This is a genomic window from Amycolatopsis bartoniae (assembly GCF_014191255.1).
Taxonomy (GTDB): domain Bacteria; phylum Actinomycetota; class Actinomycetes; order Mycobacteriales; family Pseudonocardiaceae; genus Amycolatopsis_E; species Amycolatopsis_E bartoniae.
Map to the genome: position 1 here is coordinate 2,217,168 of NZ_JACHWH010000001.1, position 54,995 is coordinate 2,272,162.

The 54,995-nt window shown below is 69.6% G+C and carries 59 protein-coding genes and 1 tRNA gene (2 of these 60 cut by a window edge); 36 read left to right on the plus strand and 24 right to left on the minus strand.

Features of this window, described 5'->3' with window-relative positions; genetic code table 11:
- The 4 genes in view from FHX82_RS10410 to FHX82_RS10425 are tightly spaced (at most 19 nt apart) and all read right to left on the minus strand, a layout consistent with a single transcriptional unit that may run on beyond the window.
- A protein-coding gene (locus FHX82_RS10410; protein ID WP_229881242.1) for a TlpA family protein disulfide reductase crosses the window boundary here: on the minus strand, window positions 1-521 show its 5' portion. The gene continues 43 nt to the left of window position 1, outside the view; 521 of the gene's 564 nt are visible here — the first part of the coding sequence; its start codon is at window positions 519-521; its stop codon lies beyond the left edge, outside the window.
- A complete protein-coding gene (locus tag FHX82_RS10415; RefSeq protein ID WP_229881244.1) occupies window positions 518-1,417 on the minus strand; it encodes a CPBP family intramembrane glutamic endopeptidase in 900 nt (299 codons plus the stop codon). Before FHX82_RS10415 ends, FHX82_RS10410 begins: the two co-directional genes overlap by 4 nt.
- 19 nt (window positions 1,418-1,436) lie before the next feature.
- Window positions 1,437-3,854, minus strand: a complete 2,418-nt coding sequence (locus FHX82_RS10420; RefSeq protein WP_145937540.1) for an FtsX-like permease family protein — start codon at window positions 3,852-3,854, stop codon at window positions 1,437-1,439.
- 3 nt (window positions 3,855-3,857) lie between these two features.
- Entirely contained in the window at window positions 3,858-4,607 is a 750-nt protein-coding gene (locus tag FHX82_RS10425) for an ABC transporter ATP-binding protein (RefSeq protein ID WP_145937541.1), read from the minus strand.
- 159 nt (window positions 4,608-4,766) lie between these two features.
- Here FHX82_RS10425 and FHX82_RS10430 point away from each other — a divergent pair, with 159 nt between their 5' ends.
- From FHX82_RS10430 to FHX82_RS10440, 3 genes are all read left to right on the plus strand, one after another.
- Entirely contained in the window at window positions 4,767-5,936 is a 1,170-nt protein-coding gene (locus FHX82_RS10430) for a sensor histidine kinase (RefSeq protein ID WP_145937542.1), read from the plus strand.
- Window positions 5,927-6,562: a response regulator transcription factor gene (locus FHX82_RS10435; protein WP_183176543.1), complete on the plus strand. Its 636-nt coding sequence runs from the start codon at window positions 5,927-5,929 to the stop codon at window positions 6,560-6,562. The genes FHX82_RS10430 and FHX82_RS10435 overlap by 10 nt, the downstream gene beginning before the upstream one ends.
- Window positions 6,563-6,910: 348 nt before the next feature.
- Entirely contained in the window at window positions 6,911-8,344 is a 1,434-nt protein-coding gene (locus FHX82_RS10440) for a pentapeptide repeat-containing protein (protein ID WP_183176544.1), read from the plus strand.
- 374 nt (window positions 8,345-8,718) lie between these two features.
- Here the strand turns inward: FHX82_RS10440 and FHX82_RS10445 are convergent, their stop codons facing one another.
- Window positions 8,719-8,940, minus strand: coding sequence for a DUF2188 domain-containing protein (locus tag FHX82_RS10445; protein ID WP_145937544.1), 222 nt, complete (start codon window positions 8,938-8,940; stop codon window positions 8,719-8,721).
- A gap of 3 nt (window positions 8,941-8,943) precedes the next feature.
- Window positions 8,944-9,108, minus strand: a complete 165-nt coding sequence (locus FHX82_RS10450; RefSeq protein ID WP_183176545.1) for a hypothetical protein — start codon at window positions 9,106-9,108, stop codon at window positions 8,944-8,946.
- Window positions 9,109-9,302: 194 nt separating this feature from the next.
- Between FHX82_RS10450 and FHX82_RS10455 the strand changes: the two genes are divergently transcribed.
- Both FHX82_RS10455 and FHX82_RS10460 read left to right on the plus strand, forming a co-directional pair.
- Window positions 9,303-9,659: a helix-turn-helix domain-containing protein gene (locus tag FHX82_RS10455; RefSeq protein ID WP_145937545.1), complete on the plus strand. Its 357-nt coding sequence runs from the start codon at window positions 9,303-9,305 to the stop codon at window positions 9,657-9,659.
- A complete protein-coding gene (locus tag FHX82_RS10460; protein WP_145937546.1) occupies window positions 9,656-10,183 on the plus strand; it encodes an ImmA/IrrE family metallo-endopeptidase in 528 nt (175 codons plus the stop codon). Before FHX82_RS10455 ends, FHX82_RS10460 begins: the two co-directional genes overlap by 4 nt.
- A 138-nt stretch (window positions 10,184-10,321) precedes the next feature.
- Here FHX82_RS10460 and FHX82_RS10465 read toward each other — a convergent pair whose 3' ends face one another.
- Window positions 10,322-10,591: a helix-turn-helix domain-containing protein gene (locus FHX82_RS10465; protein WP_145937547.1), complete on the minus strand. Its 270-nt coding sequence runs from the start codon at window positions 10,589-10,591 to the stop codon at window positions 10,322-10,324.
- A gap of 146 nt (window positions 10,592-10,737) precedes the next feature.
- Here FHX82_RS10465 and FHX82_RS10470 point away from each other — a divergent pair, with 146 nt between their 5' ends.
- From FHX82_RS10470 to FHX82_RS10480, 3 genes are all read left to right on the plus strand, one after another.
- A complete protein-coding gene (locus tag FHX82_RS10470) occupies window positions 10,738-11,115 on the plus strand; it encodes a winged helix-turn-helix domain-containing protein (RefSeq protein WP_260171891.1) in 378 nt (125 codons plus the stop codon).
- A gap of 93 nt (window positions 11,116-11,208) precedes the next feature.
- A complete protein-coding gene (locus tag FHX82_RS10475; protein WP_145937548.1) occupies window positions 11,209-11,763 on the plus strand; it encodes a hypothetical protein in 555 nt (184 codons plus the stop codon).
- A gap of 94 nt (window positions 11,764-11,857) precedes the next feature.
- Window positions 11,858-12,736 (plus strand): aminoglycoside phosphotransferase family protein, encoded by an 879-nt coding sequence (locus FHX82_RS10480; RefSeq protein ID WP_229881246.1) that lies wholly within the window; start codon window positions 11,858-11,860, stop codon window positions 12,734-12,736.
- On the opposite strand, the gene FHX82_RS10485 is transcribed toward FHX82_RS10480, so the two are convergent.
- Together FHX82_RS10485 and FHX82_RS10490 are read right to left on the minus strand one after the other, a co-directional pair.
- Window positions 12,696-14,111: an NsdA family TPR-like regulatory protein gene (locus FHX82_RS10485; protein ID WP_145937550.1), complete on the minus strand. Its 1,416-nt coding sequence runs from the start codon at window positions 14,109-14,111 to the stop codon at window positions 12,696-12,698. The genes FHX82_RS10480 and FHX82_RS10485 overlap by 41 nt on opposite strands.
- Before the next feature lie 121 nt (window positions 14,112-14,232).
- Entirely contained in the window at window positions 14,233-14,583 is a 351-nt protein-coding gene (locus FHX82_RS10490; RefSeq protein ID WP_145937551.1) for a GntR family transcriptional regulator, read from the minus strand.
- A 137-nt stretch (window positions 14,584-14,720) separates the two neighbouring features.
- On the opposite strand from FHX82_RS10490, the gene FHX82_RS10495 reads away from it, so the two are divergent.
- The 5 genes from FHX82_RS10495 to FHX82_RS10515 all read left to right on the plus strand — a co-directional run bounded on the left by FHX82_RS10495 (window position 14,721) and on the right by FHX82_RS10515 (window position 18,975).
- A complete protein-coding gene (locus FHX82_RS10495) occupies window positions 14,721-15,023 on the plus strand; it encodes a hypothetical protein (protein WP_145937552.1) in 303 nt (100 codons plus the stop codon).
- Window positions 15,024-15,177: 154 nt separating this feature from the next.
- Window positions 15,178-15,603 carry an SsgA family sporulation/cell division regulator gene (locus tag FHX82_RS10500; protein ID WP_145937553.1) on the plus strand — a complete coding sequence of 142 codons (426 nt, stop codon included), beginning with the start codon at window positions 15,178-15,180 and terminating at the stop codon, window positions 15,601-15,603.
- Window positions 15,600-15,914 carry a hypothetical protein gene (locus tag FHX82_RS10505; RefSeq protein ID WP_145937554.1) on the plus strand — a complete coding sequence of 105 codons (315 nt, stop codon included), beginning with the start codon at window positions 15,600-15,602 and terminating at the stop codon, window positions 15,912-15,914. The genes FHX82_RS10500 and FHX82_RS10505 overlap by 4 nt, the downstream gene beginning before the upstream one ends.
- Complete coding sequence (locus FHX82_RS10510) at window positions 15,911-16,729, plus strand: hypothetical protein (RefSeq protein ID WP_145937555.1); 819 nt, start codon at window positions 15,911-15,913, stop codon at window positions 16,727-16,729. The genes FHX82_RS10505 and FHX82_RS10510 overlap by 4 nt, the downstream gene beginning before the upstream one ends.
- The gene (locus FHX82_RS10515; protein ID WP_229881248.1) at window positions 16,729-18,975 is read left to right on the plus strand and encodes an FtsK/SpoIIIE domain-containing protein; all 2,247 of its coding nucleotides are present in this window, start codon (window positions 16,729-16,731) and stop codon (window positions 18,973-18,975) included. The genes FHX82_RS10510 and FHX82_RS10515 overlap by 1 nt, the downstream gene beginning before the upstream one ends.
- Window positions 18,976-19,435: 460 nt before the next feature.
- Here the strand turns inward: FHX82_RS10515 and FHX82_RS10520 are convergent, their stop codons facing one another.
- Entirely contained in the window at window positions 19,436-19,654 is a 219-nt protein-coding gene (locus tag FHX82_RS10520) for a hypothetical protein (RefSeq protein WP_145937556.1), read from the minus strand.
- A 337-nt stretch (window positions 19,655-19,991) separates the two neighbouring features.
- Between FHX82_RS10520 and FHX82_RS10525 the strand changes: the two genes are divergently transcribed.
- From FHX82_RS10525 to FHX82_RS10540, 4 genes are all read left to right on the plus strand, one after another.
- Window positions 19,992-20,516, plus strand: a complete 525-nt coding sequence (locus FHX82_RS10525; RefSeq protein WP_145937557.1) for a hypothetical protein — start codon at window positions 19,992-19,994, stop codon at window positions 20,514-20,516.
- A 76-nt stretch (window positions 20,517-20,592) separates the two neighbouring features.
- A complete protein-coding gene (locus FHX82_RS10530) occupies window positions 20,593-21,972 on the plus strand; it encodes a DUF3631 domain-containing protein (protein ID WP_145937558.1) in 1,380 nt (459 codons plus the stop codon).
- Window positions 21,973-22,168: 196 nt separating this feature from the next.
- Window positions 22,169-22,468, plus strand: a complete 300-nt coding sequence (locus FHX82_RS10535) for a helix-turn-helix domain-containing protein (RefSeq protein WP_145937559.1) — start codon at window positions 22,169-22,171, stop codon at window positions 22,466-22,468.
- 13 nt (window positions 22,469-22,481) lie between these two features.
- Window positions 22,482-23,828, plus strand: coding sequence for a tyrosine-type recombinase/integrase (locus FHX82_RS10540; protein ID WP_145937560.1), 1,347 nt, complete (start codon window positions 22,482-22,484; stop codon window positions 23,826-23,828).
- 78 nt (window positions 23,829-23,906) lie between these two features.
- On the opposite strand, the gene FHX82_RS10545 is transcribed toward FHX82_RS10540, so the two are convergent.
- Window positions 23,907-23,979: transfer RNA gene (locus FHX82_RS10545), tRNA-Thr, on the minus strand.
- 113 nt (window positions 23,980-24,092) lie between these two features.
- On the minus strand, window positions 24,093-24,413 hold the full coding sequence (locus FHX82_RS10550) for a GlsB/YeaQ/YmgE family stress response membrane protein (RefSeq protein WP_145937561.1): 321 nt from the start codon (window positions 24,411-24,413) through the stop codon (window positions 24,093-24,095).
- 220 nt (window positions 24,414-24,633) lie between these two features.
- Between FHX82_RS10550 and FHX82_RS10555 the strand changes: the two genes are divergently transcribed.
- The 5 genes from FHX82_RS10555 (at window position 24,634) to FHX82_RS10575 (ending at window position 31,616) form a co-directional block, all read left to right on the plus strand.
- Complete coding sequence (locus FHX82_RS10555) at window positions 24,634-26,151, plus strand: threonine/serine exporter family protein (protein ID WP_145937562.1); 1,518 nt, start codon at window positions 24,634-24,636, stop codon at window positions 26,149-26,151.
- A gap of 92 nt (window positions 26,152-26,243) precedes the next feature.
- Window positions 26,244-27,686 (plus strand): alpha,alpha-trehalose-phosphate synthase (UDP-forming), encoded by a 1,443-nt coding sequence (locus tag FHX82_RS10560; RefSeq protein WP_145937563.1) that lies wholly within the window; start codon window positions 26,244-26,246, stop codon window positions 27,684-27,686.
- 50 nt (window positions 27,687-27,736) lie between these two features.
- The gene (gene otsB, locus FHX82_RS10565; protein WP_145937564.1) at window positions 27,737-30,289 is read left to right on the plus strand and encodes a trehalose-phosphatase; all 2,553 of its coding nucleotides are present in this window, start codon (window positions 27,737-27,739) and stop codon (window positions 30,287-30,289) included.
- A 61-nt stretch (window positions 30,290-30,350) separates the two neighbouring features.
- On the plus strand, window positions 30,351-30,914 hold the full coding sequence (locus tag FHX82_RS10570) for a Uma2 family endonuclease (RefSeq protein ID WP_183176546.1): 564 nt from the start codon (window positions 30,351-30,353) through the stop codon (window positions 30,912-30,914).
- A gap of 105 nt (window positions 30,915-31,019) precedes the next feature.
- Window positions 31,020-31,616, plus strand: coding sequence for a Uma2 family endonuclease (locus tag FHX82_RS10575; protein ID WP_145937566.1), 597 nt, complete (start codon window positions 31,020-31,022; stop codon window positions 31,614-31,616).
- Here the strand turns inward: FHX82_RS10575 and radA are convergent.
- Together radA and FHX82_RS10585 are read right to left on the minus strand one after the other, a co-directional pair.
- Window positions 31,613-32,971, minus strand: a complete 1,359-nt coding sequence (radA, locus tag FHX82_RS10580) for a DNA repair protein RadA (protein ID WP_183176547.1) — start codon at window positions 32,969-32,971, stop codon at window positions 31,613-31,615. The genes FHX82_RS10575 and radA overlap by 4 nt on opposite strands.
- 33 nt (window positions 32,972-33,004) lie before the next feature.
- The gene (locus FHX82_RS10585; RefSeq protein ID WP_145935745.1) at window positions 33,005-33,700 is read right to left on the minus strand and encodes a hypothetical protein; all 696 of its coding nucleotides are present in this window, start codon (window positions 33,698-33,700) and stop codon (window positions 33,005-33,007) included.
- Window positions 33,701-33,977: 277 nt separating this feature from the next.
- On the opposite strand from FHX82_RS10585, the gene FHX82_RS10590 reads away from it, so the two are divergent.
- The 7 genes from FHX82_RS10590 (at window position 33,978) to FHX82_RS10620 (ending at window position 40,375) form a co-directional block, all read left to right on the plus strand.
- A complete protein-coding gene (locus tag FHX82_RS10590) occupies window positions 33,978-34,469 on the plus strand; it encodes a CarD family transcriptional regulator (RefSeq protein WP_144586914.1) in 492 nt (163 codons plus the stop codon).
- A 38-nt stretch (window positions 34,470-34,507) separates the two neighbouring features.
- Complete coding sequence (locus FHX82_RS10595) at window positions 34,508-35,149, plus strand: IspD/TarI family cytidylyltransferase (protein WP_145935746.1); 642 nt, start codon at window positions 34,508-34,510, stop codon at window positions 35,147-35,149.
- Window positions 35,146-35,613, plus strand: coding sequence for a 2-C-methyl-D-erythritol 2,4-cyclodiphosphate synthase (gene ispF / locus FHX82_RS10600; protein ID WP_145935747.1), 468 nt, complete (start codon window positions 35,146-35,148; stop codon window positions 35,611-35,613). Before FHX82_RS10595 ends, ispF begins: the two co-directional genes overlap by 4 nt.
- A gap of 46 nt (window positions 35,614-35,659) precedes the next feature.
- On the plus strand, window positions 35,660-36,346 hold the full coding sequence (locus tag FHX82_RS10605; RefSeq protein WP_145935748.1) for an HAD family hydrolase: 687 nt from the start codon (window positions 35,660-35,662) through the stop codon (window positions 36,344-36,346).
- A 34-nt stretch (window positions 36,347-36,380) separates the two neighbouring features.
- Window positions 36,381-37,772 (plus strand): cysteine--tRNA ligase, encoded by a 1,392-nt coding sequence (gene cysS, locus FHX82_RS10610; protein ID WP_145935749.1) that lies wholly within the window; start codon window positions 36,381-36,383, stop codon window positions 37,770-37,772.
- 6 nt (window positions 37,773-37,778) lie between these two features.
- The gene (gene rlmB / locus FHX82_RS10615) at window positions 37,779-38,735 is read left to right on the plus strand and encodes a 23S rRNA (guanosine(2251)-2'-O)-methyltransferase RlmB (protein WP_145935750.1); all 957 of its coding nucleotides are present in this window, start codon (window positions 37,779-37,781) and stop codon (window positions 38,733-38,735) included.
- A 206-nt stretch (window positions 38,736-38,941) separates the two neighbouring features.
- Window positions 38,942-40,375: an MBOAT family O-acyltransferase gene (locus tag FHX82_RS10620; protein WP_145935751.1), complete on the plus strand. Its 1,434-nt coding sequence runs from the start codon at window positions 38,942-38,944 to the stop codon at window positions 40,373-40,375.
- Between the two features lie 148 nt (window positions 40,376-40,523).
- On the opposite strand, the gene FHX82_RS10625 is transcribed toward FHX82_RS10620, so the two are convergent.
- The 4 genes from FHX82_RS10625 to FHX82_RS10640 all read right to left on the minus strand — a co-directional run bounded on the left by FHX82_RS10625 (window position 40,524) and on the right by FHX82_RS10640 (window position 44,304).
- Complete coding sequence (locus FHX82_RS10625) at window positions 40,524-40,805, minus strand: hypothetical protein (RefSeq protein ID WP_145935752.1); 282 nt, start codon at window positions 40,803-40,805, stop codon at window positions 40,524-40,526.
- A 189-nt stretch (window positions 40,806-40,994) separates the two neighbouring features.
- Complete coding sequence (locus FHX82_RS10630; RefSeq protein ID WP_145935753.1) at window positions 40,995-41,378, minus strand: VOC family protein; 384 nt, start codon at window positions 41,376-41,378, stop codon at window positions 40,995-40,997.
- Window positions 41,379-41,412: 34 nt separating this feature from the next.
- Entirely contained in the window at window positions 41,413-43,065 is a 1,653-nt protein-coding gene (locus FHX82_RS10635; protein WP_145935754.1) for an APC family permease, read from the minus strand.
- A gap of 231 nt (window positions 43,066-43,296) precedes the next feature.
- Window positions 43,297-44,304: a coiled-coil domain-containing protein gene (locus tag FHX82_RS10640; protein ID WP_229881250.1), complete on the minus strand. Its 1,008-nt coding sequence runs from the start codon at window positions 44,302-44,304 to the stop codon at window positions 43,297-43,299.
- 213 nt (window positions 44,305-44,517) lie between these two features.
- On the opposite strand from FHX82_RS10640, the gene FHX82_RS10645 reads away from it, so the two are divergent.
- Window positions 44,518-45,693, plus strand: a complete 1,176-nt coding sequence (locus tag FHX82_RS10645; RefSeq protein ID WP_183176596.1) for a DUF445 domain-containing protein — start codon at window positions 44,518-44,520, stop codon at window positions 45,691-45,693.
- Window positions 45,694-45,723: 30 nt separating this feature from the next.
- Complete coding sequence (locus FHX82_RS10650) at window positions 45,724-46,929, plus strand: DUF445 domain-containing protein (RefSeq protein ID WP_145935756.1); 1,206 nt, start codon at window positions 45,724-45,726, stop codon at window positions 46,927-46,929.
- Here the strand turns inward: FHX82_RS10650 and FHX82_RS10655 are convergent.
- From FHX82_RS10655 to FHX82_RS10665, 3 genes are read right to left on the minus strand one after another with little or no spacing between them, the layout of a single operon-like run.
- Window positions 46,923-47,807 carry a metal ABC transporter permease gene (locus FHX82_RS10655; RefSeq protein WP_145935757.1) on the minus strand — a complete coding sequence of 295 codons (885 nt, stop codon included), beginning with the start codon at window positions 47,805-47,807 and terminating at the stop codon, window positions 46,923-46,925. The two genes, FHX82_RS10650 and FHX82_RS10655, sit on opposite strands and share 7 nt — an antisense overlap.
- On the minus strand, window positions 47,808-48,608 hold the full coding sequence (locus FHX82_RS10660; protein ID WP_145935758.1) for a metal ABC transporter ATP-binding protein: 801 nt from the start codon (window positions 48,606-48,608) through the stop codon (window positions 47,808-47,810). It abuts the gene before it with no gap.
- A complete protein-coding gene (locus FHX82_RS10665; RefSeq protein WP_145935759.1) occupies window positions 48,605-49,507 on the minus strand; it encodes a metal ABC transporter solute-binding protein, Zn/Mn family in 903 nt (300 codons plus the stop codon). The genes FHX82_RS10660 and FHX82_RS10665 overlap by 4 nt, the downstream gene beginning before the upstream one ends.
- 198 nt (window positions 49,508-49,705) lie before the next feature.
- Between FHX82_RS10665 and FHX82_RS10670 the strand changes: the two genes are divergently transcribed.
- The 3 genes from FHX82_RS10670 to FHX82_RS10680 all read left to right on the plus strand — a co-directional run bounded on the left by FHX82_RS10670 (window position 49,706) and on the right by FHX82_RS10680 (window position 52,268).
- Window positions 49,706-50,806: a LacI family DNA-binding transcriptional regulator gene (locus tag FHX82_RS10670; protein WP_145935760.1), complete on the plus strand. Its 1,101-nt coding sequence runs from the start codon at window positions 49,706-49,708 to the stop codon at window positions 50,804-50,806.
- Window positions 50,807-50,885: 79 nt separating this feature from the next.
- Window positions 50,886-51,371, plus strand: coding sequence for a beta-class carbonic anhydrase (locus FHX82_RS10675; RefSeq protein ID WP_145935761.1), 486 nt, complete (start codon window positions 50,886-50,888; stop codon window positions 51,369-51,371).
- A gap of 9 nt (window positions 51,372-51,380) precedes the next feature.
- On the plus strand, window positions 51,381-52,268 hold the full coding sequence (locus FHX82_RS10680) for an iron-sulfur binding domain-containing protein (protein ID WP_145935762.1): 888 nt from the start codon (window positions 51,381-51,383) through the stop codon (window positions 52,266-52,268).
- On the opposite strand, the gene FHX82_RS10685 is transcribed toward FHX82_RS10680, so the two are convergent.
- Window positions 52,265-52,894: an SDR family NAD(P)-dependent oxidoreductase gene (locus FHX82_RS10685; RefSeq protein WP_145935763.1), complete on the minus strand. Its 630-nt coding sequence runs from the start codon at window positions 52,892-52,894 to the stop codon at window positions 52,265-52,267. The genes FHX82_RS10680 and FHX82_RS10685 overlap by 4 nt on opposite strands.
- Before the next feature lie 120 nt (window positions 52,895-53,014).
- On the opposite strand from FHX82_RS10685, the gene FHX82_RS10690 reads away from it, so the two are divergent.
- Together FHX82_RS10690 and FHX82_RS10695 are read left to right on the plus strand one after the other, a co-directional pair.
- A complete protein-coding gene (locus FHX82_RS10690; protein WP_183176548.1) occupies window positions 53,015-53,146 on the plus strand; it encodes a helix-turn-helix domain-containing protein in 132 nt (43 codons plus the stop codon).
- The gene (locus FHX82_RS10695) at window positions 53,118-53,765 is read left to right on the plus strand and encodes a substrate-binding domain-containing protein (RefSeq protein ID WP_183176549.1); all 648 of its coding nucleotides are present in this window, start codon (window positions 53,118-53,120) and stop codon (window positions 53,763-53,765) included. The genes FHX82_RS10690 and FHX82_RS10695 overlap by 29 nt, the downstream gene beginning before the upstream one ends.
- Here the strand turns inward: FHX82_RS10695 and FHX82_RS10700 are convergent.
- The gene (locus tag FHX82_RS10700; protein ID WP_145935764.1) at window positions 53,762-54,511 is read right to left on the minus strand and encodes an alpha/beta fold hydrolase; all 750 of its coding nucleotides are present in this window, start codon (window positions 54,509-54,511) and stop codon (window positions 53,762-53,764) included. The genes FHX82_RS10695 and FHX82_RS10700 overlap by 4 nt on opposite strands.
- Window positions 54,508-54,995, minus strand: the 3' portion of a protein-coding gene (locus FHX82_RS10705) for an AAA family ATPase (protein ID WP_145935765.1). Its footprint extends 907 nt past the window's final position; only the last 488 of its 1,395 coding nucleotides appear in the window; its start codon lies beyond the right edge, outside the window — the gene reads right to left on this strand; it ends in the stop codon at window positions 54,508-54,510. The genes FHX82_RS10700 and FHX82_RS10705 overlap by 4 nt, the downstream gene beginning before the upstream one ends.

Below are 54,995 nucleotides of genomic sequence, written 5' to 3' on the forward strand. Positions count from 1 at the left end.
GACGCGAGCACCTGCCCGATGTACACGGCGGCGACCCGCTGCTGCCTGTCGACGACGACGGTGATCGGTATCGCGGCGAGCGGAATCCCCCGCAGCGCCAGGCCGACCCGCTGACCGGGGTCGGCGATCGAGGGGTAGCCGATCTGGAAGTTCCGCACGAAGTCGGCGGCGCTGTCACGCCCGTCGCGCACGTCGATGCCGAGCAGCCGCACCGGCAGGCCGGCCGTGCTGTCCGCGAGCTTCCGCAGCTCGTAGGTCTCCACCCGGCAGGGCGGGCACCAGGACGCCCAGATGTTCAGCACCACGACGTTCCCGGCGTAGTCGGCGAGGTCGAGCCGCTTCCCCGGCTCGGCGACGCTCTCCCCGGCGACCTCCCCGATGCGGTGCCGCTCGGCCGGCTCGTAGGTCAGCCGCGTCTTGCCATCCGGCGAGACGAACTGGTAGGCACCGGGATCGGCTCCCGCCGAGCAGGCGGCCAGCAACAGCGCCGCAGCCAGCAGGGAGCCGAGTCTCGGGATCACTTCGCGATGCTATCCACCTTGCGCAACCCGTCGGCCGTGCTGGTGACGATCGCCTCCTGGCGGTAACCGAGCCGTCCGCGGGTCAGCGCGATGATCACCACGGCGACGACCGCCGACGCGACCAGCAGCACCCGGGACGTGTCCTGCGGTCCGAGCCCCGGGAACATGTCCGACCACATCACCGAGAAGTAGTTGTTCACGCTGGTGTGCAGCACCATCGCGACCGGCAGGCTCTCGCCCGACCGGTTGAACACCCACGTCATCACGAAGCTGAACGCCGTGGCGGCCGCGATGAACTCCAGCGGCGTCTCCCACTGCACGTGCGGCCAGCCGCCCCATTCGGTCAGGAACAGCGGCAGGTGCCAGGCGCCCCACAGCGGCCCGAGGACGAGCGTGCCGCGCAGCGCGCCGAACCGCGGCTGCAGGTGGGGCAGCGCGAAGTCCCGCCAGCCGGGCTCCTCCGCGAGCCCCGTGGTGAGCAGCTGCAGCACCAGCGCGGGCAGGTACGCGGCCAGCGCGGTCGCCGACGGCGCGGCAATCGCGCCGGTGAACGGAATGGTCGTCACCGCGAGCACCACCGGAACGCCGAGCAGCACCGCCACGTACCAGCGCCAGCCGACGCGCCACCGCAGCAGCCGTCCGGTCCACCGCCGCAGCCCGGGCCTGCCTTCGGCGACCGCGGTGACGATGAACGCCGACAGGATCGGGCCGAGGTAGGCACCCGGCAGGACGCCGAGCAGCTGCGTGGTGCCCAGCAGCTCGGGGAAGTCCAGCGGCACGACCCCGAGTCCCTGCTTCGAGAGCACGTAAGGGATCCAGGCCAGCCAGCTGAGCGCGAAGGCCAGTACGAAGAACGTGATGAGCTTGTGGCGGCGGATGAAGATGTGCAGTTTCACGATTGTCTCCTGTGGACGGTCATTCGCCGACGCGCATGGCGGCCACGGGGGCCGGGCGCAGGGCGAAACGGGCGGGCAGTGCGATGGAGCCCCAGCCGAGCGCGACCGCGACGGCCACGATGGCGAGGTAGAGCAGCGGAGGTACTGTCGGCAAGGCGAACCCCGTGACGCTGAGGCTGATGCCGACGAGCGGCGGCACCGCGACGAGCGAACCGAGCACCACCGACGCCACCACCACGACGGCCGCTTCGCCGCGCATCATCGAGCGCACCTGCCGCGGTTTCGCCCCCACCAGCCGCAGCAGGGCGAACTCGCGCACTCGCGCGGCCGTGGCGAGCACCAGGATGTTCACCACCGCGATCGCGATGAACGCCAGCAGCACCAGGTTGAGCAGCAGGGTGACCGACGACTGCCCGTCATCCCGCTGGGCGGCCTGGAGCGCGTCGGTGGCCTGGATCTCCGGGTAGTTCGCGAGCATCCCGTTCAGCGCGCTGAAGTCGGTGCCCGCCAAGAGGATCTCGTCGTCGAGTCGGCTGGTGGTATGCGCGACGACGACGTCGTGCGGCAGCGTCAGGTCCCCGAAACCGAGACCGTTGCCGTAAATCCCGACAACCCTTGCCTGGTAAGGAGTTCCGTCACCGAGTTGCAGTGACAACGTCGAGCCCACGTCCACGCCGAACGTCCCGGCGGCGAACTGGCTCACCGCCACCGTGCCGTCCGTGAGCGCGTCGAGGCTGCCGCGCCGCAGGTCGAGGTTCAGCACCGAGCCGAGCCCGTCCGGCGTGACGCCCTGCGCGGCGTACGACTCCGTCGCCGGGTCGCCCATCTCCTGGTAGTTCACCAGCACCTGCGTGTGCGCCACGGGCACCGCGGCCGTCACGCCCGGCGTCCGCCGCACGGCGTCGGCCACCGCGGGCGCGATCCCGCCCTGCGCGACGAGGACGCGGTCGGCGAGCAGACCGTCTTCGGCCTGGCGCTGCGCGGCGCCGTCGGTGGTGGTGAGCGTGAAGATCTGCACCGCGGCCAGCGCGACGCCCATGATCAGCGGGGTGGTGGCGGAACCGACGCGCCGCGAGCGGGCCCGCGTGTTCGCCTCGGCGAGGAAACCCAGCCCCAGCCGGCCGAGCACCCCGGCCGTCGCGGTGAGCAACCGCGGCCCGAGCAACGCCACCGCGATCACCAGCACCAGCACCGAACCGGCCGCGCCGCCGGTGGCCGCGTCACCGCCGACCGTCATCGGCAGCCCCACGCTCAGCGCGACGCCGAGCGGGATGAGCGACCAGCCGAGGACCAGCCGGGCCCTGCCGAGCGTCGGCGGTTCCACCTTCGCCTCGCCGAGCGCCGCGACCGGGCTGACCCGCGCCGCCCGCCGCGCCGCGATCAGCCCCGCTCCCAGTGCGGCAACCACGGAGGTCACCACCGCCGCGACGACGGGCAGCGGGCCGAGGACGAACTGGAAGTTCTCCGGCACGGCACCGTATCCGGCGAGTGCGTGCCGCAGCAGGAAAGTCAGCCCGACACCCGGCAGCGCGCCGAGGACAGCGGCCACTGTGGACAGTAGGAGCGTCTCCGTCGCGACCAGCCGGGAAACCTGCTTCGGCGTCGCCGCGATCGCCCGTAGCAGCGCGAACTCCTGGCGCCGCTGCTGGATCGTGAGGCCGAGCGTGCTGGCGACCACGAGCAGCACGATGATCAGCATGGTGCCGCCGAACGAACCGGCGATCAGGACGAGGAACGAGCGCGCCGCGCCGACGTCGAGGAACTCCGCGTCCGCGCGGTCGTTGCCGGTGAGGACGTCCGCGCCGGGAACCGCCTGCCGGATCCGGGCCGCGAGCCCGTCGGCGTCGGTTCCGGGGTCGGCGAGCACGGCGACGGCGTCCACCCGATCCGGTCGGCCGGAGAGCGTGCGGGCCTGCTCGTCGGTGACGAAAGCACCGGATCCGGTGGTACCGACCACCCGGTAAGGGGACGCGATCGCACCGACCGCGAGTGAGACAGTGTCACCGACGTGAGCTCCCGCGAGCGCGACCTCGTCGGCGGCGGCAGGCATCCGGCCGTCGACGAGTCCCGTTTCGAGCTGCGCCGAGGACGCGCCGTGCACGACCACCGGAACGCTCCCGTCCGGCCCGCGCAACCCCGCCTGCACACTCACGTCACCCACAGCCGCCCGTACCCCGGGCACGCGGGCGACGTCGGCGACGCGCTCGACGGACAGCGGAACCCGTTCCGCGAAACGCTGTCCGAACGAGACGTCCTGCCCCGCCGCCACCACGACCGGCGCGGCCGCGTAGCGCTCGGGCGCGATCCCGGACCGCAACCCGGAGTCGAGGAGCACCCCACTCGCCGTGATCAACGCGGAACCGCAGAACACCGCGACGAAGGCGGCGGCGAACGAGCCCCGCCGGGCGCGGATCGTCTTCCAGGCCAAGGAGAACACGGCTCACCACTCCCCGAGGCGGGTCATGTGCTCGGCGATGGCCTCCGGCGACGACGGGCCGACCTCGCCCGCGATCCGGCCGTCCGCCAGGAACACCACCGAGTCCGCGTAGGACGCCGCGACCGGGTCGTGGGTGACCATCAACGCGGTCTGCCCCCAGCGGTTCACCGTCTGCCGCAACGTGCTCAGCACCTGCCGCGCGGTACGGGTGTCCAGCGCGCCGGTGGGCTCGTCCAGGAACATCACGTCCGGCCGGGTGACCAGCGCCCGCGCGATCGCCACGCGTTGCTGCTGGCCGCCGGAGAGCTTGCCGGGCCTGCGGTCCAGCGGCACGTTCACCTCGACCGACCGCACCACCTCGGCCAGGAACTCCGGGTCGAACGGCCGGTTCGCGAGCCGCAGCGGCAGCACGATGTTCTGCTCGACGGTCAGCGCGTCGAGCAGGTTGTACGCCTGGAACACGAACCCGATGCGGTTGCGGCGCAGCTCGGTCAGCGCGGCCTCCCGCTGCCCCGTCAGCTCCGTGTCGCCCAGCAGCACCCGGCCCGACGTCGGCCGGTCCAGACCGGCGGCGCAGTGCAGGAACGTGCTCTTGCCGGAGCCCGACGGACCCATCAGCGCCGTGAAACTGCCTCGCCGCAGGCCGATCGACACGCGGTCCAGCGCCCGCACCGCCGTCTCACCGCTGCCGTAGACCTTGCTCACGGACTCCATCCGCACCGCGCAGACGAGGCCGTCTTCGACCGTGGTCATCGTCGTCTCTTTTCCCTGTCGTGGAAGTACTTCCGACGCTAGGGAGGAGCCGGGCACGGCACACTGGCGCTGAGTCCCGAACCGGGGGTGTAGCCAGGTACACCACGGCGGGGGCGCCCAGTAGAGTTCAGCGGCATCGTCCCAGGCCAGGGGAGCCGGATGAAGAAAGCGATCAGACGCAGTGCCGACGCCACCGGGGCGCTGGTCGGCGGCCTCCTGACCGCCGTGCCGGCGTTGCTCGGGCTGTTCGCGGTGCCGCTGCTGGTGCTCGCCCTGCCACTGGTGCCCGCCGCCGCCGGGCCGCTGCGGTTCGTGGCGGACCTCGAACGCGAGCGCGTCAAGCTGCCGTCGCCCTACCGCCGCGTCGCGCCCGTGCGGGACTCCGCGACGTGGCGCGACGTGGCGTGGATCGTGGTGCACGGGGTGTTCGGCACGTTCCTCGGCGTGACGGCGGTGGCGTTGTGGCCGGCGATCGTGCAGAACGTGACGCTGCCGCTGTGGTGGTGGCTCCTGCCGCCGGGCTCGGTCTCGGCGTTCGTGTGGGACGTCCGGACCTGGCCGCAGGCGCTCACGCTGCCGCTCGTGATGGCCGCGTTGTACGGCGCGATGCTGTGGTGGTTGATACCGCTCGCCGCGCGGGCGCAGGCGTGGCTGGCCCGGGCGCTGCTCGGACCGTCCGATCGGGACCTGCTGGCGCAGGAGGTCGAACGGCTCACCGAGACGCGGACCGAGGCGCTGGAGTCGCACGGCGCGGAGCTGCGCCGCATCGAGCGTGACCTGCACGACGGGATCCAGGCGCAGCTGGTGGCGGTCGCGGTGCGGCTCGGGCTGGCGGAGCGGGCGTTGCGGGCGGACCCCGAGATGGTGCGGACGTTGCTGCGGGACGCGCGGACCGGGATCGAGGACTCGCTGGGCAACCTGCGGGGCGTGATCCGCGGCATCTACCCGCCGATCCTCGCCGACCGCGGGCTCGGCGGGGCGGTGCACGCGCTCGCGAGCGGGCAGCGCGTGCCGGTTTCCGTGCACATCCAGGAGGACCTGCCGCGCCCGCCCGCGCCGATCGAGGCGGCGGCGTACTTCGTCGTGGCCGAGGGGCTGACGAACGTGACCAAGCACAGCGCCGCGCGGCACGCCGAGGTGGCGGTTTCGCGGCAGGGACAGCACCTGCGGGTGCTGGTGCGCGACGACGGGCAGGGCGGCGCGGACGCCGCCGGCGGAACGGGACTGGCCGGCATCCGCCGGCGGGTGGCCGCGCTGGACGGCACCGCCAGGATCGAAAGTCCCGCCGACGGAGGAACGACGATCGAGGTGCTGCTGCCGTGCGGATAGTGATCGCCGAGGACAACGCGTTGCTGCGGGAGGGCATCGCCCTGCTGACGCGCACGGCCGGGCACGAGATCGTGGGGATAGTCGCGAGCGGCCCGGAGATCGTGCCCGCGTTGCTGGAGCACCGGCCGGACATCGCCGTGCTCGACGTCCGGATGCCCCCGACGTTCCGCGACGAGGGCCTGCGGGCGGCGATCGAGGCGCGGGAAAAGCTGCCCGGGTTGCCGATCCTGGTGCTGTCGCAGTACGTCGAGCACACGTACGCGACGGAGCTGCTGGCCAGCGGCGCGAGCGGGATCGGTTACCTGTTGAAGGACCGCGTCGGCCGGGTGGAGGAGTTCCTGGACGCGCTGAACCGGGTGGCCGGCGGGGGTACCGCGCTGGACCCGGAGGTGGTGTCGCAGCTGATGAACCGGCGCGACCCGCTGGACGCCCTGACGGCGCGGGAGCGGGAAGTGCTGCACCTGATGGCGCAGGGCCACGACAACGCCGCGATCGCCCGCCAGCTGGTGGTGACCGAACGAGCGGTGACGAAGCACATCGGCAACATCTTCCGGAAGCTGGACCTACCCCCGTCGGACAGCGGACATCGAAGGGTGCTGGCGGTACTGGCGTACGTGAACGCCTGAGGTGCGAAGAGCCGACTAGGGGACTCGAACCCCTGACCTGCTGTTTACAAGCTGTTGGGTGCAGGGTGCGCGACGGTCCTCTTGACAGGAATGTGCAGGTCACAGGGGACGCGCGTCCCGTTGTATCCCTCGAAGGTCTAAGAGGAATGAGACGGCAACTGAGACGAACCGACAGTCTGGGGAGCGGTCACAGAGATCCTGATCAGCACTCGGCTTGATCAGTACCCACCTGGAGGCGCGCGGGACCGGATCACACACCCTGTGACGCGACGAGGGCTGACAGCGATGTACCCGGGCATGAGATTCGGACTACCGCGATGGCGCCGCTCTCGGAATCAGCCCAGGGAGTTGAGACCGATCTCGGGTTGGCTGCTGTTGCCGGCCTTGGTGCTGGTGGTGGTCGTGACGTGGCTGGTGTACGTCGTGGCCACCCATCTCGCCGGGCCTGGAGTAGGTCCGAGCGACCGGATCGACATCGTCAAGATCACGTTGTCGACTGCGGCGGGCACCGGCGGTGCGGTGGCGCTGCTGCTGACCTTCCGCCGCCAGCGCACCAGCGAGATCACCGGCGCGCACACCATTCAGGACGCGACCTCCCGGCGGATCACCGAGCTCTACACCAAGGCGGTTGAGCAACTCGGCTCGGACAAAGGCGCGGTCCGGCTCGGCGGGCTCTACGCCCTCGAGCGCCTGGCCCAGGACAACCCCGACCAGCGGCAGACCATCGTTAACGTGCTGTGCGCCTACCTGCGCATGCCCCACACCCCGCCGCCCGCGCCACCACAGAACGTCAGCCCTCGACCAGGGACCTCCCGACAGACGCGCCGCCCAGTCCGGCTGGCCGGAACCACGGCCGCCGCGCAGCGGGCCAGTGACCAGCTGCGCCGCCAGGAACACGAGGTCCGCCTCACCGCGCAGAGAATCCTCGAACGCCACCTCCAGGTCGGCGACAACCCCCGGCGGCCACTCCAGACCTTCTGGGCCGATCTGGATCTCGACCTCACCGGCGCCGTCCTCACTGGGATTAACCTGTCACACTGCCGAGTGCGAACTGGCCGGTTCACCGGCGTGACCTTCACCGGGGACGCCTCGTTCACCGACGCGACCTTCACCGAGGACGCCTCGTTCGACGACGCGACCTTCACCGGGGAGGCCTCGTTCACCCACGCGACCTTCACCGGGGACGCCTCGTTCACCGGCGTGACCTTCACCAGGGGCGCCTGGTTCGACGGCGTGACCTTCACCGGGCACGCCTCGTTCGAGGACGTGACCTTCACCGGGGACGCCTCGTTCACCGGCGTGACCTTCACCGGGGGCGCCTGGTTCGGCGGCGTGACCTTCACCGGGCACGCCTCGTTCGAGGACGTGACCTTCACCGGGGGCGCCTCGTTCACCGGCGTGACCTTCACCAGGGGCGCCTCGTTCGACGAGGCGGCCTTCACCGGGGGCGCCTCGTTCACCGGCGTGACCTTCACCGGGGACGCCTGGTTCGACGGCGTGACCTTCACCGGGTACGCCTCGTTCACCCGCGCGACCTTCACCAGGGACGCCTCGTTCGACGACGCGACCTTCACCGGGCACGCCTCGTTCGACGGCGTGACCTTCACCGGGGGCGCCGGGTTCGGCGGCACGCTCAGCAAGGCAGCCGCATGGGACTTCACCGGCGCCAGGGTGACCCAGGACGCGGTGCACGACTCCACGTGGCCGGCGGGATGGGGCGCCCCTGTGCTGGGCGAGGCGCGCGGAACCAAGTGGGTGCTCATTGAGCGTGTGGCTCCGTAGGGAGCGGTGTGCGGTCGTGGATATCGCAGGGAGCGTCCCATTAGCTGCGATCGTCACTTTTCCGAGTCGTGGATGAGCTGCGTCACCCGATCCAGGCTCCCGGGAGCTCAGTCCTGTGATGTCGCCCAGCTCCTCCAGCGTGAGTCCAGCTCCTCGCGGCGTACAGAGTGGCCAGCGAAACCGCTCTGAGCAGCACGTTCGACGCGGTGAACCGACCCGTTGCCATGTCTTTGCCATCGGAGACCGACTGTGAGGCACAGGATGGCAAAGTGCGGCATGTGCCCCTAGCTGGTGTTGCTTACATGCGTTACGGTGCGACATAACAGAGGACCACGCCGTCGTGACCGGCGTGGTCCTCTGTCTCATTGGCAGCGTCAGCCGCGCGGGGGGAACGGGTCGCCCCCGTAGGTGCGCTCATCCTCGATCGTGCCGTCTTGCCGCATGATCTTGAGCTGGCTCGGGGCATTAGCCTTCGCGACCTTCACGCCAGCGTCCACGGCCGTCGACTTGATCGCGTGCTGTGACAGCACCCGCGAGTCATGCTTCACTTGCCAGTTCGTGCCATTGGGCACCACGAAGTACTGCTTCCGCGCCATGACTTACTTCTCCTTCCGTACACCCTTAAAGGGCTGCCCGTCCTTCTTGCCGTCCAGGAACCGGCCGCCCTCTCCCCGCTTGGTCCATTCCCCTGTCTTCGGGTTCATGACCTGGCTGCGCCCGCGGACCGCGCCGACACGCGATCCGTTCCCCGTGTTCTTTGCCATGCTGCTCCTTATGTTTGTCTCACTGACGGACCGTCGATCGATCCGTTGGCACGAGACCCTAGCTGACGGAGTCCGGATGGTCAACCACGCATGTGACGCGTCTGACCAGCGGAGATGGTTGTCCGTTTGCCAGCCAAACCCTTTGGGCGTTACGGTACGTCCGTACGGGTTGCAAGTTCGGGCGTGGAGATGGCATGACCTGGTCTAGGGACGCGATCAAACGACTGTATGTAGAGGTCGGCATCCGGGTCAGGAATGCGAGAAAACAGGCTGAGTGGAGTCAAACCGGTCTGGGTGACGCCATCGGGCTCACGCGCTCTTCGGTGGCAAATATAGAAGCTGGTCGACAGCATGCGCCTGCTCATGTAATCGTATTAATTGCGCAAACGCTCAAATTGCCATACGACGAGCTGCTGCCCAGCGGTGAAGAGTTGAATGAAATCGCACGAGCTTCTGCGCCAGATTTCGACCTAAGTGAACTTTCGGAAACCTCCCAAGAATTTGTCACTGCGACGATTCGCCGAGCCATGGGAGAGGTAGGCGGAGAATGATGCGACGTGATGCGGTTCAGCAAGCTGAACGACTTCTATCGCAATGGGGAATCGTCGCTCCTCCTGTGCCGGTCGAGAAGATGGCAGTGAATCAGGGTATTGCAGTCGTGCGACGAGCTGCCGACTGGAGCGAGTCCGGCTTCCTCTTGAGGCAAAGAGGAAGTGTCATGATCGGAATTAACAGCAGACATTCCCCTAAGCGGCAACGATTCACGATCGCGCACGAACTCGGACATTGGCTACTTCATGATGGAAAGCCGCTTATTGTGGATCAGTCTGTAATGATGATCAACAAGCGCGACGATCTATCCAGCCAAGCTACTAATCTTGAAGAGATCGAGGCAAACGGCTTCGCTGCTGAACTGCTGATGCCGCGGACTCTCATGATGGAAGCGATTAGAAGACAGCTAAGCTTTGGGCATTCTTCGCGAGAAGAGTTTGTGACGGCAATAGCAAAAGAGTTCGACGTCAGTGTCGACGCGATGGGGTTTAGATTGATGAACCTCGGAGTGTTCAGTAATTAGCGATCGTGGGAGCTTGTCTAGGCTTTCATCGCGAAAGCTGAACAGAACGTCATCGTTTCAATCTGACTAGCTGAAAGTGTCCACTGCGACTGGGGTCTCTAGTGATTGGCGGCTCTAGTTACACCGGTACGACGCAGTTCAGCCCCGCCCGCGTTTCCGCAGGCCGGAGGGCTTTAACCCGCGCATCAGCTCCCCGGGGTCGACGCCCAGCTGATCGGCGATCGTCACGATGACGTCGAACGTCGGGTTCGCGAGGCCGCGCTCAAGGTTCGAGTAGTAGCTCGCCGTGAGGCCGCTTGCGTGCGCCATCCGCTCCTGAGTCAGGCCCTCGATCCGCTCGCGCGCAGCGCGCACGCGGGCGCCGAACTCCTCGGACTCTGGGGTCTTGACCGTCACGTCGGCAACCATGGCCAGTCCTGGCACTAAAGACCATAGTTATGAGTACTTGCTGTATATAGCAAGTGCTATGTAGCATCCTTCCTTGTAGTTCCTCGCCGAACGCGCAGGTCAGAACGCTATAGACCGCGGCAGGCCGGACGACTCACGGAAGGTACATGAGCCAGATGAGCGACGACGCAACGGACGACCAGCTTCCCGCGTTCGACCCGGATAGTGGAGCCCCGGCCTACCTCTATGACAGGCTCGCCGACCATCTCGCCGGGCTGATCACCCAAGGGCACTTCCGTCTGTACGAGCAGTTCCCGGGCGAGGTCAAGCTCTCCCAGGTGTTCGGCGTCGCCCTGGGCACCGCTCGGCACGCCATTGAGCGTCTGCGAGAGCGGGGTTTGGTCGCGACAGTGAGGTCCAAGGGCACCTACGTCACGTACGACGCAGAGGCCACCTGCGGCGAACAGGCAGACCACCACGGCGACCGCGGGCCGCACGACGAGGCGCAGCCAGGAACGCCGGACGTCGCAGACGATCGCTCCTAGGCGTGGTAGGTCGCGGTGAGGCGGAATCGCCGACCAACTCTCTCCAGGACCTGCGGTTCAATCCGCCGAGCACGCCCAACGGAAGGATTTGTGGTGAACGTCGTGACACAACCGCCTGCCTGGCGGGAGTTCCCGAGCGGGCTGGTTCCGGCCGCCGACGGGCCGATTCAGTGCGTGAGGTGTGAGCGGCCAGCTCAGCTCTACGTCCTCGACCTGCGCGAGGACATGTGGTTCAGCTGCCTGGATCACCATGCGGCGCTGGTGCTGGACCTCCTCAGCGGCAACCTCGACGACGAGCAGCCGCCCGAGGTCAGCCAGTCGGAGCAGCCCGGCACGGACCGGCCGGACCAGGCCGCCGAGGAGCGGCTACAGGCTTGGCGTGAGGTCCTGGCATTCCGTGCGCAAGCTGCTCGGCTGCGCGCCCTGACCGAACAACTTCGATCCGCGATCTACGCCTTGGACGAGACCTCGGAGCCCCTGCGGGCAGTGCTCGGCGCCAACCCCGAGCTTGCCGCACTGGGCGACCGAGAGGTGCGAGAACTACCGAAGAGCTTCGAGTCGGCCACTCGCACGGCTCGTGCAGTGGAACGTCTCATCCTGGATTTCGTCCATGCCCTCTCTCTGGAACGGTCCCGGAAGACGCGCTGACGACCCGGCCGGGGGTTCGCCGTGCGTGGAACACTGGGCACGCGGGATGAGACCTCCGGAGTGAAGGGGCAGCGGGTTGACGAAGGCACGAGCCTTGACCGAGGAGACAGCGCATCGAACGCTGGTCGCCGTCTGCGAGCGGGTCGGCCTCGATCCGGCCGGCGCCGAACTCATCCGCATCGGCTCGAACGCCGTGTACCGCCTGGCCAAGCCAGTCATCGTCCGTATCGGCCGTGACGGCGAGACCGTCGAGAACGCGCGCAGGCAGGTCGCCGTGGCGCGCTGGCTCGCGAGCGAGAACTACCCGGCGACGAGGGCCCTCGACGTCGACCAGCCGGTCGAGCTGGACGGGCACGTATCGACGTTGTGGGAGTCGGCTTCCGAGCGGGAGGAGTACGCGCCACTCGCGCAGGTGGCGGAGCTGATCCGCCGTCTTCACGAGCTGGAGGCGCCCGCATCGCTGGCGCTGCCTCGGATCCAGCCGTTCGCCAAGCTGGACGAGTACCTGCCCGACCTTGAGCGCGTCGACGGCGCCGATGCCGCGTTCATGCGCGAGCGAATCGAGCAGTTGCGGAGCAGGTACGAAGCGTTGGACTTCGCGCTGAAGCCGGGCGTCATCCACGGCGACGCGAACGTGGGCAACGTGATCCTCGACCGCGAGGGCCACCCGCTCCTGATCGACCTCGACAGCTTCTGTACCGGTCCGCGGGAGTGGGACCTGGTGCAGACCGCGCTGTTCTTCGAGCGCTTCGCCTGGCACACCGAGGAGGAGTACCGCCAGTTCGTCGAGGTCTACGGGTTCGACGTGATGACGTGGCCCGGATACCCGGTGCTCGCCGAGTACCGAGAGATCTCGATGACCCTGTGGTTGTGCGGAAAGGCCGTGGCCGACGAGGGCGCGGCCGCCGAGGTGCGCAAGCGCATCGAGGCCATCAGGACAGGGGGAAGCCGCCGCGACTGGGCGCCCTTCTAGCGTCGTCCGGGGTCCAGAGCCGCGTTTCCGATGCCTGCTCGATGAAGTCCGCGACCGCGGCCGTCTTGCCCACGCGGGACAGGCGCGCGCGGAACTCATCCACGTAGGAGCCGCACCGCGCCGACTTCAGCCGTTCGGCAATTTGCAGCGCTTCCAACGCGACTTCGCAAGCCTGTTCCGCCTCGCCCTGGTCCATGTAGGCGTCCGCGAGAACCATCGTGGCGAAGAAGTCGCTTCGCACGTAACCGCTGGCCGTGGGTCCGAGCGACTGCGAGGCGTAGGTGGACGCGTCGACTGCCCGGCCGAGATCGCGGTTGCAGTGCCCCAGTTCGGCGGCAAGCTCCGAGTCGTTGAAGTAGCCGAACCAGTCCGCCGGGTCGTTGTCCGGGTTCCGGCGCTCGAACTCGCGTACCGCGCCCGCCATCGCCTGATCGCAACCCGCGACGTCGCCGAGTCGCGCGAGTGCGCGTGCTTCCATCGCGTAGAAGTGCGCGAGCGCGCTAGCCGATCCGGCCGTCTCCGTGCCCATCCGCGCCGCGCGGGCGAGGTTCGCGGCTTCCCGATACCTGCCGAGGAAGGTTGCCTGGTGGCTCATCGCGTCCAAAATGGACGCACCAAGCAGGCGGTCTCCCGTCGACTCCGCGAGCCGTAGTGCCTGGATGAAGTACCGCTGAGCGAGTCCGTGCAGGCCGGAGTCGTAGGACATCCACGCCGCGAGCAGCGTCGCTTGCGCGGCCTCCGCATACAGCTGTCGCCCGGTCTCCTCGGAGTACGTGCCGTCCAGCAGCGCGGCGACATCCGTCCGCAGGAACTCGACGAGCGCCCGGCGTGCGTGGCCGCCGCCGTGCTGGCCGTCGAGGCGGTCGAACATCATCGTCGTGTCGCGAAGGCCCGCGATGTCCGCAGGCCCGACGCGCCGCTTCCCGGTGCCATTGATCATGTCCTGTCGCGTGGTGACCAACCATGACAGGGACGTCTCGCTCCAGGCCGCGATGTTGGCGGGCGCCGTCAGCAGCGCCGAGACGTTGTCCAGGTCAGCCTGCCAAAGCCCGGTCAGCGCGGCGATCCCGTCCGAGACGTCGTCCGGATAGGTCAACCCGAGATCCGCCGAGATCTTCCGCGGACCGCCGAAGCCCACCTCATGCTGTGCGACCGGCCTGCCTAGCCGCTCAGCGAGCGCGGTCGTGATCGCCCGGCGCGTCTGCTCGTCGCGGGGCACCATGCCGCCGAGCCACCGCCGGACGTAGGTGTGCGTGAAGGTGCGGCCCGCCTGGCGGCCGACTGCTCGTGCGAACACCTTCAGGCCGACCGAACCGTCGTCCTTCAGGAATCCCGCCTCGCGCATCAGGGCAGCGAGCTGTTCGTTGCCCTCCATCGCTACCTCCGACTGTGCCCCGACTGTTCGAGTGTGCCCCCGAGTGTGCCCTGTTTGCGCTGGTCAGGGGACGCTTTCATAGAGGCATGACACAGAACAGCGCACTCCCGAACCACTCGGGTCACCCGTTCGACTCCCCCTCCAGCCGGTCCAAACGCTCTTCGATCGCGGAGACCGCCGCCCGTAACTCGATCACCGCGCGCCGCAGGTCGCTCACGGTCACGGCCGGGCGTTCCTTCGGCGGATCGTCCGAGACGTACACGCCGACCGAGGGCCGCGGCACGAGCCAGCCTTCTTCCTGGAGCAGGGCCACCGCCTTCTGCAAGGTCGGCAGGGACACCCCGTGCTGCTGCGCCAAGTCCCGGTTTCCGGGCAAGCGGGCGCCTGGCGCGAGCTCGCCGGTCGCGACGGCTTCTCGAATGGAGGCGGCGACCCGTTCGTATGCCGCCAGGCCCGCGGCTTCGCTTCCCACGGGTCCGAGCATAGCCAGCTGACCAACCCTGACCAATCTTCACGCGGATGGCCTAACGACGAACTGACCAATGCTGACTAATGTCAGCATTGGTCAACAAGGCCACGACGAGAGGAATCCTGATGAGGTCCGCACACATGAGCCGCCGACAGGCCGAAGCGCATTTCGACGGCTTGGACACCGACTACGACGAGGTTTTCGCTGTTCAGGCGCACGCGACACAGCGTGCCGATGCTGAGGAGCTGGCCGCCGCGCACACGTTGCTCGACGAGCTGGACGCAGAGCTTGAGGCGGCAGGACTCGCCGCGCTGGTCCGGGTTCCGCGGTTCCTCGACTCGCGTCGAGCGGGTCGCTCGCGCCGCCGGGTCGACCGGACGGCGTTGCGGTCGCTGCCGACGCGCCTGGACGCCACCGACCTGATGGAGGGAGACGCCGCCTGATGGTCCGACTCCTGATCACTGACCCCGGCGCGGCGCATCCCGCCAAGAACGCCGCCGCGCCGGGACTCCCCAAGCAGCCAACAAACCGTTCGGAGAGGGGTCTCATGGTAGGCACTTCTGCTTCCCGCGTGCACCACGTCGGGGGTGGCCACTGATGTCACTCCACAGCCTGACCCTTCCGCTGTGGGCGGAGTGGGAGGACGCATCCAGCGAGGTGCTTGAGCTGCGCCCGATCCGGGTGAAGTTCCGGTACCGCTCTGATGACCCCTTCGCGATCCTGCTCGACTTCGCTGTCGGCTCCGAGTTGTGGGTTCGCTGGACGATCGCCCGTGAGCTACTGGCTGATGGCCTGGTGCAGGACTCGGGGGAGGGGGATGTGCACATCGCGCCGGACTCGGACCTGTCGTCGCGCGTCTGGCTGGCCTTCTCGACGCCAACCGGCGTCGCGGTGTTCGCCTTCCAGCGCTCGGACCTGGAAACGGCGCTTGCCGAGACCGAAGTGCTCGTACCGATCGGAAGCGAGTCAGCACTCATCGACTGGGACCGCGAGCTGAAGCACCTTCGAGGTGATGCCGCATGACTTCCCACTCGGTTCTGTACATCCTCGCCGGACTCGCCGCTGTTGGTCTCTTCTCGACGTGGCGTTCTGGCCGGAAGTCCGCCCTCAAGGCGCGCAACGGGGTCCGCGAAGTCACCCGCATGACCGGCAACGCCGTTCGGACCTTGCTCACGGCCGCGCTGATCGTCGGCGTGCAATGGCTGGTCATTCGCTTCTGGCACAACACAACCGCGCTGCTCATCGTGCTCATCGTTCCGGCGCTGTTCGCCGGCGCCGCGGTCGCGCGTCTGCTCGCGGTGACCGAGATCGTCACGACCAGGGGGCACTCATGACAGAGACTCGGGAAGACGTGCCGTCGACGGCGGACAAGCTGAGGCAGGAGGCCGCTACCGCGGCTCAGGTGCGGGCGCTGTCGAACAACCCGGACGTGGTCGCGCTACGGGTGGAGAAAGTCCGGTCCTTCGTGGACTCACTGGTGTGGGTTGGGATCTTCCTCGGACTTGCCTTCACGATGGTCAACGTCCAGACCTTCGCGGCCTCCGGTGCCGTCACCGGGTCGTTGCCGTGGCTCGCGGCCTGGTTGCTGGACCCGATGGTGTCGCTCGTGCTCGTCGCTGTGCTGCGGGCGGAGCAGATCACCGCTCGATACCAAGTCCACGTAGGAACGTGGGCGCACCGGACGAAGTGGTTCGCGTTCCTCGCCACGTACGCGATGAACACGTGGCGCTCGTGGACGCGGGTGGACGTGGCCGGAGTGGTGCTGCACTCGGTTCCGCCGGTGCTGGTCTTCCTGGCAGCCGAGACCGCGCCGGTGCTCCGGGATCGACTCACCGAGGCCGTTGCTCGCGCCGCTGCTCCGGCGTTCACGGGCGCTCCTGCGGAGACCGTTCACGAGACACGCGAGGAGGCCCCGTCGCGACCGGTCGTTCAGCGGCGCAAGCCGAAGGCGAAGCCCGGGCGGAAGTTGCGCGCGGACTACCTGGCGGAAGCGCGAGCGGCGTGGACCCCGGGGATCGAGGTCACTCCCGCGTGGGTGCGGTCGGTCTGCCCGGAGATTTCGCGGGGGACCAGCAAGAACGTCGCGGACGAGTTGCGCGCTGAGGTTGTCAGCGCTCCGACCGACGAGCCACGTGAGGAGGCCGCCTGATGCCCGCTTCCGACGACCAAGGCCGTGATGACGACTTCCACCGTGAGGAGCCCATGAACACCTCCGATCAGGAGCCCGTGAACACCGGCGACAGCGAGGCCACCAACGGCAAGGTGCTGCCGTTCACACTGCGTCCGGACAGCGCCTCGACACCGGAAGAGATCCCCGTTCAGGAACGGCGGGATGTCCTCGACGCCGAGGAGGTCCGGCACCCGGTGTTGGTGGATCTCCCGGTGGCGCGCAAGCCGTCGTGGTGGGAGAGCACGCGGGAGGCGAAGATCCGGCCGTTGCTGCCGGAGTGGGCGCGCTCGCGCCGGGAGCTGACCGACCGCGTGCGGTGGCTGGCGCTCTACGCCGGACACACGACGGCGTATCACGCGCTGCGGGCTCCGCAGTACGCCGGAATCCTGCTCGTGCGCTCCCCGCGTGGCCTGTGGCGGGTGCTGGTCGCGACGCACCGGTGGATCTACGACGCGGAGGGCAAGCCGCTGCGGGCGGCCGCAGTGACCGCGTCGGAGTACGACAAGTACGTCAAGCTCGCCGAGGTCCGCGCCGAGCGCATCCGCAAGCGCGGCCTGGTGGCGTTCCTGACCCTGCTCGTCGCAGCCGCCGGGGTCTACCTGCTGGTGTCCTACAGCGACGCGCTGGCCTGGCTGGTCGCGGCCGTCGCGGTCGGGCTGCTGGGCAAGGTCGGCACCCCCGCCGACAAGCCCGTGCTAGGCCGGGCCGTGGTGACGTCGAAGGCCCCGAAGCTGACCAGTGAGGTGGTGGTGCGCGCCCTGGCAGCGCTCGGGATCTCCGGCATCAACCAGGCCGTGGCGAAGGGACCGGGGATCACGTTCCCGGCACCGATCACCCGCGATGGGCCGGGCTGGCGGGCGGAGGTGGACCTGCCGCACGGCGTGACGGTCACCGATGTGATGGAGCGTCGGGACAAGCTCGCCTCCGGCCTGCGTCGTCCGCTCGGGTGCGTGTGGCCGGAGCCGGTCAGCGAGGAGCACGCGGGCCGGTTGGTGATCTGGGTGGGGGATCAGGACATGGCCAGGGCCAAGCCCGCCACCTGGCCGCTGGCGAAGTCGGGGGAGGCCGACCTGTTCCAGTCCGTCCCATTCGGCACGGACCAGCGCGGCCGTCCGGTGGGCGTGGACCTGATGTTCGCGAACATGGTCATCGGCGCCATGCCCCGCATGGGCAAGACGTTCTCTCTCCGAGTGCTCGTGCTCGCCGCTGCGCTGGATCCGTGGGTGGAGCTGGTGTTGTGGGAGCTGAAGGGCACCGGCGATCTCGGGATGTTCGAGCGGGTCGCGCACGAGTACGGCTCCGGCGCCGATGACGACACCCTCGAAGGCGCGATGAACTCGCTGCGGCGCCTGTACAAGGAGCTGGAGCGCCGCTCGAAGACCATCACCCGCATTGCCAAAGAGAACCGGGCGCTCTGCCCCGAGAACAAGGTCACGCCACAACTCTCGCGGAACCGCAAGCTCGGGTTGCACCCGATCTTCGCCGCGATCGACGAGTGCCAGGAGCTGTTTTCCCACGAGGACTACAAGGACGAGGCGAAGAAGCTCGCCGAAGGCATCATCAAGCGTGGCCCGGCGATGGGGATCATCCTCGTGTTGGCCACGCAGCGGCCGGATGCCCAGTCCTTGCCGCCGGGTGTGAGCGCGAATGCCGGTCTGCGGTTCTGCCTGCGGGTGATGGGGCAGGTGGAGAACGACATGGTGCTGGGCACGTCAAGCTACAAGAACGGCATCCGGGCCACGACGTTCGGGGCGAAGGACAAGGGGATTGGCTACCTTGTCGGCGCCACCGACGACCCGCAAATCGTGCGCTCCTACTACATCGACGGCCCCGCTGCGGAAAAGATCGTGGAACGGGCGTGCGCCCTGCGAGGAAGGCACGGCACCATCACCGGCCACGCGGCGGGAGAGTCCCTTGTGGACGAGTCAGCGCGGCCGTCGTACTCCCTCATCGCTGACGTGGCCTCAGTAATCCGCGCGGACGAGGCGAAGATCTGGTCCGAAACGGTGGTGGACCGGCTGGCCGAACTCCGCCCGGAGGTCTACGGCTCGTGGACCGAGCTGGACGGCCGGGCGAAGGCCAACCAGCTCGCCGCCGGGCTCAAGCCGTTCGGGATCGAGACCGTGCAGGTCTACGGGCGCACCGAGGACGGCAAGGCCGCCAACCGGCGCGGTGTCGAGCGCGCCGAGATCTTGTCCGCCGCCCGTTCCCTCAATCGCGACTGATCGACGGAGAGTGACTGGTGTGGGGTGCTAGCGATTCCGGTCCGGCTAGCGTCACCCGATGCTAGATCTAGCATCCCCGCTAGCGCCCCACACCGTCGCTGAGCTGCGATCTAGCTCCTAGCGTCCACCAGCACAAACACCCCCGAAACCCGCGAAAACCCGCCTCGGTGACACCCGCGCTCGGGTTTCGCTGAGGGCTCGGGTGTCCAAAACCAGACACGAAGAGTGATCACATGTGTGGATCAAGAATCGTCCCGATCGTGCCGACGCTGGCGCAGGAACTTCCCGACCGGTGCGCCCAGGCCCGGCAGAACACCGAGGAACCCCCACAGCCACGGCTCACTTGCTCCCGTCACGGAGAAAATCACAACCGCAACCCCGTAAGGCAGGGCCATGCCCAGAGCCCACGGCAATGCATCCGCCACGACTCGGCGCGGGGACCGGCGCTCCGCCACGCCTCTCAGTCCCTCTTCCGCGAGGTCTGTCGACGACCGCGGATGAACAGGGTCCACTGCGCCGCAGCCGTGAGCGCCGATCCGGTCGCCGTCAGGATGGGTATCCACGGGTGGGTCATCAGGAACGCGAGCACTGCCGCGCTTACCGCGACAGCCGTTGAGGCAAGCGCCAAGAAGAGCGCGTACCGCACCTGTTCGGCACTCGACCGCTCACGCTCGCCCATCCCGCTCCCATCTGCCCGTCGGGTTCGGCATCCGCTTCCCGCCTGCTCAGTCGCGGTCGCCGTACCGGTTTACCAAGGCCGCCAAGCCGAAGAGCACCACGCATGCGATCAGTGCCCCCGCCCCGCTGGACAGCGCATCAATCCAGCGAGTGGGCGAGTGCCGAGACGGACCCAACAGCGCCGCTCCCAGGTACACCGCGACCGGATACGCCACGAGCTGAGCCACCGCCATGCGCCACCACCGCCGCCGACGCGCAGGCGGAGCGGGGTCCTGGTCATTCACCCCGCCCAGGCTGCCACCCCCACCCTTCACCAGCTAGCCGCCGAAAGGATCAGCATGTCCGCCGCGACCGACGCCCTGACCGACCCTGAACGCGGTTTCCTCGGCTGCCTCATGCAGCTCCCGGCCGCCGCAGCCCGCCGCCTGCTGGCCGGGATGCGTGCCGACGACATGGCCGGAGCCGTGACCGCCCCCGTGCTGCGGCTGGCGATCGAACTCGCCGCCGCGGACACGGCCCCCGCGCCGGTCGCGCTCTACGCCCACGCCATCACCACCGGCCGCGCGCCGGGCCGCCAGCGGCGGGAGTGGCTGTCCGGCTGGCTCATCGACACCTACCGCGACGCACCACCGCCCGCTCTGGCCGACCACCTCAAGACGGCAGTACTGGAGGCGGCGTGGCGACGCGCCCTCCTCGCGCACACCCAACGGGTCCAGGACGCGGCGGAGACCGCCGACGTGGACAGGCTGCACGAGTTGGCTGACGACACCGACGTGGTCGACGAGCTGTGGCAGCGCTACCACGCCGCCCGCGCCGGACAAGTCGGAACCAGTCTCACCGCCCGTCTTGGAGTGGCCGCGTGAGGAAGCGGATCACTGGCCGAGGTACGGCCGTCGCCACCGTGACTTGTGCACTCAATCGCCCGGAGGAGGCCGCCTGATGCCTGTACCCGCCGACACCACTACGAACACGCTCGCCGCGATCGACGACGCAATCGGCGCGGGCGTGGCTGGCGGTCCCGCGACCTGCTGTCAGTGTGGCCGCCCGCTGGGGGAGTCGCCCTCGGACGACTTCTGCTCGGAGAACTGTCAGCAGGTGTGGCGCTCGGCGAACCGCGTTGTCATGGCCGGGCATGAGGTGCTGGACCGGGTGCGGGATTTTGTGGCGCGGTTCAACGTGTTCCCGTCCGAGCACTGCGCACCCATGCTCGCGCTCTGGTACGCCCACACCCACGCCGCTGACCACTTCTATGTCACGCCGCGGCTGATCCTGTCCTCTGTGGAACCCGGGTCCGGCAAGACGCGGGTGCTGGAGGTGGCGCAGTTCCTCGTGCGGGCACCGGAGATGACGTTCTCCGCTACCACGGCCGCGCTGTTCCGCATGGTGTCCGAAGGGCCGATCACGATCCTGTTCGATGAGGTGGACACGATCTTCACCGCCAAGGGTGGCAACAACGAAGATCTCCGTGGCCTGCTCAACGCCGGGTACAAGCGCGGCGCGACCGTCGCCCGTTGTGTCGGTGACGCCAAGGCCATGAAGGTTCAGCGCTTCCCCGTCTTCGCTCCCGCCGCGCTTGCCGGGATCGCAGGCAACATGCCCGACACCGTGACCACCCGCGCCATCACCGTGCACATGAAACGCCGCCGCCAGGACGAAGAGGTCGAAGAGTTTTGGGAAGAGGAGGTCGAGGCGGAAGCCGCACCGCTGCGGGACGCGCTCGCGGCTTGGGTGGAATCCGTGATGGACAAGATCAGCAGGGGACGGCCCGCCATGCCGCCCGGTGTGCGGGACCGCTCCGCCGAGATCTGGCGCCCCCTCATCGCCATCGCCGACGCGGCCGGAGGCCACTGGCCCGACACCGCCCGCGCCGCGTGCGCGCACTTCGTCGAAGTCAGCAACGCCGACCGCAACGGCGGCGGGCAGCGCCTCCAGCTCTTGGCCGACCTTCGCGACCTCTACACCGCCCGAGACACCGACAAGCTCACCACCGACGAGATCCTCGGCGCCTTGCATCAGCTGGACGAATCCCCGTGGGGTGACCTCGACGGCAAACCGCTCGACCCCCGGCGGCTGGCCGGGTTCCTCAAGCCCTATGGCGTCCGTGCCAGGGACATCAAGCTGCCGGGCGGTGGGGTTCGCAAGGGCTACCGCACCACCGGACCGGACGGCCTCGCCGACGCCTGGCAGCGCTACCTGCCTCCTGCCGCTACCTCCGCGCGGAGCGCTACCCCGCAGGTCAGAGCGGTAGCGGAAGCCGGGGAGGTAGCGGACACAAGCGCTACCTCTGGCGCGTCGCCGCCCCTGACCGACCGCAGGTAGCGGACCTAAGCGCTACCCGCGACCCATCCGCTACCCCTCTGAGCAGGCAAGTAGCGAAGGTCGCGCAGGTAGCGGAAGAAACCAGCCACCAGCAAGCGCGACCAGGAGGACGCCGTGACCCGAGATACAGCACGCACCGAGTCAATGCACGAGTGCGCCTGACCGCACCGGCCTCGCGCTGAAAGGTTCCACCAGCATGGCTACCGCCAACGAAATCAGCGAACTCGCCGCCACCCTGGCACAGCTCGCCCGCACCATCGCGGAACGTGAAACCGAACCGGCAGCACCGCCCGCACGCGTTCTTCCTGAACGCGTGATGCTCACCGCCGAAGAGGCCGCCGAACAGCTCGGCATCGGCCGGACGCTGATGTTCAAGCTGCTTCGCACCGGCCAGATCGAATCCGTCCGCATCGGGCGACTCCGTCGCGTTCCTGTCTCCGCCATCCGGGCGTACGCCGCCCGACTCGTCGACGCCACCACCGCGAACGCCGCCTGAAAGAGGAAGCTCCTTGGCTCGCAAGCGCACTGAAGGAACTCGCGCGCCGAATGGCGCCAGCAGCATCTACGTTGGAAAAGACGGTTACTGGCACGGTCGCGTCACGGTCGGAGTGAAGGACAACGGGAAGCCCGACCGACGACATGTCCAGGCCAAGACCGAAGCGGAGGTCATCAAGAAGGTACGGCAGCTCGAACGGGAACGTGACTCGGGCACCGTTCGGAAGACCGGCCAGGAATGGACGGTCGAGAAGTGGCTGATGCATTGGTACGAAACCATCGCCGTGCCAAACGTCCGCTACAAGACGCGCAACTACTACTGGACTGCGGTTAACAAGTACATTGTTCCGGGAATCGGCGCCCACAAGCTGTCGCGGCTCGAACCAGAGCACATCGAACGCTTCTACGCGCGCCTGCGGAAGGAAGGCGCGAAGTCTGCCACTTTGCAGCAGGTTCACATCGCGCTTCGCGCGTCGCTCAACGAGGCTGAGCGACGGAACCGGATCACCCGCAACCCCATCCGGGCCGTACGGGCGCCGAAGATCGAAGAAATCGAGATCGAGCCGTTGACTGTGGACGACGCACGGGCGATCCTCGCCATCGCGCACGGACGCAGGAACGGCGTGCGGTGGGCCATCGCGCTTGCACTCGGTCTGCGGCAGGGTGAAGCGATCGGCCTCAAGTGGTCCGATCTCAAAGTCGAGTGGCACCACGGATGCTCGGTTGCTCAGCCATGCGGAAAACGTCGCGCGGACGACTGCCCCTCCCGCCAGGTGACCGCGATGCTGACGGTCCGGCGGGCATTGCAGCGCCAGACCTGGCAGCACGGTTGCGACGGCGGCAAGTGCGGCGGCAAGCGCGGCGCCGACTGCCCGAAGCGCCACAGCGGTGGTCTCGTGGTGGTCGAACCGAAGTCCCGTGCCGGGCGCCGAGTGCTCAGCGTGCCACCACCGCTCGTGCTCGCTCTGCTGGAACACCGCGAGGCCCAAGACGTCGAGCGGCAGCAAGCGGCCGACGTGTGGCAGGACGAAGGGTGGATGTTCGCTCAGCCCACCGGCAGGCCAACTGATCCGCGGGCGGACTACGGCGAGTGGAAGGACGTCCTCAAGGCCGCCGGTGTCCGCGAGGCACGGCTGCACGACGCGCGGCACACGGCCGCGACGTTCCTGCTCGTTCTGGGCGTCGCCCAGCGCGCGGTCATGGACGTCATGGGCTGGTCGAAAATCGACATGGCTCAGCGGTACCAACACGTCCCGGACGAGCTACGGCAGAACATCGCATCACAGCTCGGCGGGTTGCTCTGGAAGGGACCGGACGAGGAAGACGACGACGGCCCGACAGCCGCTCCCGTACCCGCCTGACCGGTCAACTGAGACTGAAACTGAGACGAGACAGGACCAGGGTGTTCCTCGCTGTCGGGAACACCCTGGTCAGAGGTGAGCCGACTAGGGGACTCGAACCCCTGACCTGCTGTTTACAAGACAGCTGCTCTACCAGCTGAGCTAAGTCGGCCTGTTTCGGTGGCCATCATAGCCAGCGGGTGGAGCCTCGCGGGGGCACCGGGCGGAGCCGGCGGGCACAGCCGGGTGGGGCCACCGAGCCGGTGACCCCACCCGGCGCCACACCTAGTGACCCATCGCGGCGCCGCGGCGGCCGGCGCCGTTGTGGGAGCGCTTCGGGTACAGCGCCGAGGCGATGGCCACCACGACGATGGAGCCCACGATGTCCAGCACCCAGCGGAACCACGGCAGCCCGCCGTTCGCGTTGGTGTAGCCGACCCACCCGGCCACGAGGTTGCCGATGAACGCGCCCACGATCCCGGCGAGGATCGTCAGCCACAGCGGGATGCCCTGCTTACCCGGCAGGATCGCCTTCGCGATCAGGCCGAACACCAGGCCTGAAACGATCAGCACGATCAGTCCCCACACACCACCGAAGAAACCCATGTCGACCCTCCTTGGTCTCGGGCTGTTTCCCTGACCACCTGGGCATACCCGGTCCGGAGGAGCCGAGCAGGTATCGATGGAGTGACGCAGCAGCCTGTCGGGCACTCCTTGCTGGTGGATCATCGACGGGGTGGCGGACGCCACTGTTTCTTTCTTGCAACGGCAGGCCATGCCACGGCGATGGTCCCCGGGGATACCCCCTGCGAGGAGGTGAAGGGCCATGAAGAGCAACCAGCGCGCCCGGGCCACGGTGACCCGGCGGCGTGGCTGGCACATCCTGGAAGCGCCCCGGGATCCGTACGTCGAAAGTGAGCACAGGCGCACCCGCACCACCGGGCCCCGGCGACGGGCCTGGCACATCCTGGAAGCACCCACCGGCCAGTTCCCGGCGCCCGACGCGGGCGCCCAGCACGGCCCGGCGCTGCCCGACGACACCACCGTCAACTTCGTCCTCGACCTCGTCCTGCGCATCGGCGAGGTGCAGATGGCCAGCGGCGCGGGCGCGTCCGACGTCACCGCGACGATCCTCGCGCTGACCTCGGCGCTCGGCCTGCCGCACTGCGAGGTGGACGTCATCTTCACGTCCATCACCGTCACCTGCCACCGCGGCACGGACATGGCGCCGGTGAGCGCGCTGCGCGTCGTGCGCTCCCGCAGCCTCGACTACACGCGGCTGTCGCAGACCGAGATGCTCGTCCAGCAGATCACCCGCGGCAACATGGGCGCCGAGGAGGCGTACGCGGAGCTGCACCGCATCACCACGGCCCCGCACCCGTACCCGCGCTGGGTCGCGACGCTGGCCTGGGGCGGCATGGCCTTCTTCGTCACGCTGCTCATCGGCGGCGGCTTCGACATCGCGGCCGGTGCGCTCGTCATCTCAGCGCTCGTCGACCGGCTCGGCCGACAGCTGAACAAGTACGCCCTCCCCTTCTTCTTCCAGCAGGTCGCCGGCGGTCTGGTGGCCACGATCCTCGCCACGGTGGCCGTCGAAACCGGCCTGGTGCCCAGCAGGTTCTCGACGCTGGTGGCGGCCGCGGCGATCACCGTGCTGCTGTCCGGGCTGTCCACGGTCTCGGCCGTGCAGGACGCGATCACCGGCTACAACGTCACCGCCGCGGGCCGCACCATGGAGACGGCGTTGATGAGTGCCGGGCTCATCACCGGCGTCGCGCTCGCGCTGAACATCGCCAAGGCGCTCGGCTTCACCCAGGTCATTCCCGAACTGCCCGCCCAGACCGCGCTCGGGTTGCCCGTCGTCGTCCTCGCCGGCGCGGGCTCGGCCGCCTGCTTCGCCGTCGGCAGCTACGCCACCCTGCGCTCGATGCTCGTCGCCGCGGCGGCGGGCGCGATCGGCGCCGGGGTCTACGGCTCACTCGTGCTCGCCGCGTTCGACCCCATCACCTCGTCCGCCGTCGCGGCCATGCTGGTCGGGTTCTGCGGCGGCGTGCTGGCCCGGCGGCTGAAGGTCACGCCGCTCGTGGTCGCGGTGTCCGGCATCACGCCGCTCCTGCCCGGTCTCTCGACTTATCGTGGCCTCTACGAACTGGCAACGCAGGGGAACGGCAACGTCTCTACCCTGATGAAGGCGGTGGCCATCGGACTGGCGCTGGCCGCGGGAGTGGTGCTCGGCGAGTACCTCGCCCAGCCCGTCCGTACCGGCCTGGGCAGGCTGGAGCGCAAGCTGGCCGGCCCGCGGATGGCCGGTCCGCTGCGGCCGTCGGAAGGACGGCTGGAGTAGGACATTCCAGTCACCGCGCGGTCGATCTTGTCCGGCGGCCACGAGATAGTCTTTCGTGACGCCGCGCCCGGCGAAGCAAGGGAGCACAGAGCGTGAGTGAGCAGGAGATCGGGAACGGCTCGGCGGACTTCGTCGTCGTCGCCAACCGGCTGCCCGTCGACCTCGAACGGGGTCCCGACGGCTCGCAGCGGTGGACGGCGAGCCCGGGCGGCCTGGTCTCCGCGCTGGAGCCGTTCCTCCGTTCCCGCAAGGGCGCGTGGGTCGGCTGGCCCGGCGTGCCGGGCGTCGAGGTGGACCCGTTCAGCGACGAGGGCATGGTCCTGTACCCCGTCACGCTGACCGCGGAGGACGTGCGCGACTACTACGAGGGCTTCTCGAACGCCACGCTGTGGCCGCTCTACCACGACGTCGTCGAGCGGCCGGTGTTCGACCGCGGCTGGTGGGAGAGCTACGTCAAGGTCAACCGCCGGTTCGCCGAGGCCGCGGCCCAGGTGGCGGCGGGGGGCGCGACCGTGTGGGTGCAGGACTACCAGCTGCAGCTCGTCCCGAGCATGCTCCGCGAGCTGCGGCCCGACCTGCGCATCGGCTTCTTCCTGCACATCCCGTTCCCCCCGGTCGAGCTGTTCATGCAGCTGCCGTGGCGCGCGGAGATCGTGCGCGGGCTCATCGGCGCCGACCTGGTCGGGTTCCACCGGCCGGGCGGCGCGCAGAACTTCCTGTGGCTGGCCCGCACCCTGGTCGGCCTCGAACCGAGCCGCGGCGCGGTCGGCGTCCGGTCCCGGCCCGGCATGATGCAGGTCGGCAACCGGACGGTCCGCGTCGGCGCGTTCCCGATCTCGATCGACTCCGCCGGGCTCGACAGCCTCGCCCGCTCCAAGCAGGTGGGCGAGCGCGCCGCCGAGCTCCGCCGCGACCTGGGCAACCCCCGGACGGTGCTGCTCGGCGTGGACCGGCTGGACTACACCAAGGGCATCGACCTGCGGTTGCAGGCGCTGCACGAGCTGCTCCACGAGGGCCGGGTGAAGCCGGAGGACGTGACGTTCATCCAGCTGGCCACGCCCAGTCGTGAGCGCGTCGAGCACTACCAGCGGATGCGCAGCGACATTGAGCAGATGGTGGGCCGCATCAACGGCGAGTTCTCCCGCGTCGGCCACCCGGTGGTGCACTACCTGCACCAGTCGGTGAGCCGCACCGAGCTGGCCGCGTTCTACTCCGCGGCGGACGTCATGGTCGTGACGCCGCTGCGCGATGGGATGAATCTGGTCTGCAAGGAGTACGTGGCGTGCCGGCACGATCTGGGCGGCGCGCTGGTGCTGTCCGAGTTCGCCGGCGCGGCCGCCGAGCTGACCAGCGCGTTCCTCGTCAACCCGCACGATCTCGACGGGGTGAAGAACGCCCTGGAGGCGGCCATTACGCTCGACCCTGCCGAGGGCAGGCGCCGGATGCGAGCATTGCGGCGCCAGGTCCTCACCCATGACGTTGACCGGTGGGCCAGATCGTTCCTGGAAGCGCTCGGAACCGAAACGACTTCCTGAATTCAGCCGACTTGTCGACATAAATGCTTTGAGCTCCCAGAGGAGGAGTGGTGACCGCCGAGTCCCTGCCCGCCGAGCTGCGCCGTGCGATCGTGCAGATCGCCCGCACGCCGCGACTGCTGGTCGCGTGCGACTACGACGGGACCTTGGCTCCGATCGTGACCAACCCGGACGAGGCGCGGCCCCTGCCCGAGTCCGTGGGCGCGCTGCGTTCGCTGGCCGGGCTGCACGAGACGACCACCGCGGTGATCTCCGGCCGCGCGCTGCGGGATCTGGCGACCCTGTCCCGGCTGCCGTCCGAGGTGCACCTGGTCGGCAGCCACGGGTCCGAGTTCGACATCGGCTTCGTGCACGCGCTCGACGCCGAGGCCCGCGACCTGCACCGCAGGCTGGAGGCCACGCTCGACGAGCTCGTCTCCGGCGTGCCGGGGGTGCAGCTGGAGGTCAAGCCCGCGAGCATCGCCGTGCACGTGCGGCGCGCCGAGCGGGACGCCGCGCAGCGCGTCCTCGACGACGTCCACAATGGACCGTGCACGTGGGACGGGGTGACCACCACCGACGGCAAGGAGGTCGTCGAGCTGGCCGTCGTGCAGACCGACAAGGGCCGCGCGCTCGACACCCTGCGCCACCAGGTCGGCGCCACCGCCGCGGTGTTCCTCGGTGACGACGTCACCGACGAGAAGGCGTTCGCCCGGCTGTCCGGCCCCGACCTCGGGGTGAAGGTCGGCGAGGGGGAGACGCTGGCGGCGTTCCACGTGCCCGGCACGGAGGACGTCGCGACGGTACTCGCGTTCATCCTCGAAGAGCGGCGCAACTGGCTCTACGGCGAGCAGGCGCCGCCCATCGAGCGGCTGTCGATGCTGGCCAACGAGCGTTCGGTCGCGCTGGTCACCCCGGACGCCCGGCTGACCTGGATGTGCCACCCCGGCCCCGACGCGCCCGCGGTGTTCGCGGACCTGCTCGGCGGCACCGGCGCGGGGCACTTCTCGATCCGGCCCGCACGCGGCGACTCGACGCAGCGCAACGGCAACCTGCCGCTGGGCCAGCGCTACCTGCCCAACACCATGACGGTCGAGACCCGCTGGTCGCGCCTGCTGGTGACGGACTACCTGGAGCCGGAGACGCCCTCGCACCGGACGGACCTCGTCCGGGTGATCTCGGGATCCACCGCGGCGTCGGTCGTGTTCGCGCCGCGCCCGGAGTTCGGCGCGGTCCCGGTGAGCCTCGTGCCGGAGGAGGACGGCCTGCGCGTGGTGGGCACGTCGGAGCCGATCGTGCTGCGTGCGCCGGGTGTCCAGTGGGAGATCACCAACGACGGCCTGCACGACACGGCCACGGCGACGGTGCTGCCGACGCCGGAGCAGCCGGTGGTGCTGGAGCTGCGTTGCGGCACCACCGAGCTGGGTCCGGCGGAGCTGCCCGAGCCGGAGCGGCGAGCGCACGCGGGCCGGTACTGGAGCGAGTGGGCGTCGGCGCTGAAGCTGCCGAACGTCGAGCCGGAGCTGGTGTCGCGTTCGGCGCTGACCCTGCGCGGGCTGTGCAACACGGACACCGGTGGCGTGCTGGCGGCGGCCACCACGTCGCTGCCGGAGGAGATCGGTGGCGTCCGGAACTGGGACTACCGGTACTGCTGGATCCGCGACGCGGCGATGACCGTGCGGGAGCTGGTGGGCCTGGGGTCGCTGGAGGAGGCCGACGGGTACCTCAACTGGCTGCACGGCGTGCTGTCCACGCTGGCGGGCCCGGAGCGGCTGCACCCGCTGTACACGCTTTCGGGTAACCAGCTGGGCGCGGAAGCCGTCATCGACACCCTTCCGGGGTACGCAGGCTCGCGTCCGGTGCGGGTCGGCAACCTGGCGAACCACCAGGTGCAGCTGGACGTGTTCGGCCCGGTGGTGGAGTTGGTGTGCGCGCTGGCCGAGGTGCGCGGCGAGCTGCGGGACCAGGACTGGCAGATGGTGCGCGCGATGGCCGAGGCCGTGACGCGGCGCTGGTCGGAGGCCGACCACGGCATCTGGGAGGAGCGGCACGTGCCGCGCCACCGGGTGTACTCGCGGGTCATGTGCTGGGTGACGATCGACCGCGCGATCAAGCTGGGCGAGGTGTACGAGCGCGAAATCCCGGCGGGCTGGCACGAGCTGCGGGAGGCCATCGCGCGGGACGTGCTGGAGAACGGCTGGAACGACGAGGTCCAGGCGTTCACCACGGCGTACGACGGCACCGATCTGGATGCGGCCTCGCTGTTCGTGGGGCTGTCGGGCCTGATCGACCCGTCGGACGAGCGGTTCCAGTCCACGGTGACGGCGATCGAGGCCGAGCTGCGCAGCGGGTCGACGGTGTACCGCTACCGCCGGGACGACGGCCTGCCGGGCGGCGAGGGCGGGTTCCACCTGTGCGCGGCTTGGCTGATCGAGGCGTACCTGCTGACGGGCCGCCGCACGGAGGCGGAGGAACTGTTCGAGCAGATGGTCGACGCGGCCGGCCCGACGGGCCTGCTGCCGGAGCAGTACGACCCGATCGCGGAGCGCTCGCTGGGCAACCACCCGCAGGCGTACTCGCACATCGGCCTCATCCGCTGCGCGAAGCTCCTGGCGGGTCAGTAGGAGCCCGGTATAGTCATTGACAACCGTCCGGTCCGGGAGGTGTGAGTTGACTGCGGAAGCCGTGATCGATCACCCTCTCGGCCCCAATACGGTGGACGACTGGCTGGCGGCCGAGCCGCCCGCTGACGGGTCCCACCTGGAACTGATCCTGGGGTACCTGCACGTGGCGCCACCTCCATCCGGCTCGCACCAGCACGCCGCGTTCGAACTGGCCGTTCTCCTGCGGAACGCCATCCGTGTCGCGAAACGGCATGATCTGCACGTGCTGCCCGCGGTCGGTGTCCGGATCAGCAGCTACTTCCGCACCGCGCTGATCCCCGATGTCGTCGTGGTCGACGTGGACGTGCACCACGTGAGCTTTGCGCCCGAGAACGTCCTTCTGGCCGTCGAGGTGTGGTCGCCCGGCAACACGCGTGCCGAGCGCGAGACCAAAATGGCCGCCTACGCGGCCGCGGGTGTTCCCCACGTGTGGATCGTCGAAGCGCCGCGCGGCGAGCCCGTGAAGTTCTGGGGTTACCGTCTCGGGGAGACCGAATACCGCCAGGAGATCTACGCGGGCAACGGCGAGACCATCACCGCTCCGGGGCCGGTTCCTGTCGAGGTCGACACCTCCGCCCTCACCTAGCGCGGTCGGTCGCGTCCGCGTGACCAGCCTCTTTCGCCCTGGTGATTCGCTGTGAGCCGGTAAACTCACACCAGGGCGTAAGGCCGGAGGCCAGGGAGGCGCAGCATGACCGCTCAGCTCGCGTACGACGCTCAGCTCGCGTTCAAGCACCCGCTCGGTCCTGCCACGGTCGAGGACTGGCTGGCAGCGGACACCCCTGTCGACGGTTCACGCCTCGAACTGATCCTGGGGTACTTCGCGATGACTCCGCCTCCCACGTCCGGTCACCAGCGGCTGTCCTTCCGGCTGGCCCGGATCGTCGACGATGCGCTTCGAGCTGCCGGCACGGCTGCGCTGGAAGTGTTGCCTGCGGTCGGCGTGCGGATCAGCACACCGTTCCGCACCGCGCTCATCCCGGACCTCGTTGTGGCCAAGGTCGGTGACAGTCGTCCGGCCTTCGAGCCCGGCGACGTGCTCCTCGCCGTGGAGGTCTGGTCGCCGGGCAACGGCAAGGGCGAGCGCGAGACCAAGATGGCCTCCTACGCCCAAGCCGGGATCCCGTACCTCTGGCTCGTCGAAACTCCCGACGGCAAGCCGGTCGCCTTCCGTGGCTACCGGCTCGAAGACGCCAAGTACGTGGAAGTGATCAGGGCCGACAACGGCGAGACCATCACCGCCCCCGGCCCGGTTCCCGTCGAGATCGACACCTCCGCACTGCCCTAGGCCTTCATCGCCGCGTTCAGTGCGTCCGCCACGTTCGCCACCTCCAGCACCCGGATGCCGTCCGGCAGCTTGCCCGGGTCCGGCGGCACGATCGCGTGCGTGAAGCCCATCCGCGCCGCCTCCGCGAGCCTGCGGCCCACCCCCGTGACCCGCCGGATCTCCCCCGCCAGCCCGACCTCCCCCAGCGACACCAGCCGCGGCGACAGGGCCACGTCCTGCACCGACGAGGCGATCGCCAGCACCACCGCCAGATCCACCGCCGGCTCGGTGACCTTCATCCCACCGACCGTCGCCGTGTAGACGTCCTGCTCCCCGAACCGCACGCCGCCGCGCTTCTCCAGCACTGCGAGCACCATGCCGACCCGCGCGGAGTCCAGCCCGCTCACCGCGCGCCTCGGCTGCGGCAGGCTCGACTTGGACACCAGCGCCTGCACCTCGCACAGCAACGGCCGCTTGCCCTCCACCGTCACCGTGATGGCCGTGCCCGGCACGGCGTCCTCGTGCCGGTTCAGGAACAGCCCCGACGGGTCCGGCACCCCGACGATCCCGTCGTCGCGCAGCTCGAAGCAGCCGATCTCGTCCGCGGGCCCGAACCGGTTCTTCACGCCCCGCACGAGCCGCAGCGTCGAATGCCTGTCGCCCTCGAAGTGCAGCACCACGTCCACCAGGTGCTCCAGCACCCGCGGCCCGGCGACCGACCCGTCCTTGGTCACGTGCCCGACCAGCACGATCGGCAGCCCGCGCTCCTTCGCGAGCGCCACCAGCCCCGCCGTGACCGCCCGTACCTGCGTGACCCCGCCGGGCGCGCCCTCGACCTGCGGCGACGCCATGGTCTGCACCGAGTCGACGATCAGCACGCCAGGATCGACGGCGTCCACGTGCCCCAGGATCGCCGACAGGTCGCTCTCGGCGGCCAGGAACATGCGCTCGTGCAGGTTCCCCGTCCGCTCGGCCCGCAGCCGGACCTGCCCGGCGGACTCCTCACCCGTCACGTACAGCGCGGGCTTGGCCGCCGTCACCGCCCACTGGTAGACCACTTCGAGCAGCAACGTCGACTTGCCGACCCCGGGCTCCCCCGCCAGCAGCACCACCGCGCCGGGCACGAGCCCGCCGCCGAGCACCCTGTCCAGCTCCGGCACGCCGGTGGCGCGCGCCCGCGCCGATTCGAGGTCGACCTGCCCGATGGGGCGGGCGGGCGCGCTGGGCGCGCCGGCCGCCACCCTGGCTATCGCCGGCCTGGCGTCACCACGCTCTTCGAGCGTGCCCCACGCCTGGCACTCCGGGCAGCGGCCCACCCATTTCGCGGCCTCGTAGCCGCACTCCCCACAGCGGTAGCTGATGCCCTTCTTGACCACACCTGCGGACGTTAGCGGGCACCACCGACAGTCTCAGTGACCCTCGCCGGTCTGCGTCGGCTGCGGCTGGCAGCTCAGCACCTGGGTGGGCGCCGCGATGGGCAGCTGGACCGTGATCGGCCCGGCGTTTCGGAAGACGAACGTGACGGGCGTGGTCTGCCCCGGCCACACGACGGTCTTGATGCCCTGCAGCTCGATCGTGGCGTGCCCGATGGTGCCCGCCTGCCCGACCGGCGTCGGGCTGGTCGAGGAGGACGAAGCCGAGGACGACGGCGACGAGGAGGCGGACGAGGAGGGCGACGCCGACGACGTCGGGGAAGCCGAGGAGCTCGGCGTGGTGCCCTGCGCGATGGCGCCGGACTCGGCCGCGGAGCCCTTGCCGATCACGAGGGTGCTGCCGCCGACGATGACCTTCTGGCCCTGGATGGTGGCGCCCGTCGCGTTCGGCGAGGTGACGGAGAGCAGCTCGTCGTCCTGGCCGCTGGCGTTGGCGATGGTCAGCGTGAGCGGGGCGGTGGAGCCCGGCGCGTACGCCTGCTCGCACTTGTCGGTGTTCTCGAGACCGGCGTTCCGCAGCGAGATCGGCCCGGCCTGCGCCAGCGCGCCGTTGACCGCGGGCAGCATGGTGTCCGTCTGGGTGATCTGTCCGGCACCGCACCCGGCCAGCGCCAGTGCGGCACCGAGGCCCAGCACGCCCGAGGTGAGCACACGACGTTTCTGCAGCCTCACGGTCTTCAGTCCCTCCTAGAGCCCGCGCATTACCACTGCGGAGCCTAGCCCGGGCGCTTCCACCCGGCAGAACCCGGTGGGCGCTGCGTCGTGCGAACCGTCCACAGTGGATCCGTGATCAACCGGTGGACCACCTGCATGAGCACGCCGAAAGGAGATTTGTCAACCCCCCGGGGAACCCCTTCCAGGCCCCTGACCTGCGAGGACGATCTCGGCCCGCTAGGTGGCCCCCCTCGCCGCGTGCTAAGATGGAAACAGCGAAAGGGGCAGAGGACACATGGTTTTCAAGGTCGGAGAGACCGTCGTCTACCCGCACCACGGTGCCGCACTCATCGAAGCCATCGAAACCCGTGTGATCAAGGGCGAGGAAAGGCAGTACCTCGTCCTCAAGGTCGCGCAGGGGGATCTGACGGTGCGCGTTCCCGCCGACAACGCCGAGATCGTCGGCGTGCGGGATGTCGTCGGCCAGGACGGGCTGAACCGCGTTTTCGACGTGCTGCGTGCTCCCCACACCGAAGAGCCCACGAACTGGTCTCGGCGGTACAAGGCCAACCTGGAGAAGCTCGCGTCGGGTGACGTGAACAAGGTGGCCGAAGTGGTGCGCGACCTCTGGCGGCGAGAGAAGGACCGGGGCCTTTCCGCTGGTGAGAAGCGGATGCTGGCCAAGGCGCGGCAGATCCTGGTGAGCGAACTGGCCCTGGCCGAGGGCACCGACGAGGGCAAGGCGGAGACCCTCCTCGACGAGGTGCTGGAGACAGCGGCGGTCTAGCCGGCACCGGGCGCACCGAGGGTCTGTGGAAGCAGCTCATGAGTACGGCTGCGCTCGTCATCGCCGACGCCGAGGGCTTGGACGTCGTCGTTCAGGGGAAAACGCTGCTGGCGCACGCCTTGCGGGGCGTGGAGGCCGCCGGTTGCGTGGATTTCCTGGTCGTCGCCGTTCCAGCGAACCGCCTCGGCAGTTATGAACCGATCGTGCAGGCAAGGCCCGGTACCGGAGAACGGTGCCGGGTCCTGTCGTGCGACGGCACCCGCGCCGAATCGATCCGGCAGGCGTTCGAAAGCCTGTCCGATACGGCGTTCGACGTCATCCTGCTCTGTGACGCGGCACGCGCGTTCGTGCCGCCCGGAACCGTCACCGCGGTCGTCGACGCGGTCCGCGCGGGTGCGCCTGCCGCCGTTCCGGTGCTCCCGGTCACCGACACCGTCAAGCTCGTCGACTCCTCCGGCGTGATCATCGCCACGGAGGATCGCAGCAGGTTGCGCACTGTTCAGGCGCCGTTCGCCTGCACGCCGTCCGTGCTTCGCGAGGCGTGCGCGCGGGGCCTGGATCTGCTGACGGAGCTTCCCGGTACGGTCCGCACGGTCGCGGGCCACCAGAACGCGATCCGGCTCACGACGGAGTTCGACGTGAGCGTGGCGGAGGCACTGCTGAACGAGGAGCGCGCGTGAGGGTCGGGACCGGAGTGGACGTCCATCCGATCGAGGTGGGCCGCGAGTGCTGGATCGCGGGCCTGCTCTGGGAAGGCGTCGACGGCTGTGCCGGGCACTCCGACGGCGACGTGGCGGCCCACGCGCTGTGCGACGCGATGCTCTCCGCCGCCGGGCTCGGGGACCTCGGCGCGGTGTTCGGCACCGGCGACCCGCGGTGGGCCGGCGTGCACGGCCCGGAGTTCGTCGCCGAGGTGCGGCAGCGCGTCGAAGCCGCGGGCTGGCGCCTGGCGAACGCATCGGTGCAGGTCATCGGCAACGCGCCGCGCGTCGGTAAGCGCCGCGAGGAGGCGCAGGACGTGCTGGGCAAGGCGGCGGGCGGCCCCGTCAGCGTCAGCGGCACCACCACCGACGGGCTCGGGCTCACCGGCCGCGGCGAGGGCATCGCCGCCGTGGCCACCGCGCTGTTGCTGGCCGCCGAGTAGATCACAAGTCCTGCCGCCGCCCACGGGTCGCCGTTACGCTTCGAGCGTGGCTATCCGGGCGGTAATGTTCGACTTCTCCGGCACCCTGTTCCGGCTGGAACAGAACGAGACGTGGCTGTCCCACCTCACCGACTCCGACGGCGACCCGCTCGACCTCGAAGCCCAGGCCGAGCTGATGCGCCGGATGACCGCTCCCACCGGGCAGGTCGTGCAGCTGTCCGAGGAGTACCAGCACGCGTGGGAGAACCGGGACCTCGACCCGGCGCTGCACGAGAAGATCTACCTCGAAGTGCTGCGCAAGTCCGGCGTCTCGCGCGTCGAGCAGGCCAAGGCCCTCTACAGCCGGCTCGTCGATCCCAGTGAGTGGACGCCGTACCCGGACACCGAGACCGCGCTGAAGGACACCGCGGCCAAGGGCGCGAAGGTCGGGGTGCTCAGCAACATCGCGTTCGACATCCGGCCCGCGTTCGCCGCCCGCGGTCTCGACCAGTACGTCGACCAGTTCGTGCTGTCGTTCGAGGAGGGCGTGATCAAGCCCGATCCGGAGATCTTCCGGATCCTGCTCGACCGGCTCGGCGTCGCGCCCGAGGAGGCCCTCATGGTCGGCGACAGCGAGGAAGCCGACGGCGGCGCCCGTGCGCTGGGGTGCGCGTTCGCACTGGTCGACCCGCTGCCCACAAGCGAGCGGACGGACGCCCTGGTCACCGCTTTGCGCGAGCACGGGGTGCTCTAGCACACGCCACGGGGACGGCCCGTACCATTTCGGGGTGGCCTTACACCTCTTCGACACCGCGACCAGGAACGTGCGGGAGTTCCACCCCGCCCGTAGTGGGACGGCGTCCGTGTACGTGTGTGGGGCCACGGTGCAGGGCGTTCCGCACATCGGGCACGTCCGCGGCGCGCTGAACTACGACGTGTTGCGCCGCTGGCTCGTCCACAGTGGACTGGACGTGCTGTTCGTGCGCAACGTCACCGACATCGACGACAAGATCCTCACCAAGGCCGCGGACAACGATCGCCCCTGGTGGGAGTGGGCCTTCACGCACGAGCGCGCGTTCGAGGACGCGTACACCCGGCTCGGCTGCCTGCCGCCCTCGATCGCGCCGCGCGCGACCGGGCACGTCACGCAGATGGTGGAGCTGATGCAGCGGCTCATCGACAGCGGGCACGCGTACGCGGCGGGCGGCGACGTGTACTTCGCCGTCAGCACCTTCCCGGGCTACGGGGAGCTGTCGCGGCAGAAGCTCGACGAGGTCCAGCAGGGCGAGTCGCTCGGCGAGGGCAAGCGCGACCCGCGCGACTTCACGCTGTGGAAGAGCGCCAAGCCCGGTGAGCCGTCGTGGCCGACGCCGTGGGGTGCCGGTCGCCCCGGCTGGCACCTGGAGTGCTCGGCGATGGCGACGACGTACCTGGGCGCGGAGTTCGACATCCACGGCGGCGGCGTCGACCTGGTGTTCCCACACCACGAGAACGAGCGGGCCCAGTCGAACGCGGCCGGTGACCCGTTCGCGCGGTACTGGCTGCACAACGCGTGGGTGACGATGTCGGGCGAGAAGATGTCCAAGTCGCTCGGCAACACCGTGTCCATCGAGGCGATGCTCGGCAACTACCGCGCCGTGGAGCTGCGGTACTACCTGGTGCAGCCGCACTACCGCTCGACGATCGAGTACTCCGACGGCGCGCTGTCCGAGGCGGCGCAGGGGTACCGGCGGATCGAGCAGTTCCTGCGCCGGGCCGCGGGGCGGCTCGGCGTCGTACCGCCGGGCGAGCTGGCGCCGGAGTTCACCGCGGCGATGGACGACGACCTGTCCACGCCCGCCGCGGTCGCCGCCGTGCACAACACCGTCCGCGAGGGCAACGCCGCGCTCGACGGCGGGAACGACGAAGCCACGCGAGTGGCGGCGGGCTCGGTGCGGGCGATGATGGGCGTGCTGGGGCTGGACCCGCTGGCGCCCGAATGGGCCGAGAGCGCCAGCACCGAGACACCGTCGCGGCAGGCGTTGAGCGACCTTGTCGAAGGGATGCTCGCCGAGCGCCAGGAAGCCCGCGCCACGCGCGACTTCGCCCGCGCGGACGCGGTGCGGGATCGCTTGCTCAGGGCCGGAATCTCGGTCGAAGACACACCGGATGGTCCTATGTGGACCGTTAAGGACGCGTAGGAAGTCATGGCAGGGAACTCGAAGCGCCGGGGTGCGATCCGCAATCCCGGTTCGAAGAAGGGCGCCGTCAAGGGGTCCGGCGGGCAGCGCCGCAAGGGGCTGGAGGGCAAGGGCCCGACGCCGCGGGCGGAGATGCGGCCGGGCCACCCGGCGCAGCGACGCGCGGTCGCGGCGGCGAAGGCCGAGCGGTCCCGCGAGAAGAAGGCCGAGGGGCCGGAGATCATCGCCGGGCGCAACCCGGTGGTGGAGGCGCTGCGGGCCGGTGTGCCGGGCACCACGCTGTTCGTCGCGTTGAACATCGAGGCCGACGACAGGGTGAACGAGGCCGTGCGGCTGGCCGCGGACAAGGGCATCTCGATCCTGGAGATCCCGCGCGAGGAACTGGACCGCAAGACCAACCGGGCGGTGCACCAGGGGCTGGGCCTGCAGGTCCCGCCGTTCGAGTACACCCACCCGGACGACCTGCTGGCCACTGCCCGCGATTCGGGTGAGCCGCCGCTGCTGGTGGCGCTGGACGGCGTGACGGACCCGCGGAACCTGGGCGCGGTGGTGCGTTCGGCGGCGGCGTTCGGGGCGCACGGGGTGCTGCTGCCGGGCCGGCGCAGTGCCGGGATGACGGCGGTGGCGTGGCGCACGAGTGCGGGCACGGCGGCGCGGATGCCGATCGCGGTGGCCACGAACCTGACGCGCCAGCTGAAGGCGTGGGCCGACGAGGGGCTGATGATCGCGGGCCTCGACGCGGACGGTTCCGTGGACATCGACTCGATGGACCTCGCCACCGACCCGCTGGTGATCGTGCTCGGCTCCGAGGGCCGCGGCCTGTCCCGGCTGGTGCGGGAGACGTGCGACGTCACGGTGTCGATCCCGATGGCAGCCGGGGTGGAGTCGCTGAACGCCTCCGTGGCGGCGGCCGTGCTACTGGCGGAAGTGGCCCGCCGACGCCGCATCGCGGGCCGGGTGTAGCGGGCGGTCCTCGTCGCCGGCAGCCGTGCTCCTGACCGCCTCGGTTTCCGGCGCTCGTGCTCCCGGCGGCAGCCGGTGTGGACGCTCGGGCGCCCGACCGAGAGGGCGTCTGGCGGGGCCGGTGCGGGACGCGGGCTTTCACCTCGGCGCGGCGGACCCGTCGGTTAAGGTCAGCAGGCTGATCTCGATGGGGGGCTCGCGCACCGATGTCGTTCGTCTCGCCGCTGTTCCTGTGGTACTTCATGCCGGCGTTGCTGCTCGCCGTGCTGGTGCTGCCGCGGAGCTGGCGCAACGGCATCATCGCGGTGGCGAGCCTGGTTTTCTACGCGAGCGGCGCGGGCGCGTTCACGCTGCTCCTGCTCGCGTGCATGGTGGTGAACTACTTCGTCGGCACCGCGCTGGAACCCCATGACTGGGACAGGCGCGGCCCGCTGCGCAAGCGGCTGCTGATCGGCGTGATCTGCTTCGACGTGGCGATGCTGGTGGTCTGGAAGTACGCCGGGTTCGCGACGCAGCAGTTCGACTTCCTGGCGCGGCTGTGCGGCGGCGACTTCCCCGTGGTGCACCTCGCGCTGCCGATCGGGATCTCGTTCTTCACCTTCCACCACATCTCGTACGTCGTCGACATCTACCGCGGGGAGCGGCGGGCGCTGCGCAACCCGGTGTCGTTCGTCACGTACATCGCGATGTTCCCGCAGCTGGTGGCCGGTCCGATCGTGCGGTACCGGGAGATCGCGGACCAGCTGCCGCAGCAGCGTTCGCACCGGCTGGACGACATCGCGGCGGGCTTCCCGCGGTTCGCGCTGGGACTGTGCAAGAAGACGATCATCGCGGACTCGCTGAACCCGATGGTCGAGGCGTGCTTCTCGACGTCGCCGGACAACATGACTTTCGGCGTCGCGTGGCTGGGCGCCGTCGGGTACACGCTGCAGCTGTTCTTCGACTTCTCCGGTTACTCGGACATGGCGATCGGGCTGGGGCGGATGCTCGGGTTCCGGCTGCCGGAGAACTTCGCGCGCCCGTACTCGTCGGTCACGGTGACGGAGTTCTGGCGGCGGTGGCACATGTCGCTGTCACGCTGGTTCCGCGACTACGTGTACATCTCCCTCGGCGGCAACCGTCATGGCGCGGCGAAGACGTACCGGAACCTGTGCATCGTGTTCGTGCTGACGGGTTTCTGGCACGGCGCGAACTGGACGTTCCTGGTGTGGGGCTGCTACCACGGCGCGCTGCTGATCATCGAGCGCGCGTTCGGCTGGGACACGACGCCCGCCGACCGGCGGCCGCGCGTGGGTCGCCGGGTGCTGACGCTGGTGCTGGTGGTGTTCGGCTGGGTGTTCTTCCGTGCGCCGGACCTGCACCAGGCGCTGACGATGGTGGGGCACATGTTCCTGCCGGACTTCTCGGGCCTGACCGACGTCGTCTCGGCGGCTCTCACCAACCAGCGGCTGGTGATCCTGCTGCTCGCACTGCTGGTGGTGCTCCTGCCGGCGCACCCGGTGACCGGCCCGCTGCTCGAATCGTCCCGCACCCGCCCGGCGACGACCCTGCGCCTGGGCGTGATGACGGTGGGCCTGCTGTACGCGACGATCCTGGTCGCGAACGGGACCTTCAGCCCGTTCCTGTACTACCAGTTCTGACAGCGGGTTCGCCGGGGCGGGGTGCGGTTTGGCGTTGAAGACGGCGTAGTCACCAGCGTCCTGATTGGATAGGGAAAGGCACCGCATTTCCGCGAATCGATAGCCAGGCTTTGATGTCGCTTAGTTCTCCCCCGTTCCTGCGATGGCGTCATTCCTGTAGGTTCCAGCCGTACTCGTCGGCGAAATCCGCCACGCAGGTGGAACAGAGCCAGTAGTAAGCGGTGCCCCTCGTCGTGGTGTATCCCTCGGTCAGCGCGTCGCGATGCTCCAGCGCGGCGTCTAAGGGGACCAACTTGGTGAAGCAGAAGACGCAGTGGTCGTGTTCCCAGCCGGGGCGCGGAGGTCCGTATGCCGTTCGCACCAAGGTCGTGCCCGGCGGGAGGAACTCCTCCTGTGCCATGCGTCGCCAGTCGTCGGCCGCTGCGTTCACGTGGTCGATGCTAGGCGCTTACGCTCGCCGCGTCGCGTCATCGCCTCGCGCACCTACCGCATCCAGGGGCTTCCGGCGGCGAACATCCCGTCCTAACTCCGACAGCTTCCAGATGACGCTCAAGGCCAACCCGAAGGGCGAGTTGTTCCTCATCACGTCCTCGCCGTGCGTCTGGCCCGACGGGACGCCTTAGACCTCCGGCAAGCGCTTGCGCAGCAGGCAGAACTCGTTGCCCTCCGGGTCTGCCAGGACGTGCCAGCTCTCCTCGCCCGTCTGGCCCACGTCGGCGGGGACCGCGCCCGCCGCGAGTAGGCGGGTCAGCTCCGCCTCCTGGTCGCGGTCCGTCGGGTTGACGTCGAGGTGCAGGGGCAGCTTGCCGGGCCTCGGTGACTGCACGGGGCTGAGAACCAGCGTCGGTTGCGGGCCACCGAAACCGGCACCCGGCGGGCCGATCTCGATGCTTCCGTCGTCCTCGCGGCCGATCTCCACGTAGCCCAGCACCTCGCACCAGAACGCCGCCAGGCGCTCGGGGTCTCGGGCGTCGAGGACGAGTTCACTGATGCGGCAGGCCATGCGGGGAACCTACCCCGCACGGCCCGCCCGCACCTCAGATCCTCTCCGGCACCAGCTCTTCGGTCTCCCGCTCGATCGCGGCCCGCACCTTGTCGCCGCTCACCGCCAGGCTGACCGCCCAGTAGAAGATCACCAGGCTGAACACGATGACCGCCAGCAGGTCCCACCACTCCGGCAGGGCCTTGAGCTCCCCGGTGTCGCCGTAGCGGCCCAGCCAGTCGATCAGCACCATGCCGGCGAGCCAGACCGGCACCCACGCCACGGCCTTCCAGTCCACCGGCAGCCGGTCGGCGGGCTTCGTCGTGGCGCGCGCGATCAGGAACAACACGAAGCCCACCACGATCGCGACCATGATCTTCCACGTGGTGTCGAAGCCGGTCCAGTAGATGATCAGGTTCGCCGCCGCGAAACCGGCCGGCGCGAGCACGTTGCCCGCCGGCGCGCGGTACGGCCGCGCCCGCTCCGGGTCGCGCTTGCGCAGCGCGATCATCGACACCGGCGCGAACGCGTACATCAGCGCCGTCGCCGACGTGATCACCTCGACCAGGTCCTGCCAGCTCGGGAACGGCAGGAACATGATCTCGCCGACCACGAACGACAGCACGATCGACCACACCGGCACGCCTCGCACGCTCAGCTTGCCCAGCTGCTTCGGCAGCGCCCGCTCCTTGCCCATCGCGTACGAGATCCGCGACGACGTGCCGAGGTACAGCAGCCCGGTGCCCGCCGGGGAGACGAACGCGTCCGCGTACAGGATGTACGCCAGCCAGCCCGCGCCGGCGAGCGTCGCCAGCGTCGCGTACGGGCCGAACGAGCCCTGCGTGATCGGGTTGTCCCAGTTCTTCACGATCGACGCCGGGTCGAGCGCGCCGATGAACGCGATCTCCAGCAGCAGGTAGACGATCGTGCCGATGACCATCGCCGTGATGATCGCGCGCGAGATGTCCTTCTGCGGGTTGCGCGACTCGCCACCCAGCTGCACGGCCTGCTCGAAGCCCTGCAACGCGAACACGACACCGACCGGCAGCGCGGCGAACACGCCGTGCGCACCGCTCGGCGCGAACCCGCCGCCCGCACTGAAGTTGCCCGGGTGGAACCGCAGCGACAGCAGCACGACGACCGTCAGCACCGGCACCGCGACCTTCCAGATCACCGTGGCCGTGTTGCTCTCCGACAGCAGCTTCACGCCGACCAGGTTGATCACCGTGAACACCAGCATCAGCACCGTCGCCCAGGCGAACCCGCTGGCGGTCAACGTCTCCGAGCCGCCGGAGTGCAGCAGGTTCAGGTGCTGCTTGACCCACGTGATGTTGTCCAGGTACTGCAGGCTCGCCTCGACCTCGACCGGCGCCAGCGCGACCGCCTGCAGCCACGCCACCCAGCCGCCCGCGAACCCGCCCAGCACGCCATACGCCAGCGCCGGAAACCGGGCCGTGCCGCCCGCCATCGGGTACGCGGCGCCCAGCTCGGCGTGAACCAACGCGAGGGTCGCCATGATCACGGCGGTGAGGATCCACGACAGCAGCGACGCGGGGCCGGCGACCTTCGCCGCCTTCAGCGCCCCGAGCAGCCAGCCGGATCCGATGATCGACCCCAGCGAGACGAACATCAGACCGTAGAAACCGACCGATCTGTGCAGCTGTCGCGTGCCGGAGCCCGACGTCGCCGATTGGACCCGTTCAGCCATCAAACGCCTCGATCCTGAAATCGCCCGGATTTTGTCCGTGTGCATTCACGACGGATGATGATGGCGAACTCTACGGGATCGGGGAACAGCGCAACTGTTACGGGTGAGTTTCGGTCCGCTGAACCGGGCTTATGGTGAATAAGGGACATTTCCAGGTCAACGGGGTCTTCCGGACAACGAAAAGCCGCCTTCCCGCGGTGCGGAAAGGCGGCTTGGGGACGGAATGGAATGTCAGGCCGAAACCTTGGGAGAATCCTCCGCGGGCACGAGTGCCTGCAGCGCCTCCTGCAACGCGGAATGCGTCGCGGTGAGCCGGTCGGTGACCTCGCGCTTGAATTCGAAAGCCTGGGTCCGGTTGTGCTCGGCCTCGGCCAGCTGGCGCTCGGCGTCCGCGACCAGCGTCGCGGCCCGCTCCTCGGCCGCCCGGGTCTGCTCGGCCAGCCGCTGGTCGGTGTCGGCGACCTTCGCGGCCAGCGACTCCTCGGTCTCGTTGACCTTCCTGGTCAGCGACTCCTCGGTTTCGCGGACCTTCTTGGCCAGCGACTCCTCGGTGGTCGAGACCTTCGTGGCGAGCTTCTCCTCGGCGTCGGCGGTCTTGGCCGCCAGCTCCTCCTCGGCCTTGCGCTCGGCTTCGGCCCGGCGCTGTTCCGCCTCGGCGTCGAGCCGGTTGCGCTCGGCCTCGGCCTCGGCGTCGAGCCGCGCGATCTCGGCGCGGGCGCTCTCGATCAGGTCCTCGTGCTCGGCCTTGAGCTTCGCCGTCAGCGCCTGGTACTCCGCTTCGAGCTCGTTACGGCGCTCCGCGATCTCGGCCTCCCGCTCGGCGACCCACTTGTCGGTGGCCTTGCGGGTGTCGTTGTCGTACTTCTCGGCCTCGGCGCGGATCTGCTCGGCCTGCCCCTCGGCCTGCTGACGCAGCTCGGCGATCTCCTCCTCGGCCAGCTGCATCATCGAGCGGACGCGCTCGGTCATGGTGGCGGCGCTGTTGGGGTCGCTGGCCATGCGGGACAGGGCGGCCTTGGCCTCGGCCAGCTCCTGTTGCGCGTAGCTGAGCGCCTTGGTCAGCTCGGAGACCGACGAAACGGCGTCGTCACGGGCCTGGGAGAGCTCCTTCATCTCCGCCGAGAGCTGGTTGAGCTTCTCGTCGACGGGGACGCGGTCGTAGCCGCGGAAGACCAGCGGGAAGTGGGGGTTACCGACGGACGGCTCCGTCGACTGGATCGGGGACTGGGCTGGTGGCATGCGGGCGACCTTAGTAGCTCCGGTCGCCGGATTCCATACCGCCATTAGAACGCTTCACTCTGGGTTGAACGGGGGTTCACCGGCAACCGACCAGGGCAGCGGTCCCACGGCCATCACCCGTTACCGTTCCCGGCGGGAGTCGCGGAGGTGGAACGGGTGGACCTGCAGGGGATCGTCGCAGATCTGGGGCGGCACTGGCCGGTCTACGTCACCATGCCGTTCGTCGCCGCGTTGATCGGCTACGTCACCAAGCGGGTCGCGATCGAGATGATGTTCCGGCCGCTGGAGTTCGTCGGCATCCCCCCGTTCCTGGGCTGGCAGGGCGTGCTGCCGGCGAACGCCGAGCGGATGGCCGTCACCGCGACGCAGATGCTCACGCGCAACCTCGTCGACCCGAAGGAGATCTTCGCGCGTCTGGACCCGGACGAGATCGCGCACGAGATCGAGGTCCCGCTGCTGGAGGTCGTCGAGGACGTCACGCGCGAGGTGATGGAGCAGTACCAGCCGCGGCTGTGGGAGGCGCTGCCCGACGGCGCCCGCCGGCTGCTGCTCAACCGCGTGCGCACGGAGTCGCCGAAGGTGATCGCGAAGATCCTGCGCGAGCTCGCCCACGACATCGAGGAGGTGCTGGACCTCGAACACCTCGTGGTCACCAATCTCGTGCGCGACAAGGCACTGCTCAACCGGCTGATCCGTGACATCTCGCGGCCGGAGCTGCGGTTCATCGCGCGGTCGGGGCTGGTGTTCGGGTTCGCGCTGGGCATCGTGCAGCTGGTGGTGTGGGCGCTGACGAAGTCGTCGGTGGTGCTGCCGGTGTTCGGCCTCGCCATCGGCTGGTTCACCGACTGGCTCGCCCTGAAGATGATCTTCCTGCCACGGGAGCCGCGGGAGTTCTTCGGCCTCTACACCTGGCAGGGCGTGTTCCAGAAGCGGCGCGACCAGGTGGCCGCCGACTACGGCGACATGATCGCTCGGGAGATCATCACGATTCCGAACCTGCTGGAGGAGGTGCTGCGCGGGCCGCGGTCGGACCGGCTGTTCCACCTGGTCACGCGGGAGGTGCAGCGCACCATCGACGCGCAGGCGGGCTTCGTGAAGCCGCTCGTCGCGTTCGCCGTCGGCAGCAGGCGGTTCCAGGAGATGAAGCAGGCGGCGGCCACGAAGGCGGCCGAGCGCGTGCCGGACACGATCCGGTACGCCGAGGATTACGCGACCAACGCACTCGATGTGCGGAACACGATCGTGGACCGGATGCGGCGGCTGTCGCCGGTGCAGTTCGAGGGGCTGCTGCGCCCGGCCTTCCGGCAGGACGAGTGGAAGCTCATCGCGGTCGGCGCGGTGATCGGCGGCCTGGTGGGTGAGCTGCAGGTCATGGTCCTGCTGCACTAACCTTCCAGTCCACAGGGAGGGAGGTCGGCAGTGGCGCAGGACCTCGCCGCGCACTGGCCGCTCTACCTCGCGATCCCGTTCGTCGGCGCGTTGATCGGCTACGTCACCAAGCGCGTCGCGATCGAGATGATGTTCCGCCCGCTGGAGTTCGTCGGGCTGCGGCCGTGGCTGGGCTGGCAGGGCGTGGTGCCCAAGCACGGCGGCCGGATGGCGGCGATCGCGACCGACCTGCTCACGTCGAACCTGATCGACCTGCGGGAGGTCTTCGCGCGCGTCGACGCCGACCGGCTGACGGCGGTGGTCGAGCAGCCGCTGCTGCGCGCCATCGACGACATCACCCGCGACGTGCTGGCGCAGTACCACCCGCGGCTGTGGGAGGCGATGCCCTCCATGGCGCAGGAGCTGGTGGTCAAGCAGGTGCAGGCGGCGGCGCCGCGGCTGGTGCGCGAGCTGGTGGCCGACCTGCGGGAGAACCTGACCGAGGTGCTCGACGTCAAGCACATGACCGTCCAGCGGCTCACGCGCGACAAGGCGTTGCTGGTCCGGCTGATCCGCGGCACCACGCGGCCGGAGATGCGGTTCATCGCCCGGTGCGGCATCTACTCCGGCTTCGGCCTGGGAGTCGTGCAGGCGGTGCTGTGGGCGCTGACGAAGAACCCGTGGGTGCTGCCGGTGTTCGGCGGCTGCATCGGGCTGTTCACCGACTGGCTGGCGATCAAGCTGATCTTCCTGCCGCGCGAGCCGGTGCGGGTGCTGGGGCTGACGCTGCAGGGCAAGTTCCAGCGCCGCCGCCGGGAGGTCGCGCGCGACTACGGCGAGCTGATCGCGCACGAGGTGCTCACCACGCCCAACCTGCTGGAGGCCGTGCTGAGGGGACCGCGGGCCGACCAGGTGGTGACCATGGTGCGGCGGACGGTGTCGCAGGCGGTGGACGAGCAGGCCGGTCGCCTGGTGGCGCTGACGATCGGCACGGCGCGGCTACGGGAGATGAAGGAGGCGGCCGCCACGCGGGCGCTCGCGCTGCTGCCGGACACCGTCCGGCACGCCGAGCGCTACCTGACCGAGGCGATGGACGTGGCGCACATGGTGGAGCAGCGAATGCTGGCCCTGACGCCCGTCGAGTACGAGGGCCTGCTGCGCCCGGCGTTCCGGCAGGAGGAGTGGAAGCTCATCGCGGTGGGCGGGGTGATCGGTTTCGTGGTCGGCGAGCTGCAGGTTCTGCTGATGCTTCACTGACCGACTGCGGTCGGCGCCGGAGCGAGGTCCGGTGCCGTGACCTTCCCCGCTCGGGAGCGGCGGTGCGCCACCACCCGGCAGGTGAGGTAGATCAGGAACGAGATCGCCGTCACGAAGGCGCTCACCGGGACGCCCGGGGCCAGCGACAGGATGATGCCGCCCACGGCGGCGACCTCCGCGAACACCACGGCCAGCACCGTCGCGCGCCAGGGGCTCGCCGTGACCCGCACCGCGGCCGCCGCGGGGGTCACCATCAGCGACACCACCAGCAGCGAGCCCACGATCTGCACGCCCAGCGCCGTCGCGATGCCCACCAGCACCGCGAACACGACCGACAGCAGCCTGGCCGGCACGCCGCGCGCCGCGGCGACGTGCGGGTCCACGCTGGCGAACAGCAGCGGCCGGTAGATCGCGCCCAGCACCAGCAGCACCACCACCGCCGCGGCGACCAGCACCACGATGTTCGTCGTGTCGATCGACACGATCTGCCCGATCAGGATGCCGAACTTGTTCGACGTCCGTCCCGGGTAGAACGTCAGCAGCAGCACACCGAGACCCAGCCCGAACGACAGGATCACGCCGATCACCGAGTCGCGTTCGGACTCACGCCCGCCCAGCAGGCCCAGCAGCAACGCCGCGAGCACCGACCCGGCCAGCGCGCCGTACTCCACGCCGATGCCCAGCAGCAACGCGCCCGCCGCGCCGGTGAACGCCAGCTCCGCCGTGCCGTGCACCGCGAACGACATCCGCCGCGTCACGACGAGCGGGCCGAGCACCCCGGCGACCAGCCCCAGCACCGCCGCGGCCAGCAGCGCCGTCAGCACGAACGGCTGGCCGAGCAGCTGCGCGGTCAGCCCGAAGTCGAACAGCCGGTCCACTCAGGACACCCGCTCTTCCGGTTCGAGGTGGTGCGGCTCGTCCTCGCACAACGCGCTGCGCTGGCCCGCGACGTGGATCTGGCCGCCCACGCGCAGCACCTCGACCTTCGTCCGGTACAGCTCCGACAACGTCTTCGAGTTCATCACCTCTTCGGGCGTGCCGATCCGGAACCGGCCTTCGACCAGGTACAACACCCGATCCACATAGGACAGGACCGGGTTGAGCTCGTGGGTCACGAACAGCACGGCGGTGCCCGCCTCGCGGCGGCGCCGGTCGATCAGCGCGCTCACCGCCCGCTGGTGCCCGAGGTCCAGCGACAACAGCGGCTCGTCGCACAAGAGCACGTCGGGGTCGCCGATCAGCGCCTGCGCCACCCGCAGCCGCTGCTGCTCGCCACCCGACAGGCGCCCGACCGGCGACTTCGCGTACGCCTGGGCGCCCACCGACTCGATCGCGGCCGCGACGCGCCGCCGCCGTTCCCGCAGCCCACGCAGGCCGACACCCCAGCGGTGCCCGTCGAGTCCGAGCCCGACCAGGTCGACACCGCGGAGCGTGAGCGCCTCGTGCATCGCGCGCTGCTGCGGCACGTACCCGACCGGGCGATCGCTGGCGATCCGCCACGATCCGGCGGACAGCGACTGCAGCCCCAGCAGCACCTTCACCAGGCTCGTCTTGCCGGACCCGTTCGGCCCGAGGATGGCCAGGAACTCACCGGGCTCGACGTTCAGGTCCAGCCCGGACCACAGCGTCCGCCCGCCGAAGGCCAGGCTCGCGCCGGAGATCTCGACTGCGGGGCTCAAGAGTTCAGTGCTCCTGCCAGTGCGTCGACTTCGCTGGTCATCCAGGAAATGTAGTCCGTGGCGCCCGCGGGCAGCGTTTCGGTCACGTCCACGACGGGCAGTCCGGCCCCCTTCGCGGCGTCCACCACCTGCTGCGTCGTCGGCGTGACCGTCTGCGCGTTGTCCACGACGGCCTTCACCTGCTTGCCCGCGATGATCGCGTTCACCTCGGCGACCGCGGCCGCGGGCACGTCGCTCTCGTTCTCGACCGCCTCGGAGAACTCGTGCGGGGTCGCGTCGGTGACCTTCGCGGTCTCCAGCAGGTAGTGCGCGACCGGTTCGGTGGCGAGCACCTTGCTGCCCGGGTGCGCGGCGCCCGCCTGCTCGGCCTTCGTCTGCAACTCGGTGACCTTCGCCTTGAACGCGGCGGCGTTGGCGGTGAACGTCTGCGCGTCGGCGGGGCGCAGCTGCCCCAGCTCGGCGGCGACCTGGTCGGCCACCTTCTGCACGGTGGCGAAGCTGTACCAGACGTGCTCGTTCTCGTCACCGGTCGCGCCGATGTCGTAGGCCACCAGCTTCTTCGCGTTCGGCGCCTGGTCCGCGAGCTTCGTGAAGAAGTCGTCGTAGCCGCCGCCGTTGGCCAGCGTCAGCTGGGCCCGCTGCGCGGCGAGCGCGTCCTGCGGGGTGGTCTCGTACGAGTGCGGGTCGGCCGCGGGGTCATGGATGATCGACGTGACCTGCACCTCGTCACCCCCGACAGCGGTGAGCACGCTGCCCCACACGTCGGTGGACGCGACGGCCGCGATCTTCCCGCTGCTGTCCCCGGCGGTGTTACCACCACCACATCCGGTGAGGCCCAGTACCAGGGCGGTGGCGGCTGAAGCCAGGCCGATCAGGCGCGGCGAACGGCTGGAACGCATCACGATCTCTCCCGAAAGTGGCAGGTAGAAGCACCGTCTGTAGTTATTGGAAACGGTTTTCGAGTTCACCTTACGCTACCGGGTGATGATCTTGCCAAGACGGGTTACGGGCACCTGAACGTCGCGTTGCGGGCTGCCATCGGGGCGGCAGACCCGCTTCGACTTCTGGAATCCGAACTGAACCGTTACGGTTCCCTCATGGGGCGTCCTATGCGCATGAGGCGACAGGCGACGTTGGCGTCGCTCGCCGCGGAACTCGGCGTGTCCAGGACCACGGTGTCCAACGCCTACAACCGGCCCGACCAGCTCTCCCCCGAACTCCGCCGCCGCGTCCTCGAGACCGCGCGGCGGCTCGGCTACCCCGGCCCGGACCCGGTCGCGCGCTCGCTGCGCACGCGCAAGGCGGGCGCGGTCGGGCTGCTGCTCACGGAGAACCTGTCGTACGCCTTCCGCGACCCGGCGGCGATCGGCGTGCTCGAAGGGCTCGCCCTCGCCTGCGAGGACGCGGGCGTGGGCCTGCACCTGGTGCCCGCGAGCCCGGGCCGTGACGACGTGGCGGCCGTGCACCGCGCCGGTGTCGACGGTTTCGTCGTCTACTCCGTGCCCGACGACGACCCGCACCTGGCCGCCGTGCTGGCCCGGCCGGTGCCCACGGTGATCATCGACCAGCCCCAGGTCGACGGCCTCGACCGCGTCGGCCCCGACGACGCGTCGGCGATCACGAAGCTCGCCGAGCACCTCGTCGGCCTTGGCCACCGGCAGGTCGGCGTGCTGTGCATGCGGCTCGCCCGCGACCGCAACGACGACTTCGCGTCGCTGGAACGCCAGCGCACCGCGCACTTCCACGTGCAGCGCACCCGGCTGGAGGCGCTGGCCACGGCGTTCGGCAAGGCCGGGGTGGACTGGGCGACCGTCCCCGTCGTCGAGCGCTTCGACCACACCGTCGACGAGGGCGCCTCCGCCGCCCGCCAGCTGCTCGGTGCCTACCCCCAGGTGACGGCCCTCATCTGCACCTCCGACATCCTCGCGCTCGGCGCGCTCGCCGAAGCCGAACGCCGCGGGCTGCGCGTCCCGGCGGACCTGACGGTGACGGGCTTCGACGGCATCGCCGAGGCCGAGCGGCTCGGGCTCACCACCGTGCACCAGCCGGTGCTGGAAAAGGGCCGCGCGGCGGGAAAGCTGCTGCTCGCGTCGGGTGACCACGTCAACCCGCGGGTCATCACGCTCGACACCGACCTGAGGATCGGCACCACGTCCGCCCCACCGCGGACGATGGAGGAGCACTGGTTCGGACCGTGATCCTCGTCCACCCCGATTGCCGGTCGGCCGTCCGCCAGGTCAAATAGAGCAGGCCGACACCGCTGCCGGGAGGAGAAGGATGACCGCGATCGAGGAGCTGCTCAAGCGCCACCAGGAGCAGGACAGGGTGACCAGGGAGACCCCTGCCCCGCCCGCACTTCACGTGGTGATCCTCACCTGCATGGACGCGCGCATCAATCCCGCCGAGGTCTTCGGCCTGCAGCACGGCGAGGCGCACGTCCTGCGCAACGCCGGCGGCGTGGTCACCGACGACGTGATCCGCTCGCTCGCGCTCTCCCAGCACGCGCTCGGCACCACCGAAGTGATCGTCATGCAGCACACCTCGTGTGGCGTGTCCACGGTCACCGAAGACGGCTTCAAGGACCAGCTGGAGCAGTCCTGCGGACTGCGGCCGACGTGGTCGGTCGAGGCGTTCCGCGACGTCACGGACAGCGTGCGCACCTCGGTACAGCGGGTGAAGCGCAGCCCGTACCTGCCGCACACCGACAACGTGCGCGGCTTCGTCTACGACATCCAGACCGGGGACCTCACCGAGGTCCAGTAGCTTGTCCGGGTGCCCATCGACGCCGAGACCCTGATCGACTGGTTCGACCGCACGGCGCGCGACCTGCCGTGGCGGCGGCCCGAGTGCACCGGCTGGGGCGTGCTGGTCAGCGAGATCATGCTGCAGCAGACGCCCGTCGTGCGGGTGCAGCCCATCTGGGAGGAGTGGCTCGCGCGCTGGCCCGTGCCGTCCGCGCTGGCCGCCGAAAGCCAGGGCGAGGTGCTGCGGGCGTGGGGCAAGCTCGGCTACCCGCGGCGCGCGCTGCGCCTGCACGCGGCGGCGGCCGTGATCGCCGCCGAGCACGGCGATGTCGTACCGTCCGATGTGGACACACTGCTCGCGCTGCCGGGGATCGGCGCGTACACCGCGCGGGCGGTGGCGACGTTCGCGTACGGCAAGCGGGCGCCGGTGGTGGACACGAACGTGCGGCGCGTGGTCGCCCGCGCGGTGCACGGCTCGGGCGACGCGGGGCCGCCGTCGACCACCCGGGACCTGGCGGACGTCGAGGTGCTGCTGCCCGCCGAAGAGGCGCGGGCCGCGCGGTTCTCCGCCGCGCTGATGGAGCTGGGCGCGCTCGTGTGCACCGCGCGTGCGCCCAAGTGCGCCGACTGCCCGATCTACGACACGTGCGCGTGGCAGCGTGCCGGGCGCCCGGCGTACGCGGGACCGGCCAAGGCGGTGCAGAAGTTCGCGGGCACCGACCGGCAGATCCGCGGCCGGCTGCTGGACGTGCTGCGCGGCACGCCCGAGCCGGTGTGGAAGGACAAGCTGGACGTGGTGTGGCCGCAGGACGCGGGCCGCCGCGACCGCTGCCTGGCGTCCCTGCTCACCGACGGCCTGGTGGAGCAGATTCCCGACGGCCGCTTCGCCCTCCCCGGCGAGCACTCTGCGAACTAACCCTCCCGGAGCACGGATTCGGTGAGGCGCCGGGCCGCGGCGGCCAGTTCAGGCGTGAGCGGAGCGGTCAGCGCGTCGGCGGGTGCGAGGTCGGGGCCGAAGACCGTGCCGGTTTCGAGACCCGGAGCGGTCGCGGCGTGGACGATCGAGCCGATGGCCTCCCGCACGGGTCGTTGCACCCCCTGCCGCACGGCGTCCCAGTGCGGACGCAGCGGCGGGGGCAGGATCTCCGGCTCCATCTCCGCGGCATTGGGTGTCGCGGCGGCGCCGGGATCCGCGGCGAACACCGAGATCCCCGTGTCCCGCAGGCGCTCGGCCAGTTCGAGCACGGCGGCCAGGTGCGCCAGTTTGGCCCGGCCCGAAACCGCCATCCCGCCCACGTTGTTGACCAGCAGCCGCAACGGTCCCTGCGCCGCGAGCCGGGCACCGAGCGTCCGGACCTCCTCCAGCGACGACAGGTCCGCCCGCACGAACAAGGCGTCCGCGCCGATGCTCTCGGCGGCTTCCGCGCCGCGCCGCTCGTCGCGTCCGACCACGGTCACCGCATACCCCCGTCGCGCCAGCTCCCGCGCGACTTCCAAACCGATGCCGCCAGTGCCCGCGGTGACGACAGCCCTGTCCTTCATGCACGTCCTCGATCTCCGGTGGCCGGCTCGTCCGGCCCTCGGGGACCAGCTCACCGGCGCGGCCGGAAAAGGACAAAGGCCCTGCGGGCATCGTGCGGTGCCGCCACGGCATGGCAGGTCATGGCGGTCGCCGAGGAGCGCAACTTCACCCGCGCCGCGGCCCGGCTCGGCATGACCCAGCCCGCGTTGTCCCGCGCCATCCGGTTCCTCGAAGACTCCATCGGTGTGGCGTTGTTCGTGTCTCGGCGGTGAAGCGCCGCATCTGCGGATTTCGTCGCTGGGCTGCGAGGCCGACCGGCTCCAGCTGCTGGTGAGCTCCTACAACGAAGATCACCCGGATCAGGTGCCTGCCAAGGGGGTCTTCGCCGACCGGCGGGAACAGGTCGGCGACATACACAGCGGCTCGGTCGACGTCACGTTGCTGCGGACGCCGTTCGACAACCGCGGGCTGGACAGCGATCGCCTGTGGACGGACGACTACGTGGCGCTGCTGGGAGGAGGGCACCGGCTGGCCGGACGCACCGTCGTCGAGCGGGAGGAGCTCGCCGGGGAGGTGCATCCGGTCTGGTCGGTCGGGCCGACGGCCCCGGTTCCCGGCGCGCGCTGGACCGGTCCCGACACCTCGTTGCTGGACTGGAAGCCCGGTCCGGTGGTGCACGACACCGGCCAGTACCTCAGTGCCATCAGGCTGGGGGAGGCGATCGGGCTGGCCCCGCGGACGGTGGTGTCCGCGGCCTCTCCCGAGGGCATCAACGTGGTTCCGGTCGTGGGGCTCCCGCCGAGCGAGCTCCACGTGGCGTGGCTCGCGACGGCGACCTCCCCCGACCTCGCCCGGTTCGTCCGGCACGCCGGGCAGCTGGCGGACCACTAGCGACCCAGCACCTCCGACAGGAACGCCTCCACGGCACCGCGGTACTCCTCCGGCGCGTCGTCGTGCACCACGTGGCCCGCGCCCTCGACCACGACGTGCCTTCCCCGCGGCACGCGGGCGGCCAGCTCGGCCTGCTGTCCGGCGGGCATCGCCGTGTCGCCCGCCTCGACCACCAGCAACGGGCACTTCACACCGTCCACAAAGGACCAGTACTCCCGGCGGCCCCACTCGGCCGCGATCTCGTACAGGTCCTCCAGATCGGCCATCAGGTGGTAGCCGTCCGCGCGCTCGACCACGCACTCGGCGAAGTAGTTCCCGGTGCTGCCGAAGAACTTCCGCACATGCGCGAGCGACTGGAACGGCACCGGCCACGAGTCGAAGTACCCGCGCCAGGTGTCCACGGTGCGGCCGCGCTGGTCCGGCGCCATGTCCTCGACCACCACGGCACGCACGAGCTCCGGATGCGTCGCGGCCGTCGCCCACGCGTGCAGGCCGCCCATCGAGTGTCCGATCAGCACGGCCGGTTCGTCGAAGGTGCGCAGCAGGGCAGCGATGTCCTCGACGAACTGCTCGGTGGTCCACGGCCCGGTGCGCTCGGCGCGACCGTGGCCGCGGGCATCGAGCCCCACGACGTGCCCGTAGGGCAGCAGCCACTGGGCGACCTCCCACCACGTCCTGGCGCGCCCCATCAACCCGTGCAGCAGCACGATCGGCTGCCCCCGCCCGCCGAAGTCCACGGTGCTCATCGGCTGCCCAGCAGGGATCTCGTGATGGAGTTGCCCGACTCGTTGAGCTCACGGACCGCCGTCAGCAACGCTTCGTCGTCCACCGGCACGGGTTCGCCACGCGCGCCGCGACGGATCTGGTGCAACACCGCCCGGCGCAACAGTTCCTTCACGTACGACGCCGTCACCCCGTCGGTCTGCTCGACGACCGCCGCGAGGTCGGCCCGCAGGTCCACGTCCCGGCCGTACAACTCCAGCAGACGCCGCCGTCCCGCCGCGTCCGGCTTCGGAATCTCCACCGCGAGGTCGATCCGGCCCGGCCGGTCGGCCAGCGCCCGCTCCAGCTCCTGTGCGCGGTTGGTGGTGAGCACGAACGTCACGTCCGCGTCCGCGCCGATCCCGTCCATCGCGTCGAGCAGGGTGAACAGCAGCGGGTTGGTGCCCGGGCCGATGGAGCGGTCCTGTGCCACCAGGTCGACGTCCTCCAGCACGAGCACCGCGGGCT

Excerpts from the sequence above, each read along its gene's own strand:
- FHX82_RS10675 (WP_145935761.1), top strand. The coding sequence starts at position 50,886 with ATGACCGCGATCGAGGAGCTGCTCAAGCGCCACCAGGAGCAGGACAGG.
- FHX82_RS10460 (WP_145937546.1), top strand. The coding sequence starts at position 9,656 with ATGATGCGACGTGATGCGGTTCAGCAAGCTGAACGACTTCTATCGCAA.
- FHX82_RS10445 (WP_145937544.1), bottom strand. The coding sequence starts at position 8,940 with ATGGCGCGGAAGCAGTACTTCGTGGTGCCCAATGGCACGAACTGGCAA.
- FHX82_RS10550 (WP_145937561.1), bottom strand. The coding sequence starts at position 24,413 with ATGGGTTTCTTCGGTGGTGTGTGGGGACTGATCGTGCTGATCGTTTCA.
- FHX82_RS10555 (WP_145937562.1), top strand. The coding sequence starts at position 24,634 with ATGAAGAGCAACCAGCGCGCCCGGGCCACGGTGACCCGGCGGCGTGGC.
- FHX82_RS10430 (WP_145937542.1), top strand. The coding sequence starts at position 4,767 with ATGAAGAAAGCGATCAGACGCAGTGCCGACGCCACCGGGGCGCTGGTC.
- FHX82_RS10700 (WP_145935764.1), bottom strand. The coding sequence starts at position 54,511 with ATGAGCACCGTGGACTTCGGCGGGCGGGGGCAGCCGATCGTGCTGCTG.
- FHX82_RS10455 (WP_145937545.1), top strand. The coding sequence starts at position 9,303 with ATGACCTGGTCTAGGGACGCGATCAAACGACTGTATGTAGAGGTCGGC.
- FHX82_RS10515 (WP_229881248.1), top strand. The coding sequence starts at position 16,729 with ATGCCCGCTTCCGACGACCAAGGCCGTGATGACGACTTCCACCGTGAG.
- FHX82_RS10530 (WP_145937558.1), top strand. The coding sequence starts at position 20,593 with ATGCCTGTACCCGCCGACACCACTACGAACACGCTCGCCGCGATCGAC.
- FHX82_RS10500 (WP_145937553.1), top strand. The coding sequence starts at position 15,178 with ATGTCACTCCACAGCCTGACCCTTCCGCTGTGGGCGGAGTGGGAGGAC.
- FHX82_RS10520 (WP_145937556.1), bottom strand. The coding sequence starts at position 19,654 with ATGGGCGAGCGTGAGCGGTCGAGTGCCGAACAGGTGCGGTACGCGCTC.
- FHX82_RS10470 (WP_260171891.1), top strand. The coding sequence starts at position 10,738 with ATGAGCCAGATGAGCGACGACGCAACGGACGACCAGCTTCCCGCGTTC.
- FHX82_RS10595 (WP_145935746.1), top strand. The coding sequence starts at position 34,508 with ATGAGTACGGCTGCGCTCGTCATCGCCGACGCCGAGGGCTTGGACGTC.
- FHX82_RS10510 (WP_145937555.1), top strand. The coding sequence starts at position 15,911 with ATGACAGAGACTCGGGAAGACGTGCCGTCGACGGCGGACAAGCTGAGG.
- FHX82_RS10590 (WP_144586914.1), top strand. The coding sequence starts at position 33,978 with ATGGTTTTCAAGGTCGGAGAGACCGTCGTCTACCCGCACCACGGTGCC.
- FHX82_RS10665 (WP_145935759.1), bottom strand. The coding sequence starts at position 49,507 with ATGCGTTCCAGCCGTTCGCCGCGCCTGATCGGCCTGGCTTCAGCCGCC.
- FHX82_RS10505 (WP_145937554.1), top strand. The coding sequence starts at position 15,600 with ATGACTTCCCACTCGGTTCTGTACATCCTCGCCGGACTCGCCGCTGTT.
- FHX82_RS10630 (WP_145935753.1), bottom strand. The coding sequence starts at position 41,378 with ATGGCCTGCCGCATCAGTGAACTCGTCCTCGACGCCCGAGACCCCGAG.
- FHX82_RS10525 (WP_145937557.1), top strand. The coding sequence starts at position 19,992 with ATGTCCGCCGCGACCGACGCCCTGACCGACCCTGAACGCGGTTTCCTC.
- FHX82_RS10685 (WP_145935763.1), bottom strand. The coding sequence starts at position 52,894 with ATGAAGGACAGGGCTGTCGTCACCGCGGGCACTGGCGGCATCGGTTTG.
- rlmB (WP_145935750.1), top strand. The coding sequence starts at position 37,779 with ATGGCAGGGAACTCGAAGCGCCGGGGTGCGATCCGCAATCCCGGTTCG.
- FHX82_RS10640 (WP_229881250.1), bottom strand. The coding sequence starts at position 44,304 with ATGCCACCAGCCCAGTCCCCGATCCAGTCGACGGAGCCGTCCGTCGGT.
- FHX82_RS10535 (WP_145937559.1), top strand. The coding sequence starts at position 22,169 with ATGGCTACCGCCAACGAAATCAGCGAACTCGCCGCCACCCTGGCACAG.
- FHX82_RS10635 (WP_145935754.1), bottom strand. The coding sequence starts at position 43,065 with ATGGCTGAACGGGTCCAATCGGCGACGTCGGGCTCCGGCACGCGACAG.
- FHX82_RS10425 (WP_145937541.1), bottom strand. The coding sequence starts at position 4,607 with ATGACCACGGTCGAAGACGGCCTCGTCTGCGCGGTGCGGATGGAGTCC.
- FHX82_RS10465 (WP_145937547.1), bottom strand. The coding sequence starts at position 10,591 with ATGGTTGCCGACGTGACGGTCAAGACCCCAGAGTCCGAGGAGTTCGGC.
- FHX82_RS10450 (WP_183176545.1), bottom strand. The coding sequence starts at position 9,108 with ATGGCAAAGAACACGGGGAACGGATCGCGTGTCGGCGCGGTCCGCGGG.
- FHX82_RS10575 (WP_145937566.1), top strand. The coding sequence starts at position 31,020 with ATGACCGCTCAGCTCGCGTACGACGCTCAGCTCGCGTTCAAGCACCCG.
- FHX82_RS10495 (WP_145937552.1), top strand. The coding sequence starts at position 14,721 with ATGAGCCGCCGACAGGCCGAAGCGCATTTCGACGGCTTGGACACCGAC.
- FHX82_RS10485 (WP_145937550.1), bottom strand. The coding sequence starts at position 14,111 with ATGGAGGGCAACGAACAGCTCGCTGCCCTGATGCGCGAGGCGGGATTC.
- FHX82_RS10620 (WP_145935751.1), top strand. The coding sequence starts at position 38,942 with ATGTCGTTCGTCTCGCCGCTGTTCCTGTGGTACTTCATGCCGGCGTTG.
- FHX82_RS10670 (WP_145935760.1), top strand. The coding sequence starts at position 49,706 with ATGGGGCGTCCTATGCGCATGAGGCGACAGGCGACGTTGGCGTCGCTC.
- FHX82_RS10690 (WP_183176548.1), top strand. The coding sequence starts at position 53,015 with ATGGCGGTCGCCGAGGAGCGCAACTTCACCCGCGCCGCGGCCCGGCTC.
- FHX82_RS10645 (WP_183176596.1), top strand. The coding sequence starts at position 44,518 with ATGCCGTTCGTCGCCGCGTTGATCGGCTACGTCACCAAGCGGGTCGCG.